Here is a 56,388-nt window from a genome sequence, read left to right as displayed (position 1 = left end):
TGGTCGATGTCGACGTCGGAGGCGGCGGACCAGGTGGCGCCGTCGTACGGGGAGTACCAGCTGCCGCTGGTGGCGGCGCAGGAGGAGTCGGTGACGACGCCCGAGCCGTCGCGCTTGAGGACGGTCTCGCGGGTGTTGCAGGCGCCGGACTGGGTGATCCAGTGCGGGAAGAGGTCGCGGTCGTAGCCGGTGCGGCTCTCGGTGCGCACGTCCAGCGTGGCGAGGTAGCCGCGGGCGGTGGCGGCGCTGACCGGGGTGGGGAGGGCGGCGGAGGCGTTCGGCCCGTTGAACAGGCCGACGGAGGCTATGAGTCCGGTGAACGCCGCGACTATGCTGAGCCGTCGACGCGCGTAGAACTTCGACATGCGAACTCCCTTGTGGGGTGGGGCCGTTGGCGTGCGAACAGGGGAATGCTCGCGACGCCGGGTGGCCGGGAGAAGTGGATCCGGTAAGAAGTTAATGACGCGTGCATGACACGTCTATGGGTCGGGTGTGAAATTTCCGAGGGCGGGGCTCCGCGGTGGCTTCGCGTACCATGGACGGCGCAGAAGGGGAGTAGCTCTTCGCCGGACCGTCGACATACTGCTCAGCTCGTCTGAGCCGGCGCCCGGAGGCGGGCCCCGTGGCACGGGGCCGGCCAGCGAGACCTTCGGCAAGCAGTGCACGCCCGTGCCCTACGGCACGGGTGCCGCGTGTGCTGCCGTGCCGAGGTGTCTTGTGACAACGCACAGCACTCTCGGTGGGGCAGTCCCGACCGATTGAGGAACCGTTGATCAGCCTGACCGTGACGGCCGTCGTCTTCGGCGTCGTCTTCCTCGCCGAACTGCCGGACAAGACGGCGCTCGCCGGCCTCGTCCTCGGCACCCGCTACCGCGCCTCCTACGTCTTCGCCGGTGTCGCCGCCGCCTTCGCGCTGCATGTGGCGCTCGCGGTGGCGGCGGGCAGCGTGCTCACGCTGCTGCCGCAGCAGATCGTGCACGCGATCACCGGTGTGCTCTTCCTGGGCGGCGCGGCGGTGCTGCTGATGAAGAAGGGCGAGGACGAGGAGGAGGTCCGCAAGCCGGAGAACCAGTCCTTCTGGAAGGTCGCCGGGACCGGGTTCATGCTGATCCTGGTCGCCGAGTTCGGCGATCTGACGCAGATCATGACCGCCAACCTCGCCGCCCGCTACGACGACCCGCTCTCCGTCGGCCTGGGCGCGGTGCTCGCGCTGTGGGCGGTGGCCGGGCTCGGCATCGTCGGCGGGAAGGCGCTGATGAAGCGGGTGCCGCTGAAGCTGATCACGCAGATCGCCGCGTTGCTGATGCTGGGGCTCGGGGTGTGGAGTCTGTGGGAGGCGGTCTCCGGGTGACCGGGGGCGGTGGCGGGAGCCCGGGTTGTTTTGTACCGTGGGTGAACAAAGTGGTTCCCGCCCGTTTTCCCTGACCGGCGGGCGGGGCCACTCCTCCTCCGTACCTTGGAGCTGCCGATGACGGCCACCGTCGTACTCACCGCCCGCGCCCTCCTGCTGGACATGGACGGCACCCTCGTCAACTCCGACGCCTCCGTCGAGCGCGTCTGGCGGCGCTGGGCCGACCGGCACGGGCTCGACGGGGACGAGGTGATGAAGGTCGTGCACGGGCGGCAGGGGTACGCGTCGATGGCGGTACTGCTGCCCGGGCGGCCGATGGAGCAGAACCACGCGGACAACGCCCGGATGCTGGCGGAGGAGACGGCCGACACCGAGGGTGTCGTCGAGATCGCGGGGGCGCGGGAGTTCCTCGCGTCCTTGGCGGGGGTGCGGCACGCGCTCGTGACGTCCGCGGATGTCGCGCTGGCCGCCGCGCGGATGGGGGCGGCGGGGCTGTCGCAGCCGGCTGTGCGGGTGACGGCGGAGTCGGTGGGGGCGAGCAAGCCGGATCCCGAGGGGTTCTTGAAGGGGGCGGCGGAACTGGGGGTCGATCCCGGGGACTGCGTGGTCTTCGAGGACTCCGGGGCGGGGATCGCGGCGGGGCGCGCCGCGGGGATGCGGGTCGTGGGGGTCGGGCCCCGGGCCGGCTTCCACCGGCCGGATGTGGTGGTGCGAGACCTCACGCAGGTGCGGGTGGAGGTCGTGGGGGACGGGTCGGTCCGGCTGCATGTGGGGGAGTAGGGGCGGTTTTTCGCCCCCGCCGCCCCTTCCCGTCCCGAACCTGGGGCTCCGCCCCAGACCCCGCTCCTCAAACGCCGGAGGGGCTGATCCAGCCCCTCCGGCGTTTGAAACCGACCCCCCCGCCTACGGCTCCCTCGTCTCCGACTGCAACCGCGCCCGGGTCTCCGGGCCGTAGACGCCCAGTTCGGACTGCAGGCCCCGGGGCCACTGGAAGTTGCGCAACGCCTCCTCCACACGGCGATTGAAGTTGCCGTGGATCTCCTCGTTGTACAGCCACTTCTCCTTCAGCCGGAGCTGCAGCTCGACCACCTCCGCCCCCTGGTCCCCCCGGCGCAGCACCGGCCCCGCACCCTCGTCGACCTCCTCCTCCGAAGGGGGCGCCTCGGCCGGAGCCGATGTCGAAGGCGACGAGGAGGGCGTCACGGCCGACGACGGACTCGATGACGGCGTCGAAGCGGAGACGGACGGCGAAGCCGACGCGCTCGCACTCGCCGACGGAGTCTCCGCCGGCGCGGAGGAGGACTCCGGCGCAGCCGACGACGAGGCCGCAGCGGACGCGGACGGCGTCTCCGTCACGTCCGGAACGCTCTCCCGCACATCCTTCGGCGCCGCCCCGTCCCGCGACGGCGTCTCGTACGAGAACATCCCGCTGGCCCACCCCGCCGCCCCCACCACGGCGACGACGGCCCCGGCGGCCGCGAACAGCACCCCGCGCCGCCGCCGGCGGGACGGCGGAGGCGCGGGGTCGGCGGCCGCGGTGGCCGCGGCCGGCACGGTCCGAAGCGGCCGCGTGCCGTCGAACAGGCTCAGATCGGTGGTGTTCGGCGGGCCCGCCCCGGGTGCCAGCGGTGTCGGGATCACCGCCGTGGCGTCCGCCGCCTCCGGCGGGAGGGCGCGCAGGGTCATGGTCTCGTCGGGCGCCGGTGCCTCGCCCTCCAGTTCGACATACGGCCGTATGCGCAGCGGATCGAAGTCCTCCGCCGCCGCGGCCTCCGCCGTACGCGCGTCGCGCAGGGCGTCGGACGCGCGCAGTGTGCAGGCGCACGACGGCGTGTTGTCCCCGTTCCTGGGCGCACCGCACTCCGGGCACGGGTGCCCGTTCGGCTGTTCCACGTGTTGCGTCCCTCCCCTCGCGAACTCCAGAGATTATGCAGATCTTCTTCACACACGCGGTCACACGCCCCCGGAATATGGGATTCCGCAAGGACCGGACAGGAACTCAACAGGCCATAACAGGTCACACCGATCACGATGGGGGGTGAACCAGGATCCTGTGGAGGTCTGCATGGCCGGGGACGCGCACCGTACGGCGCCGAACGGGAGCAAGGCGGGGCCCGCACCCGGCGCCGGACCACCGGACCGGGAGCATGTCTCCGGGAACGTGATGGTCTCGATCGGCGCTCTGCTGCTCGGCCTGCTGCTCGCCGCCCTCGACCAGACCATCGTCGCCACCGCGCTGCCCACCATCGTCAGCGAACTCGGCGGTCTGGAGCATCTGTCCTGGGTGGTCACCGCGTATCTGCTGGCCTCGACCGCCGCGACCCCGCTGTGGGGCAAGCTCGGCGACCAGTACGGGCGCAAGAGGCTCTTCCAGACCGCCATCGTGATCTTCCTGATCGGCTCCGCGCTGTGCGGCGCCGCGCAGGACATGTCCCAGCTGATCGCGTTCCGCGCGCTCCAGGGTCTCGGCGGCGGCGGGCTGATCGTGCTGTCGATGGCGATCGTCGGCGACCTCGTCCCACCGCGCGACCGCGGCCGCTACCAGGGCCTGTTCGGGGCGGTGTTCGGCGCGACGAGTGTGCTCGGGCCGCTGCTCGGCGGGCTGTTCACCGAACATCTGAGCTGGCGCTGGGTGTTCTACGTCAATCTGCCCGTCGGGATCGTCGCCCTCGCCGTGATCGCGGCGGTGCTGCACATCCCGCGCCGGCGGACCAAGCACGTCATCGACTACCTCGGCACCCTCCTCATCGCGTCCGTCGCCACCTGTCTGGTCCTGGTCGCCTCCCTCGGCGGTACCACCTGGGCGTGGGCCTCACCGCAGATCGTCGGGCTCGCGGTGCTGGGCGCGCTGCTCGCCGTGGCGTTCGTGGCGGTGGAACGGCGGGCCGCCGAACCGGTGCTGCCGCTGAAACTGTTCCGGGTGCGCACGTTCACGCTCTCCGCCGTGATCAGCTTCATCATCGGGTTCGCCATGTTCGGCGCGATGACCTATCTGCCGACCTTCCTCCAGGTCGTCCAGGGCGTCTCGCCGACCATGTCCGGTGTGCACATGCTGCCGATGGTGGCCGGCATGCTGCTGTCCTCCACCGGTTCCGGGCAGATCGTCAGCCGCACCGGCCGCTGGAAGGTGTTCCCGATCGCGGGCACCGCCGTCACCACCATCGGACTGCTGCTGCTCCACCGCCTCGACACGCACAGTTCCACCGCCGTGATGAGCGTCTACTTCTTCGTCTTCGGTTTCGGCCTCGGCCTGGTGATGCAGGTCCTGGTGCTGATCGTGCAGAACGCCGTCCCGTACGAGGATCTCGGCGTCGCCACCTCCGGCGCGACCTTCTTCCGCTCCATCGGCGCCTCGTTCGGCGTCGCCATCTTCGGCACGATCTTCGCCTCCCGCCTCGGCAGCGAACTCGCCGACGCCTTCCGGGGGGCCCGGCTGCCGCCCGGAGTCTCCGCCGACGCGCTGAAGGCCGACCCGCGCGGCATCGGCGCCCTGCCGCCCGACCTGCGCCCGCCGGCGCTCGACGCGTACGCCACCGCCATCACCGACGTCTTCCTGTACGCCGTACCCGTCGCGCTCCTCGGGTTCGCGCTGGCGTGGCTGCTCAAGGAGGACCGGCTGCGGGCCTCCGTCACCGCGCCCGACGTCACCGAGACGCTCGCCAGCAACCCCGTGGAGCGGTCGTCGTACGACGAGGTGTGCCGGGCGCTGTCCGTGCTCGGCACCCGCGAGGGGCGCCGCGAGATCTACCGGAAGATCACCGACCACGCCGGCTACGACCTGCTGCCCGCGACCAGCTGGCTGCTGCTGCGGATCAGGAGGCACGGCTCGGTGGAACCCGCCCTCCTCGCCGAACGCACCCCCATCCCGCTGAACGTCGTCCTGGAGGCCGCCCGGCAGGCCGAGATCCGGCATCTCGCCGTGCGCCGGGGCCCCGACATGGTGCTCACGGACGAGGGGCGCGAGGTGACGGAGCGGCTGGCGCGGGCCCGCGAGGACTCGCTGGCCGAACTGCTCGGCGACTGGTGGGGACCGGACCGGCCGACCGACCTGGTGCAACTGGTGCACGAACTCAACGACGAGCTGTGCGGATCGCGCGGCGAACGCCCGCACGACGAGCGGTCCGTGACCCCGACGGGCTGACCCGCCCTCAGACCAGCTCCTTCGCGAACCAGTGCTCGGCGTACGGGCCGGCGTTGTGCGGCGCGGTCTCCGTGTAGCCGAGCCGGGCGTACAGCGCCCGCGCCTCGACGAGGTCCCCGCGCGTGTCCAGGATCATCCGCCCGGCGCCCGCGGCCCGCGCCGCGTCCTCGGCGGCCCGCACCAGCTGCCCCGCCCCGCCCCTGCCCCGCATCCCCGGGTACAGGAACACCCGGGTCAGCTCGGCCGTCCCGTCGCCCGGCAGCCGGAAGCCCGCGCTGCCGGCCGGCTCACCCGCGTGACGGGCCACCAGCAGCCCGCCCGTCGGCGGGGCGAGGTCGGTGCCCGGCGCGGCGGCGATCTCCCGCTCCAGCTCCGCCGGATCGGTGCGCCGCCCCTCGTGCAGGAGATACCAGCGGTCGCTGACCTCCGTGTAGTACGCGCGCCACAGCGCGGCGGCGACGGGCGAGTCGTACGGTTCCGGGGCGATGGTCCAGGCAGACATGCCCGCATTCTCGGCGGACCCCGCGGCCGCGGCGCAAGCGGATAAGCCCGCCGGACGCCGACGGCCCGGAACTGTTTGTGCGTGAACCTTCGGGCAACACGATAGGCGAACCGGCTCGCGAGGAGTGCCGGTTGGGCCGAGACCCGGAAGGCATTCATGTCCACTGGCCTGATCATTGCGTTGATCGTGATTGTCGCGGTCGCGGTAGTCGCCCTGCTGGTTCTGCGCGCCCGTGGGCCGCGGCACGGCGGCGGGCTCAAGCGCCGCTTCGGACCCGAGTACGAACGTGCCGTCGCCCGGCACGACGGAGACACCAAGGCCGCCGAGCGGGAGCTCGCCGAGCGTGTGGAGCGCCACGGCGGCCTGCGCGTACGGTCGTTGGAGCCCGCCGAGCGGGAGGGCTACGAGGCGCGCTGGACGGCCGCCCAGGAGCGGTTCGTCGACGCGCCGCGCGAGGCGGTCGCCGAGGCGGACCGGCTGATCGCCGGACTCGCCGCCGCGCGCGGCTTCCCCGCCGACGGACAGTACGAGGACCAGCTCGCCGCCCTGTCCGTGCACCACGCCCACCACGTCGACGGCTACCGGCGTGTGCACACGGCGGCGCGGGCCGGCGCGGACGGCGGCACGGACACCGAGAAGCTGCGCGAGGCCTTCGTCGAGGCCCGCGCGCTGTTCGAGGACCTGGTGGGGCCGTCCCGGCACGAGGCCGGACAGCACCGCGCCGGTACGGCCGCCGGAAGCGGCCACCGCACACCGTCGTTGTTCCACCGGCGCCAGACGAAGGAGAGCTGAGCGATGACCGACGTGACCCGACGCCCCGGCGACGTCCCGCCGCCGCGCGAGGGGTACGACATCCCGGCGCCCGCCCCGGAGACGGACATCGGGCCCGGGGGCCGCACCGCGGCCGACGGCACCGGCACGAACACCGGAACCGGCACCGGCACGAACACCGGAGTCGGCACGAACACCGGAACCGGCACCGGCGCGGACACCGGAGTCGGCACGAACACCGGAAACGGCACCGGCGCGGACACCGGTGCCGAGGTCGGCACGCGGCACACCGGCGACCGGACCCCCGACGTCCCTCTCCTCCCGCACGACGACACCGACACGTTCGAGGCGCGGCTGCGGCACGCCGTCGCCGGGTTCGTCGACGCGCCGAACGACTCCGTGCAGGAGGCCGATCACGTACTGGAGGAGCTCGCCGCCCGTTTCACCGACGCGGTGACCGAGCGGCGCCGCACCCTGCGGGGGTCCTGGCGGACCGACGGCGCCGAGGCGGCCGACACCGAGCGGCTGAGGCTCGCCCTGCGGGACTACCGCGAACTGGCGGAGCGGCTGCTGCACGTCTGAGCCGCCCGCCGCCGCCCGGCGCTCCCGCCACCGCCTACGACGTCCACGACGCCGCACGGCCTCTTTCCCGGCGGGGGGCCGGGCGCCGGTGTGAACATCATGTCGCTGATCCTCGCGTCGACCTCCGTGAGGATCCTCCGCACGATCCGCTCCGACGGCGCCGCCTGCGCCGCATCCACCGCGTGCCTGATCTGCCTGTCGGCCCTTCCCCACTCTCCACTTCGTTCGAGCGGGGGAACCCGCCCCGAAGTCGACGCCGGGTGGCTTTCGCTCGGTGATGAGGCCATTGTGCCGGACGCCGCCGAGCCGGGCGTTTTATCATTCGGCGGCAGTCGGGCCGGGCCACGCCGGTCCACCAGGACGTTTCAGGAGGAGCCCACGTGCTCGAACTCACCATGGCCGCGGTGTCCGCGGAGGAAGCGGGCGCCACGGCCGGCATGCTCATGGCCGACGCGCCCAGCGAGCCGGGCGCCGTGCTGCGGGTGGGCCGCGACAAGTCGATGTGCCGGCTCTCCACGCCGGACGACTGGCTGTTCGTCTCGCGGGTCCACCTGGAGTTCGGCTGCGCGCCGGACGGCACCTGGCAGCTGACCTGGCTGCGCGGCTCCCTGCCCGAACCGTCCTCCGACGTACGGCTGACCGTCGGCGGGTACGAGCACCCGGTCACCTACGGCGGCACCGTCGCCCTGCCCCGGGGCGGCAGCGGCGAGGTCGTCATCCAGGACCGCTCCGCCCCGCGCAGCGTCAACGTGGGCTTCTACCACGAGGTGTGAGACAGGGGGTCAGGCCAGCACCCGGGCCAGCGCGAAGCCGTCGTAGGACTTGGCGCCGACCGTCTGGAGCGCCGTACCGCTGAGCCTCGGGTGGCCGCCGATCAGGTCGAGGGCGGCGCGGGTGCCCAGTACGTCCGGGTCGGTGTTGTCCGGATCGGCCACCCTGCCCCCGCGCACCACGTTGTCGAGGACGATCAGGCTGCCCGTACTGGTCAGCCTGAGCGCCCACTCCATGTAGTGCGGGTTGTTCACCTTGTCGGCGTCGATGAAGACCACGTCGAACGGCGGCGGGTTCTCGTCGGCCAGCCGGGGCAGCGACTCCAGCGCCGGGCCCACCCGCACCTCGACCTGCTTGTCGAGGCCCGCGCGGGCGATGTTGCGGACGGCGACCTCGGCGTGCCGGGGGTCGTACTCCAGGGAGACCAGCCGACCGTCGGCCGGCAGGGCGCGGCCCAGCCAGATGGTGCTGTAGCCGCCGAGCGTGCCGATCTCCAGGATGTTCCTCGCGCCCTGCAGCTGGGCGAGGAGCTGGAGCAGTTTGCCCTGCAGCGGCGAGACGGCGATCTTCGGGAGCCCGGCGGCGTCGCTGTCGCGCAGGGCGGCCGCCAGGGCGTCGTCGGGGGCGTCGGGCAGGAGGCGGTCGGTGAAGTAGTCGTCCACCTCGTGCCAGAGCCGCTGCTCGCTCATGGGCCTGTACCTTCCGTCGGACTGGTTAGCCTGTCTAACTAGTTCGCTGACGAAGATACGTCGTGGCCCCGCCCTCCGTCAGGCGTTCTCCCGGTGTGTCCCGGCCTCCCCGGCCTCCAGCGACGGCGCGGACCCCGGCAGCGGGCGGCCCGCCGACTCGGCCATGCGCCACACCGCGAAACCGCCGATCACGGCCGCCGCCATCATGTAGTAGGCGGGCATCATCATGTCCCCGGTGGCGCCGATCAGCGCCGTGACCACCAGCGGGGTGGTGCCGCCGAACAGGGACACCGAGACGTTGAAGCCGATCGACAGCGAGCCGTAGCGCACCCGGGTCGGGAACAGCGCGGGCAGCGCCGACGGCATCGCGGCGGTGAAGCAGACGAGCAGCAGGCCGAGCGCGCCCAGGCCGGCGGCGACCGCGAGCAGGCTCCCGTCGCGGATCAGCAGCAGCGCCGGCACGGACAGCAGCAGGAACCCGGCGCAGCCGGCCGCGATCACCGGACGGCGGCCGACCCGGTCGGTCAGCGCGCCCGCGAACGGCTGGACGACCATCATCAGCACCATCACGCCCAGCACCACGACGAGGCCGTGCGTGGCGTCGTAGCCCAGCTCGCTGGTGAGGTAGCTCGGCATGTACGACAGCAGCATGTAGTCGGTGACGTTGAAGACCAGCACCAGGCCCACGCAGAGCAGCAGCGCGCGCCACTGGCCGGCCACCATGTCCCGCAGCGGCACCTTCGGGCGTTCGCTCTCCGCCTTGGCGACCTCGGCCGCGAACGCCGGGGTCTCCTCCAGGCGCATCCGCAGATAGAGGCCGATGATGCCCATCGGGCCGGCGATCAGGAACGGGATCCGCCAGCCCCAGGAGAGCAGGTCGTCCGTCGAGAGCAGCGCCGTCATCAGGGTGACCAGGCCCGCGCCGCCGATGTACCCGGCGAGCGTGCCGAACTCCAGCCAGCTGCCGAGGAAGCCGCGCCGCTTGTCGGGGGCGTACTCGGCGATGAACGTGGACGCACCGGCGTACTCGCCGCCGGTGGAGAAGCCCTGCACCAGCCGGGCCGCCAGCAGCAGGACCGGGGCGCCGACGCCGATCGCGGCGTAGGAGGGGATCAGGCCGATGGCGAAGGTGCCCGCCGCCATCATGATCATGGTGAGGGCGAGGACCTTCTGCCGGCCCACGCGGTCGCCGAGCGGGCCGAAGACCATGCCGCCGAGCGGGCGGACCAGGAAGGCCGCCGCGAAGGCGCCGAAGGTGGACAGCAGCTGGGCGGTGGGGTTGCCGGAGGGGAAGAAGACCTTGCCCAGAGTGACCGCGATGTAGCTGTAGACACCGAAGTCGAACCACTCCATCGCGTTGCCCAGGGCCGCCGCCTTCACGGCGCGCCGGACGAGCGCGGGGTCGGTGACGGTCGGGGCGGCGGGGGTGTGCGCGGCGTGGGCCCGCTGTGCGGACGGGGGAGCGGCGACTGTGGCAGTCGTCAAGACTTCGCTCGCCTACCTTTCGACGGGAACAGGGGCGGGTCCGCGCGGCGGCGCTGTCGGGCGGGCCGAAGCAAGCGACGATAGGCGCTTTTGCCCCGGTAACGGATGGTGCGGAGATAGCTGCAGAGTGCATCCAAATGGGGGGTGTACAGGCGCGCAGCCCCGTCCCGGAGCCCTCGTGCGCGTGACCGACTGTGATCCTTCTCGCGCCCCTCGCGCGCAACCGCAAGCCGGGCGGTTCATCGTCATCCGGGCAAAAGCGAGAGGGGTATCAGGTGAATCGGGGGTTTCCTGCGTCTTGTCCAGGAGGGCCGCTGGCCTCATAGGCTGCGCGGAGGGAACCCTCACGGTGACACACCGTGATGATCGGGGCGGGAGGCCGATGAGGCGTGGCGAACGCGGATCACAGCGGACAACCGGCGGAGGCATTCGGGGCGACGGCAGCGGACGGCCCCCCGGCACGGCTGCGCATGGCGTGCTTCGGCCTGTGGCTGCTGGCCGCCGTCATCGCCGTACGACAGGTAGCGGCCGTTCTCACCACCCCGCGCGGGGAGCGGCTGACCGATCTGGAGACCTGGGTGGGCCCCGAGGGCGTGCTCCACGTCAGAGGCTCCCTGTACGACTCCGGCGAGTACAGCGGCACCCCGTTCAGTGGACTCGCCCTCACACCCTTCACTCGTTCGGCTGAACAAGCGCTGGGCTGGGGCTGGACCTTCGGCACGCTCCTCCTGGTCGTCGTCCTCGGCCTGATCGCCGCCCGCGCGCTGCCCCGGCCGGTCGGCCGCCGCACCGCCCTGCTGGCCGCCCCGGTCGCCGTCAGCCTGCTCATGCTGTCCATGCCGGTGCGCGACACCCTGTGGCTCGGCCAGACCAGCGTCATCCCCGTCCTGCTCGTCCTGCTGGGCTGCTTCGTCACCCCCGGGCAGCGCCTCGGCGGCCTACTGATCGGGGTCGCCGCCGCCCTCCAGCCCACCCTTCTCCTCTTCGCCCCGCTGCTGTGGTGCACCGGCCGCCGCCGGGCCGCCACCCTCACCGCCGGCACCTTCGCCGCGGCCACCGCGCTCGCCTGGGCCGCGATGCCGCGCGACTCCCACACCTACTGGGTCCACCATCTGGCCGGCACCGGCCTCGGCGGGCCCGCCGACGACCTCGCCAACCAGTCCCTGCACGGCGCCCTGCTGCGCCTCGGCGTCGAGGGCCCCCTGGAGATCGTCCTCTTCCCGCTGCTCGGCGCCGCCGTCGCGGCCGTCGCCCTGCGCCGCGCGGTCCGCTACGCCCACGACGGCCAGCTGCTGCTCGCGGTCGCCGTCACCGGATGCGCCGCCATAGCGGTCAGTCCGACCGCCTGGCAGCACCAGCTGCTGTGGGTGCTGCTCACCGTCGTCGGCCGGACCGGACCACGCGCCCGCGACCGGCTGGTGTGGCCCGTCGCCGCCGTCCTGGTGATGACGCTGCCGGCCACGATGACGCTGCCGAACATGGCGTTCCTCCACCCGGTGCGCGACAACGTCGTCCTCCTCGCCGCCCTGGCCGCCGCCACCGCCGTCCCGTTCCTCTCCCGCACCTCCCCCCGCTTCCGTACGCCGGTGCCGACCCCGTACGCCCCACCGGTCCCGGCCCGCCTCGCGTTCGTCCCCCTGCTGCCGTTCCTGCCCCGGGTCCTCGTCCGCCCGAACCTCCTGCTCGAACTGCTGCTGCTCCGCGTCACCTACGCCGCGTACGCCGAGGTCCGCCTCGCCGTGACCGGCGGCAGCAACTCGGCGGGCCGTGCTCGGGCCGAGGAGCACGGCCACCAGATCCACGCCCTCGAACGCCTGCTCCGCCTGGACATCGAGCACGCCGTCAACCACGCCGTGGCGAGGATCGGATGGCTGCGGGAGTTCTTCGACTTCTACTACACGTCGTTCCACTTCGTCGTCCCGCTGACGGTGCTCGGGCTCCTCTACTGGCGCCGCCCCGTGGACTACCGCTGGGCCCGCTCGGCGCTCGGCTTCGCCACCCTGCTCGCCCTCGTCGGCTTCTGGCTCTACCCGCTCGCCCCGCCCCGGCTCATGCCGGAACTCGGCATCGTCGACACGGTCCACGGCGTCCAGGACTTCACCCGGCCCGACTACGGCACCCTCACCCACCTCACCAACCAGTACGCGGCGATGCCGTCGCTGCACTTCGGCTGGTCCCTGTGGTGCGGACTGGTGATCGCCGTCATCGCGCCGAGGGCGTGGATGAAGGCCCTCGGGCTTCTCCATCCCCTGTTCACGTGCGCCGCGATCGTCGCGACCGGCAACCACTGGATCCTGGACGCGGCGGGCGGGGCGCTCGTCGTCGGCGCCGGCTTCGGGCTGGCGTACCTGCTGCAAGGGCCGCGGGCCCGTACGGCGGTGGCGGTCGCGGAGACCGGCAGCGGGCCGCCGGCGCTGGAGAAGGACCGCGCCTTGGGCTGACCCGGTGCTGTCAGTGCGCTCGCGTAGTGTTCCGGCCACTGCACACCGACCGTGAGGAACAAGAGAGTTGTCCGACCTGTCCGCCTTTCCGCTGCCCTTCCACGCCGCCCGGTCCATAGGGTTCGCACCGCCCCGGACGCTGCGGGAACTCGAGATCATCCGGTGCGGCGCACATCTCCGGGAGAAGCCGGGGTGGTTCGACAAGATGCACGATGCCGGCATCGCCGCCCGGTGGGCGCGGGAAGCGGCCGAGCAGGGGCTCACCGAGGCGCAGGTCCGCTACGTACTGGACGAACTCCGGTACTACGCCGGGCTGCGGGACGAGCGGACCGGTGCCGAGGTGTCCGCCGTCGACGGGGTGTGGCAGTCGGACACCCTGGTCGACGACGGGCTCAGGGCCCGGCTGCGGGAGGCGGTACGGGTGCTGGAGGACGTTCCCGAGGCCGAGCGGGACTGGCACCCCGGCTCCGACGGCCAGGTGCTCGACCTCGTCCATCCCTCGCTGTTCTGCCTGGTGAGAGAGGCGAGCGGGGTGCCCGAGGAGGCCTGGCGCAATCCGACGAACAGCTACTCGAAGCACGAGTTCTCGGAGAGGTTCCAGTGGCTGCCCACCGACGTCGACGTCAGTGACGACGGCGCCGTCGCCTTCCGCTCGTACGTCAACAACGTCCACCCCGAGCGGCACCGCGAACTGGCCGCCGTACTCCCGGAGTTGTTCGCGCGCTTCCGCCCGCTGTGGGAGAACGTGCTCACCGGTCTGCGCTGTCCGAGGCCGCTGCGGATCGAGGCCGATCCCTATGGCTGGTACGACTCGGAGCCGGAGTACCCGGACAAGTCTTCCTACAGCGACGAGGCGGCCTACGCGGAAGCCCTCGAAGCGTGGGGGACGGCCCAGGACGACTGGTGGGAGAACCGCCGCCCGGCGATTCCCGACGCTCCGGTCTTCACCCCGCCCGAGTCGCCCGGCGAGGACGTCCGGGTCGACCTGCGCGGCCGCCGCCTCCAGGTCATCGTCAAGCTCGCCACCATCCGGCTCACCCCGGACAAGCCCGAGTACGCGGGCGGCTCCTGGCATGTCGAGGGGATGCTGAACGAGCGCATCGTCTCGACCGGCATCTACTACTGGGACAGCGAGAACATCACCGAGAGCCGGCTCGGCTTCCGGGCGGCACTCGACGACCCGGACTACCAGCAGAACGACGACAACGGTCTGCGTGAGGTCTACGGCCTGGAGGACGAGGACGCGCTGAACCAGGTGCTGGGATCGGCGGCGACCCCGGCGGGCCGCTGCCTGGCGTTCCCGAACATCCTGCAGCACCGCGTCAGCCCGTTCCGGCTGGAGGACCCGGCCCGCCCGGGACACCGCAAGATCCTCGCGTTCTTCCTGGTCGACCCGTCGGAGACGATCGTCTCGACCTCCGACGTACCGCCGCAGCAGCCCTGGGCCGACACCTCGACCATGACGCTGGAGCAGGCTAAGGAGTACCGCGAACAGCTCATGCACGAGCGCAAGTTCTTCGTCGCCGAGCACAACGAACAGCTCTACGAGCGGGAGTTCTCCCTCTGCGAGCACTGAGGCCCCGGGAGAGCATGACGAAGGCGGCGGCCCCGGGGATCGTGGGGTCGCCGCCTTCGGTACAGAGGAACTGGTGCCGGTCAGTACCAGTTGTTGGCCTGCCAGAAGGACCAGGCGTCACAGGCGCCGCCGTAGCGGTCCTTCATGTAGTCCAGGCCCCACTTGATCTGGGTGGCGGGGTTGGTCTTCCAGTCGGAGCCGGCCGAGGCCATCTTGGAGCCGGGCAGGGCCTGGACCAGGCCGTAGGCGCCGCTGGAGGCGTTGGTGGCGCTGGGGTTCCAGCCGCTCTCGTGCTGCACGATCTTCGAGAAGCACTGGTACTCGGCCGAGTTGCCGATCATCTTCTGCGCGGTCGCCTGGGCCGAGGAGGCGCCGGTCGTGGTCGCGGCCTGGGCGGGCGCGGCGGCGATCATGGTGCCGCAGGCGGCGGCGGCCAGGGCGGCACCGGCGAGGGCCTTCTTCGGGGCGGAGACGGTGCGGAGGAAGGAAACGGCGGACACGAGCGGCCTTTCGGTCGACAGCAGGGCGGTCGCGCTACGCCGTGCCGGATGCCGCGGTGTGCGGCGGGGGCATGCGTCGGCGCCTCGACCCCGTGAGGGGCGTCGGCGCCTGGCGACTGCTCCACAGAAACAAATCCGGGTTCGTCCCGCAAAGGTCCCCTTTACTACCGAAGGTCGGAGGCGAGCCGATGCGGCGGCCGGGGGAGCCCCGCGCGCCCCGCGCGTCGCTACGGTGCCGGGTCGTATGTGACGCGGGCCATGTGGGCCGGCTCACCGGAGCGGTCGCGAGGGGTGCGTACGGGACTACTCAGGGGTGTACTCGAACGTGACCGGCGCCTCGAACGCGGCCCGGCGGGTGGCGCGGCGGAGGGCCTTGAGGAGGGCGGTGCCCAGGGTGAGGGTGAGGGCGGCCGTGACCAGGGCCCGGCCCAGGTCCCAGCCCAGGGACGTCGCCAGACAGTAGGCGACGAAGCGGGCCAGGTTGGCCGGGAGCGACGCCTCGGCGGAGAAGGAGATGTTCGAGGCCAGCGCGGACATGAAGGGCCAGCCCGCCATGTTCATCACCGTGCCGTACGCGAAGGCCGCCAGGAAGCCGTACAGGGCGAGCATCCAGATCTCCGGGCGGCCCCGCAGACGGTCGGCGCCCGGCAGGAAGCCCGCGCCCATGGTGAACCAGCCCATCGCCAGCATCTGGAACGGCAGCCACGGCCCGACACCGCCCGTGAGCAGGGCGGACGCGAACATCGTCACCGAGCCGAGGACGAAGCCGAACCCCGGTCCGAGCACCCGGCCGCTGAGCACCATGAGGAAGAACATGGGCTCCAGACCGGCCGTCCCCGCGCCGATGGGGCGCAGGGCGGCGCCCGTGGCGGCGAGGACACCGAGCATCGCCACCGCCTTCGGGCCCAGACCCGACTCCGAGATCGTCGCCGCGACGACCGCCACCAGGAGGACCAGCAGGCCCGCGAAGAGCCAGGGGGCGTCCTGGGCGTGCGCGTTCAGGGTGGAGTCGGGCGGGGCGAGGAAGGGCCAGCCGAAACCGGCCACGCCCACCGCGCTGACCAGCGCCAGGGCCAGCCAGGAGCGGGGGCCCAGACGGATGGCGCGGACCCGGCGGCCGGTGCGGGTGGCGAGCGTCGTCATCGCAGTGCCTCCCGGACCTGGGAGACCGTGAGCCAGTGCTGCGGGGCGAGGATCTTCGCCACCTGCGGGGCGAAGGACGGGGACGCCACGACGACCTCGGCCGCCGGGCCGTCCGCGATCACCTCGCCCTCCGCGATCAGGACCACCCGGTGGGCGAGCTCCGCCGCCAGTTCCACGTCGTGCGTGGCCATGACGATCGCGTGGCCCTCGGCGGCCAGGCCGCGCAGGATCGTCACCAGACGGGCCTTCGCCGCGTAGTCCAGGCCACGGGTCGGCTCGTCGAGGAGGAGCAGGGGCGGGCGCGCGGTGAGGACGACCGCCAGGGCCAGGGTCAGGCGCTGGCCCTCGGAAAGATCCCGCGGGTGGATGTCGTCGGCCACCGAGGGGAGCAGCTCCGTCAGCAGCGCACGGCACGTGCCCGGCTCGGCGCCCGCGTCCTCGTCGGCGGCCGCGCACTCCGCCGCGACCGTGTCGGCGTACAGGAGGTCGCGCGGTTCCTGCGGGACCAGGCCGACACGGCGCACCAGGTCGCGGGGGCGGGTGCGGTGCGGGACCGCGTCGCCGGTACGGACCGAGCCGGAGGTGGGGGAGACCAGGCCGACGAGGGTGCTGAGCAGGGTCGACTTCCCGGCGCCGTTGCGGCCCATGAGGGCGATCGTCTCGCCGGGGCCGACGGTCAGGTCGATATGGCGCAGGGCCTGGACGCGGTCCCGGCGGACCGCGAGGTCGCGGACCTCGGCGACATGGGTGGCGGCGTCGGGCCTGCTGCGCGGGAACAGGCGGCGGGGGGCGGGGGCCGGTGGCGCGGGTTCCCGGGCGGGTGGCCGCCGGTCGGCGAGGCGGTCGCGCAGCGGGCCCGCCCTGCGGCGGGCGTCGCGGACCGTCAGGGGAAGGGGGGACCAGTCGGCGAGGCGGCCCAGGCCCACCACCGGGGGGTGGACGGAGGAGACCGCCATCACCTCCGCCGGGGTGCCGAGGAGCGGCGGCTCGCCGGGGCCGGGGAGGAGGGCGACCTGGTCGGCGTACTGGATGACGCGTTCCAGACGGTGCTCCGCCATGAGGACGGTGGTGCCCAGGTCGTGGACCAGGCGCTGCAGGACCGCCAGGACCTCCTCGGCGGCCGCCGGGTCGAGTGCGGAGGTCGGTTCGTCCAGGACCAGGACCCGCGGGTGCGGGGTGAGGACCGAACCGATCGCGACGCGCTGTTGCTGACCGCCGGAGAGGGTGGCGATGGGGCGGTCGCGGAGATCGGAGAGACCGAGAAGGTCGAGGGTCTCCTCGACCCTGCGGCGCATCACGGCCGGGGGGACGCCCAACGACTCCATGCCGTAAGCGAGTTCGTCCTCCACCGTGTCCGTCACGAAGTGCGAGAGCGGATCCTGGCCCACCGTTCCCACGACATCGGCGAGTTCGCGCGGCTTGTGGGTGCGGGTGTCACGGCCGGCGACGGTGACCCTGCCGCGCAGGGTGCCGCCGGTGAAGTGCGGGACCAGTCCGCTCACCGCGCCCAGCACCGTCGACTTGCCCACGCCGGACGGGCCGACTAGCAGCACCAGTTCGCCCTCGGGGACCTCGAAGTCGACGCCCCGCACGGCGGGTTCGGGTGCGCCGTCGTAGGTCACCGACACGTTCTCGAAGCGGATCACGTCGTCGGCTCCTTGCGGGTGTCCGTGCGCCGGGGCTCGGGCGCGGGGGTGATGAAGGCGGGGAGCAGGCCGATGAGGACGGCCGCCGCCGGCCACAGGGGGAGGGCGGGGGCGACCAGCGGGACCACACCGGGGTGCAGGGCGGCGGGATCGCGGGAGGCGGCGAGCGTGAGGAGGACGGCGACGGCCGCTCCGGAGGCGGTGACCAGCCAGGCTCTCAGGTCCCAGGGGTCCGGTCGGTAGCGGGTGCGCAGCGTGCGGCGGCCGCCCAGCCGGAGGCCGGCGAGGGCGGCGGCCACTCCGGCGAGGAGGACCGGGAGGCCGTAGGTGCCGCCCTCGGCGGTGAGCAGTCCGTAGGTGCCGGCGCACACGCCCAGCAGCCCGCCGAGGGTGAGGGCGGCGGTCGTACGGCGGACGGCGGGCGGTACCTGGGCGGTACGGCCGTATCCTCGCGCGTCCATCGCGGCGGCGAGGGACACCGAGCGTTCCAACGCGCCCTCCAGAACGGGGAGTCCGACCTGGAGCAGGCCACGTACGCCCTTGTCCGGGCGGCCTCTCAGACGGCGGGCGGCGCGCAGGCGGCGGACGTCGGCGATCAGGTGGGGGGCGAAGGTGAGGGCGACCACCACGGCCACGCCCAGTTCGTACAGGGCGCCGGGCAGGGATTTGAGGAGGCGGGAGGGGTTGGCGAGGGCGTTGGCCGCGCCTACGCAGATCAGGAGGGTGGCCAGGCGGAGGGCGTCGTAGAGGGCGAAGGTGAGGGCCTCCGCGGTGACCCTTCCGCCCAGGCGGATGCCTTGCGCCCAGTGGGGGAGGGGGAGTTCGGGGAGGAGCAGCAGGGTGTGCGTGCCGGGGATGGGGGAGCCGAGGATGATCGCGAAGGTGAGGCGGATGAGGATGACCGCCAGGGCGAGTTTGAGGAACGCACCGTAGGAGCGGGACCAGGGCGTCTGGGGACGGCGGGTCGCCACCACGTACGCGGAGACCGTGATGAGGAGGGTGAGGAGGAGGGGGTTGGTGGTGCGGGTGGCCGCGGTGCCGAGGGCGAGGGACCAGAGCCACCAGGCGCCGGGGTGCAGTTGGGGGGTGCGGCGCGGTCGGGGCTGGGCGGGGGGTGTCGCGCGGCCCGGCGTTCGCGGGGTGCCGCCGCGCCCACCCGTGCCGCCCCAGCGGCACGACTGCCCGCAGTTGGGCGGGCATGGTTGCCCGTTCTTACGAGGCACGGCGGCGGGCCTGCCATATGGCTGCCGTTGCGAGGAGGGCGACGACGGCGATTCCGGCGATCAGGCCCAAGGACGGGCCGTCCGAGTCGGCTTCTTTCTCCGCGGGAGCCGGGGACTTCTCCGTGGCGACCTGGTCTCCGCAGCCCCTCTCCGGGTAGCCCGCTATCGCGCAGAGCAGGGCGTTGGTGTCGTAGCGGAGGGGTTTGGCCACCGCGGCCAGGGCGTCGGCCGTGGTGGCGTCCTTTGGGACCTGGGCGCAGGCCGTGCGGGAGGGCGGTGGGGTTTCGCCCGAGGGGGCGTCCTGCGGGGTACCGAAGTCGATGACCAGGGCCACGCGTTTGCTGCCGTCGGCCGGCGGGGTCTTCGCGCAGATCGTGGCGAAGTCGGCGGCGCCGCGTGGCTTCGCCGCGTCGGACGAGTCCTCGCTCACGGAGAAGCGGAAGCCGTGGACATCGCCGTCGGCCGGGCGGGCGAGGGACGGGCCCTGGGTGGCGTACGTCCAGGCCGAACCGTCCTGTTCCCAGAACGACCAGTACCGGTAGCCGGTGGCGCCCGCCTGGCCGGCGCCTGCCAGCAGGGGCAGGAGCGCGGCCAGGAACAGGACGGTGGCCCGGCGGATCACGGCTGCTGCTTCTTGCGGCCGCTGATCAGGAAGCCGATGCCGATACCGGCGACCAGGCAGACACCGACGAACCACCAGACGCCGAGACCGGAGTCGGACTCCTCGTCCTTCTTCTCGTCCGCCTTCGCCTCCGTGGCCTTCTCGGCGGCAGGTCCCGTCGCGCCGAGCCGCTCCACCAGGTCCGTGCCGCCGAAGTCGCGCGGGTCGGCGCCGGTGGCGTGGGCGGCGAAGATCAGCTGGGCGTAGGCGGCGGGGCCGCTCTGCGCCGCCCAGTCGGCGGCGTTCTTCTCCAGCCAGGACAGCGACTTCGCCGCCTGCTCCCCGGAGCCCTGCGCGGCGAGCGCCACCACCGCGTCGGCGGTGTTGCCGAAGTCGGGCTGGTCCTCCGCGCCGGCCAGGGCGGAGGTGAGGTGGCCGTTCTTGGCGAGGGCGTCCGTGAGATAGGCGGCACCGTTGGCGGCGGCCTGTTCCGGGGTGCCGGGCTTCTCGCAGGACGAGGCCTCGCCCTTGCCGGGCCCGGCGGCCAGGCCCGCGCCCAGCGCGCCGAGCACGCCCGCCGCGGTCGCGTCCGCGTTGGCGACGAGGCCGCCCTTCTTGTCCGGCTGGAAGGCGAAGGCGCCCGCGCCGTCGCCCTCGCAGGGCAGCGCCAGTGTCAGCAGGGCGTCGTAGGGGGACTTGCCGTCCTTCTTCACCTCGGCGGGCCGGTCACCGGCCGCCGCGAGCGCGCCGACGACGACGGAGGTGGAGTTGGTGTCGCTGGCCCCGCCCGCCGTGTAGCCCCAGCCGCCGTCCTTGTTCTGTACGGACTTCAGCCAGCCGACCGCCTTCTTCGTGACGTCGTCGTGCCCGCCGAGCGCGGCGAGGGCCTGGACGGCGGCGGCGGTCTGGTTGGTGTCGACCATCGTCTTCGCGCCGCACTCCTCGGCGGTGTCGGCGCGGTACGGGGCGAAGGAGCCGTCGGCGCACTGCTGGCCGGTGAGCCAGTCGACGGCGGCCTTCGACGGCTCGACGTCCACCGTGTGCTGGGCGAGCAGGGCCAGCGACTGGCGCCAGACGCCGTCGTACTGGGGGTCGGTGTCGCCGTACAGGGCGGACGGAAGCGCCGGTGACGGGGACGGGGACGTGTCGGCGGCGGCCGGAGTGGCGGCGCCGATCGCGACGACGGCGGCCAGGACCGCTGCGCTGCGGCGAACATTCATGATCGGCGGGTGCCTCTCCCTGAAAGAGGCCGGGCAGCGCGGGACACCCCGGCGGCTCGGCCCCGTATACCTCGACGGTGCCCGTGCGCCGGCGGGCCGCCGGGCACGTGAGCCGGTCACGAACCGTGCGGGGCAGTCCGGCTCACCGCCCGGTGGGCGGCTTACGGTTGCGGGTCAGCGCCGGAATTGCACCGGCTTCCCCCCGTACGGGTGATGACGACGCCGACACTCTACCCGCCCGTAGGGAAGGGGTCGGGGGGTGCCCGTGCAAGACGGGCCCGCACCCCTGGGCGGGGGGTGCGGGCCCGGGTGGGGGGTGGTGGGTCAGGAGGCCGTGCAGGCGCCGACCTGTGGTGCGGGTGTGGTGCCTCCGTTCACGGTGAAGCCGAAGCTGGTGGACGCTCCGGGCGCCAGGGATCCGTTCCAGGTGGAGCGGACGGTCATGACGTTGCCGTTCGTGGAGGGTGAGCCGTTCCACACGGAGACGACCTGCTGGGAGGAGGCGATGGTGAGGTTCACGCTCCAGCTGCTGATCGCCGTACTGCCGGCCGTGATCGTCACCTTGCCGTTGTAGCCGCCGCCCCACTGCTCCGCCGTGGTGTAGGCGGCGGTGCAGGCGCCCGGTTCACCGGGCTCGCCGGGCTCCTCCGGGTCCTCGCCGGGGGTGCCGCCGAGGGCGCTCAGGGCCGCATCGTACGCGGGCTTCTTGTTGTAGTTGTCGTCGAACAGCAGCGGGGTGCCGCTGGAGCGCCAGGAGTACTTGTCCGGGATGCCCCACACCGTGATGCCGGTGCAGCGGGACACCGCGAGACAGGCCCGTACGACATTGCCGTAGTTGGTGGCCTGGGCCTGGCCCGAGCCCTCGATGTCCAGCTCGGTGATCTGCACGTCGACGCCGAGGTCGGCGAAGCGCTGCAGATTGGCCCGGTAGTCGGACGGTACGGGGGAGTTGGGGTTGAAGTGGGACTGGAAGCCGACGCAGTCGATGGGCACACCGCGGGACTTGAAGTCCTTGACCATGTTGTAGACGGCATTGCTCTTCGCGTTGACGCCGTCGGTGTTGTAGTCGTTGTAACAGAGCTTGGCCGCCGGGTCGGTGGCGCGGGCCGTGCGGAAGGCCTCCTCGATGAAGCCGTCGCCGAGCCTGTCCTGGAAGGGCGAGCTGCGCCGGGCGCCGCTGCCGCCGTCCTGGAACGCCTCGTTGACCACGTCCCAGGAGTGGATGTCACCCTTGTAGTGGGTCATCACCTGGGTGATGTGGTCGTTCATCGCCGACCGGAGGTCGCTCGCGCCCAACCCGGATACCCAGCCAGGAAGTTGGGAGTGCCAGACCAGGGTGTGGCCGCGGACCTTCATGCCCTTGCCCTGGGCGTGGTCCACGATCTGGTCGGCGCGGCTGAAGCTGAACGAGCCGCGGCTCGGCTCGAGGGCGTCCCACTTCATCTCGTTCTCGGGCGTCACCGAGTTGAACTCGCGGTCCAGGGTGGCGGCGTACTGCGCCTCGCCGAGGTGGTTCGCGGCGACGGCGGCGCCGAAGTAGCGGCCCTGCTCGGCCGCCGCCGCGCCCAGGGTGCCGGCGGCGTGGGCGGTGGTCTGGGGGAGCGCCGCGAGCGCGGTGACGGTGAGCAGGGCGGTGGTGGTGGCGCCGAGGGCGGCGCGCAGCCGGCCGCGTGCGGGGGTGCCGCCTCCGCCTCTCGTTCTCGTTCGCTTTCTGATCATGCGCATGACATCCCTTCTCCGGTGGGGTCCCGTGCTGCCACGGGTGGACGGGAGTGCTGCCGTACGGTCGAACGAAAGTTTCGGACTCGGCTCCGAATTTCTGCGGAGACGATACGGGGCAGGGGAAAGGCGGTCAATCGTTCGCGCAGGACGTGACGCGGCGGGAGTCGAAGGGTGCCGGTGGGGGAGAGTTGCCGCCTGCGTTAACGGAAAGCTTTCGAAAGTTTCGCTAGTGGTGATGCGGGGCTGTGAGGTCCATCAGCCGGCACACCGTCTCTATGTCGCTCTTCACCTGGGCGATGGAGGCGCGGCCCGAGAGCCACGTGATCAGGGCCGAGTGCCAGGTGTGCTCGATGACCCGGACGGCCGCGAGCTGCTCGGGCGTGGGGTCGGTGAGCTCCATGGCGTCCAGGATGATCAGCGTGGTCTGCCGGGAGACCTGGTCGACCTCCGGGCTCACGCTGCGGTCCGCGAAGGTCAGGGCCCGCACCATCGCGTCGGCCAGATGCGGCTCGCGCTGGAGTGCGCGGAAGGCCCGCATCAGGGTCTCCGCGACCCGCTCGGCCGGGGTGTCACCGGCCGGGGGCCTCTTGCGGAGCGTGCCGTGCAGGGTCTCCAGCTGGTCCTGCATGGTGGCGACCAGCAGATGGATCTTGGAGGGGAAGTACCGGTACAGCGTGCCGAGCGCCACCTGCGAGGACTCCGCGACCTCGCGCATCTGCACCGCGTCGAAGCCGCCCCGGCCGGCCAGTCGCGCGGACGCCCGCAGGATGCGGCGCCGGCGCGCCTCCTGACGCTCGGTGAGCGGTGAGGCCGGGCCGGTGGTGCGCGTGGTGCCGGCTTCCGTGGGCATCGGTCCCGTCCGTGACAGTCGGTGAGGGTGGATGATCAGACAGCATGGCATGCCGTCCGTCGTGGCGTGAATCACCTGATCCACTGATGCCAGTACCCCTACCTGCCGGTAGATTCGGATCCTCCGAACGATCAACTCTGAAACTTGTTCTAGATTAGCTCCCGGCGTAATGTCGCGGGACCGTGCAGGGAGAAGGGGGCCCAGAGTGACCGCTGAGGCCAGTCAGGCCGGGCCCTCGCAGGGGCCCGCATCCGACGGCTTGCGACCGCTCCGTATCGCACTCCTCACCTATAAGGGAAACCCGTTCTGCGGCGGCCAGGGCGTGTACGTCCGCCACCTCTCCCGCGAACTCGCCCGCCTCGGACACCGTGTCGAGGTCATCGGCGCACAGCCGTACCCGGTCCTGGACGTCGTCGAGGGCGAGGGCGAGGACCGTGAGGGCCCCGCCCTCACCGAACTGCCGAGCCTCGATCTCTACCGCCAGCCCGACCCCTTCCGCACGCCCGGCCGCGGCGAGTACCGGGACTGGATCGACGCGCTGGAGGTCGGCACGATGTGGACCGGCGGCTTCCCCGAGCCGCTGACGTTCTCCCTGCGCGCCCGCCGCCATCTGCGCGCCCGCCGCGGGGACTTCGACGTCGTCCACGACAACCAGACCCTCGGCTACGGCCTCCTCGGCGACCTCGGCGCCCCGCTGGTGACGACGGTCCACCACCCCATCACCGTCGACCGGCGGCTGGAGCTGGACGCCGCCGAGAGCTGGCAGCGGCGGTACTCGGTGCGGCGCTGGTACGCGTTCACGCGCATGCAGAAGCGGGTGGCCCGCCGGCTGCCGTCCGTGCTCACCGTCTCCGGCAGCTCCCGGCAGGAGATCGTCGCCGATCTCGGTGTACGGCGGGACCGGGTCCACGTCGTCCATATCGGCGCCGACACCGGCCTGTTCTCCCCCGATCCGTCGGTGCCGGTCGTACCGGGCCGGATCGTGACCACGTCCAGCGCCGACGTACCGCTGAAGGGGCTGGTCTTCCTCGTCGAGGCGCTGGCGAAGGTGCGGGCGGAGCAGCCCGACGCGCACCTCGTCGTGGTCGGCAAGCGGCCCGCGGAGGGGCCGGTCGCGCAGGCGATGGAGCGGTACGGCCTCGAGGGCGCCGTCGAGTTCGTCAAGGGCATCTCGGACGCCGAACTGGTCGACCTGGTGCGGTCGGCGCAGGTCGCGTGCGTGCCGTCGCTGTACGAGGGGTTCTCGCTGCCGGCCGCCGAGGCGATGGCGACGGGCACCCCGCTGGTCGCCACGACCGGCGGCGCGATCCCCGAGGTCGCGGGCCCCGACGGCGAGACATGCCTCGCCGTGCCCCCCGGCGACCCGGCCGCCCTGGCCTCGGCCCTGACCCGCCTCCTCACCGACCCGGACCTCCGCGCCCGCCTGGGCGCGGCCGGCCGCGACCGCGTCCTGCGCCACTTCACGTGGGCGCGCGCGGCGGAGGGCACGGTGGCGCATTACCGGGAGGCGATGGCGCGAGCCGGCTCCGCACCGGGCCACGACACCGGGACCACCCGGCCCGCGGCCACGCCTTCGCACGGCCCCGAGCCGCGGGGCGCGGACGCCGCACCGACCGGGACGGACGACCGCGCGGCGGCTCGGGCCGCCGGGCGTGCGGCGCGGGCCGGTGGTCGTGCCGACGCCGTCGACCGTTCCGCGGTCACGTCCTCCGACCGCCCCGCGGCCGTCCTCCCGACCGCCGGGGACGGCGGTTCCGCCGTGTCCGTGCGTGCGGCCGATTCCTCCGACCGTTCCGATCGTGAAAGCAGGGCCACGTGCTGACCGTCGACTTCTCCCGGTTCCCGCTCGCGCCGGGTGACCGTGTTCTGGACCTCGGGTGCGGGGCCGGGCGGCACGCGTTCGAGTGTTACCGGCGCGGTGCGCAGGTCGTGGCGCTGGACCAGAACGGCGAGGAGATCCGCGAGGTCGCCAAGTGGTTCGCGGCGATGAAGGAGGCCGGGGAGGCGCCCGCCGGGGCCACCGCCACCGCCATGGAGGGCGACGCCCTCGCCCTGCCCTTCCCCGACGAGTCCTTCGACGTCGTCATCATCTCCGAGGTGATGGAGCACATCCCCGACGACAAGGGCGTCCTCGCCGAGATGGTGCGCGTGCTCAAGCCCGGCGGCCGGATCGCCATCACCGTCCCGCGCTACGGCCCGGAGAAGGTGTGCTGGACCCTGTCCGACGCCTACCACGAGGTCGAGGGCGGCCACATCCGCATCTACAAGGCGGACGAACTCCTCGCCAAGATCCGCGGGGCGGGCCTGCGCCCGTACGGCAGCCATCACGCGCACGCGCTGCACTCGCCGTACTGGTGGCTGAAGTGCGCGTTCGGCGTGGACAACGACAAGGCCCTGCCGGTCAGGGCGTACCACAAGCTGCTGGTCTGGGACATCATGAAGAAGCCGCTGGCCACCCGGGTGGCCGAGCAGGCGCTGAACCCGCTGATCGGCAAGAGCTTCGTGGCGTACGCGACCAAGCCGCACCTCCCGCGCGCCGAGGCGGATGCCACGTGACCACACCCCGGACCGAACACCTCGTCCTGCCCGGGGTGTTCACGGCCGGTGAGGCCGCCACGACCGTCGCCGGCATTCTCGCCGTGCAGCGGAGGGACGGGGCGATCCCGTGGTTCCGCGGGCACCACCTCGACCCGTGGGACCACGTCGAGGCCGCGATGGCACTGGACACGGCGGGCGAGCACGAGGCGGCCGAGCGGGCCTATCTGTGGCTGGCCCGGCACCAGTTGGCGGACGGCTCCTGGTACGCCGCCTACGCCGACGGCGACCCGCTCGACGTCACCGACCGGGGCCGGGAGACCAACTTCGTCGCCTACATCGCCGTGGGCGTCTGGCACCACTACCTCTCCACCGGCGACGACACGTTCCTGGACCGCATGTGGCCGGTCGTCTACGCGGCGGTGGAGTTCGTCCTGCGGCTCCAGCAGGCCGGCGGGCAGATCGGCTGGCGGCGCGACGACGACGGCACCCCCACCGGGGACGCGCTGCTCACCGGCTCCTCCTCCGTCCACCACGCGCTGCGCTGCGCGCTCGCCATCGCCGACCAGCGTGAGGAGCCGCAGCCGGACTGGGAGTTGGCGGTGGGCGCGCTGCGGCACGCGATTGGGCACCACCCGGAGCGGTTCCTCGACAAGGACCGCTACTCGATGGACTGGTACTACCCGGTGCTCGGCGGCGCGCTCACCGGCGCGGAGGCCAAGGCCCGTATCGAGGAGGGCTGGGACCGGTTCGTGGTCCCCGGACTCGGGGTCCGCTGTGTGGTGCCCAACCCCTGGGTGACCGGCGGGGAGTCGGCCGAACTCGCCCTGGCGCTCTGGGCGATGGGCGAGTCCGACCGTGCGCTGGAGGTGCTCCAGTCGATCCAGCATCTGCGCGATCCGGAGACCGGCCTGTACTGGACGGGCTACGTCTTCGACGACGACGCCGTCTGGCCGCGCGAGCTGACCAGTTGGACGGCCGGCTCACTGCTGCTGGCGGTCGCCGCGCTCGGCGGCCACGAGGCGACCTGCGCGGTCTTCGGCGGCGAGCACCTGCCCAGGGGGCTGGACCCGGACTGCTGCGCTCTCGCCTGAGCCGGTGGGTGCGGGTAGTCGGGGGCTGGTCGCGCAGTTCCCCGCGCCCCTTTGGGCAGGTCCACTGGACCAACGCGAAAGGGGCGCGGGGAACTGCGCGAGCAACCACGAACCACCCGCACCCGCCGGGACTCAGTGGCGGCGCAGCCGCCCTGCCACGGCGTGGCCGATGACCAGATAGACGACCGCGGCGAGCCCGTAGCCGAAGACCACCCGCGCCCACGCCTCGTCGAAGGTGAACAGGTCACGCGACCAGCCTGCCAGCCAGTTGGCCGCATTGTGGACGAACTGCACCAGGTCGTTGGCCCGGTTGGCGTCCAGCAGATACATCAGAATCCACAGTCCGAGAATGACGGCCATGATGTCCGCGATCACCGCGACGACCGTCCCCGCGGAGTTGGAATGCGTGCGATATCGAGGGGACATGCTTTCCGTCTGGCCCCGGAAATCCGGTTGAAACCCCGAATCTCCGGGACCGGCGGGGAAGTTCAGCGGCGCGTGAACAGCAGCCGCCACGCCTCGGGACCGCGCTCGCGGTAGTCCACCGCGAATACACCGGGGTGCCGGCCCTCGATCTGCCGCAGCAGCGGCAGCGGGTCGTGCGGTGCCACGAGCACCATGGCCCGCCCGGCGGGTACGGCCTCCAGCGCGCCGAAGACGGTGGCGTGCCGCAGCGAGTGCGGGACGTCCCGGACGTCGAGTTCGGGCACGTCGGTGTCGTCCGACCCGCCGCAGCCGCAGGTGCCGCCGCAGCCGCCGCCCTCACCGGACGCGGCCTCCTCGTCCTCGCCGCCGCCGAGCAGTTCGTGCATGCCGCCCAGCAGCCCGGCCAGTGAGACGTCCGGGGCGCCGGCGAGCAGCGGCAGGATCAGGCCGTTCTCCTTCTCCACGTGCTCCTCGAACAGCACCTGCAGCGCCCGCGCGTCGGCGGCCGTCCGCGCCGCGGGACCGGCCGCGCGCAACGCGTCCACGAGCGCGCCGATCCTGCGGTGCTCCGCGAGCATGCCGTCGATGAGGAGGCGGGCGCCGGGCAGTTCGCGGGCGACGGGGTAGAGGGCGCTCTCCTCGGCGGTGGCGTGCGGCAGCAGGTCCCGGTCGCAGAAGGCGACCAGTCCGGAGCGGATCCCGTCGGCCGTGGCCGGGTCCTTCTCCGCCGCCGTCACCAGCATGGTGACCCGCCCGGCCAGTTCACCGGCCAGCTGTGTGTGATGCGCCTGAACGGCTTCGGCGGCGGTCGCGTCCTCGGGGTCCGTGGCGATGGTCAGAGTGCTCATGAGGGGACGTCCTCCCAGCGGTCGACAGCCCGTCCCCGATCGGTTCAGGGCCTTGGCTGCAATATAGTACGGACATGACCGTGGAAAATAACGGCCCGCTCCCCGGCAGCGGATCGAACCGGGTGCCGCTGTCCCGGCAGCGGCGCGGTGTCCTGCAGTACCTGCGCGGCCAGGCCGCCCCCGTGACCGCCGGCGCGCTCGCCCAGGTGTGCGCGCTGCACGTCAACACCGTCCGTGAGCATCTGGACGCCCTGGTGGACGACGGCCTGGCGGTACGGGAGCGGTCCGCGCCCGCCGGACGCGGCCGCCCGGCGTGGCGCTACCGGGCCCGCTCACCGCAGGAGTCGCCCGCCCGGGAGTACGCGGGACTGGCCGCCGTGCTCGCCGCGCGCATCGCCCGTACCAGCGCGGACCCGCGCGGGGACGCGCTCGCGGCGGGCGAGGAGTGGGGGCGCGTCCTGACCTCCGGCCAGGAGGCCGCCCCGGACCCCCGGGAGGCCCGCGAACGCCTCCTGGACCTTCTCGGGGAGATCGGCTTCGCCCCCGAGGCGGACCCGGAGGCACGCCGGGTCCGCCTGCCACGCTGCCCGTTCGTGGAGACGGCCCGCGAACACCCCGGCGTCATCTGCGGCGTCCACGAGGGCCTGGCCCGAGCGGCCCTGAACTCCCTGGGCGAAACCCCCCAGAACGTCGAACTCCTCCCCTTCGCCACCCCGGACGCCTGCCTGCTCCATCTCGGCACCGCCGAGATGGAGGACGCGGGGGCGGATGTTCTCGGCTGGGACGCGCCCGGGGCGGGTGGCGCCAGGCATGGTGCTGCTGGGGTGGAGGCTCCCGGGTCGGAGGCTCCTGGGCTGGACGTTCCCGGGCCGGACGCTCCCGGGCCGGACGCTCCCGGGCCGGATGCCCCTGGGCCGGACGCTCCCGGGCCGGACGTCCCGGGGTCGCACGCCCCCGAGCGGGAAGGCACCGAGCCGGGGGAGATCCGGTGACCGCCGACGCCGCCCGCCGTGCGGGCGCCCGCCGCGCGCCCCTGCTGCTGGCCGCCGGCGTCTGTCTGCTCGCCGGGCTCGACGCCGCCCTGCTGCTGCTCGGGCTGCCCGCCCCCGTCACCGGTGACCGCCTCCCGCAGGTGCACGGCGTCCTCCTGGTCCTCGGGTTCGTCGGGACGCTCGTGGCACTGGAGCGGGCCGTCGCCCTCGGCGGGCGCTGGCCCTATCTGGCCCCCGGAGCGCTCGGCGCCGGGGGCCTGCTGCTGCTCAGCCCCCTCGATCCCGCCGTTCCCCGGCTGCTGCTGGTCGCCGGGACCGCCGTACTCGTCGCCCTGTACCTGGCCTTCTGGCGGCGGCAGCCGAGTGCGGCCCTCGTCGCGCAGGCCGCCGGGGCCGTGTCGGGGCTCGGGGCGGCGCTGCTGTGGCTGGGCGGGCTCGACGTGCCGCGGCTGCTGCCCTGGCTGGCCGCGTTCCTCGTGCTGACCATCGCGGGCGAGCGGCTGGAACTCGCCCGGGTGGCCCTCCTCGCACCCCGCGCCGAACCCGCCTTCCTGGCCTGCGTCGGCGCCGTCGCCACCGGTGTCGTCGCCACCCTGATGTGGCCGGCCACGGGCACCCTGCTCCTCGGCGCCGCCCTGCTCGCGCTGGTCGCCTGGCTCGTCGTGCACGACGTCGCCCGCCGGCTGCTGCGCTCCACGGGCCTGCCCCGTTTCTCCGCCGCCTGCCTGCTCGCCGGATACGCGTGGCTCGGCCTCGCCGGAGCCCTGTGGCTGCTGGGCGGCCCGGTGGCCGGGGGGAGCCGGTACGACGCCGTCGTGCACGCCGTCTTCCTCGGCTTCGTGATGTCGATGATCATGGCGCACGCCCCCGTCATCCTGCCCGCAGTCCTGCGCCGCCCGCTGCCCTACCACCCCGGCCTCGCCCTGGCCGCCTGGCTGCTGCACGGCTCCCTCGCCCTGCGCGTCATCGTCGGCGACCTGCGGGGGATCCGGGGCGCGTGGCAGCTCGGCGGGGTGCTCAACATCACCGCCGTACTGCTCTTCCTCCTGACGGCGGCGACGGCCTCCGTGGCGGCCACGCGACGCCCTGCCCCCGATCCCGTCCCCGCCGACCCGAGGAACATCCGGTGACCACGCAGCTGTCCTCCCCCACCGCGAGCGGCCCCGCCCCGAAGCCGCCCGGGCGTTCCCCGCGCGCGCTGTGGCATCTGGGCGTGAACGCGGTCGTGGTGGCCTGGCTCGCGCTGTTCGCCGTGGTCGGGAGCGCCCACCACTTCCTGCCGCACGCCTTCTGGCTGCTCGTCCACACCCTGCTGCTCGGCGCGGTCACCAACGCCGTCGTCATCTGGTCGGGTCACTTCGCCGCGTCCGTACTGCGGCTCCCGGAGGCGAACCGGGGCGCCCCCGCCGCACTGCGGCTGGTCTGTCTGAACGCCGGTGCCGTCGCCGTCATCGGCGGCATGTACACCGACCGGTGGCCCGTCGTCCTCGCCGGCGCGGGCCTCGTCGCGGCCGCCGTCACCGCCCACGCCGTATGGCTCGTACGGCTGTTGAAGCGGGCCCTGCCCGGCCGGTTCACCATGACCGTGCGCTACTACACAGCCGCCGCTACCCTGTTGCCCGCCGGAGCCGCGCTGGGCGTCGTCATGGCCCGCGGCACCCTCGGCGGTGACCTGCCCGAACGGCTGCTGCTCGCCCACGAGATGATCAACCTGCTCGGCTGGGTCGGCCTCACCGTCGCCGGCACGCTGATCACGCTGTGGCCGACGATGCTGCGCACCCGCGTCGCGGACGGCGCGGAACGGGCCGGACGCCGCGCCCTCCCGGTCCTGCTCGCCGGCCTCGGCGCGGCCGTCGCCGCCACCCTCCTCGGCCCCCCGCCGCTGGCCGCCCCCGGCGTCGTCACCTACGCCGCCGGGCTCGTGGTCGCCGGCGTCCCCTGGGCACGCGAGGCCCGCGCGAAGACCCCGCGGTCCTTCGCCGCCTGGTCGGTGGCCGCGGGCAGCCTCTGGCTCGCCGGGTCCCTGCTGCTCCTGGCCGGCATCCTCCTCACCACGACGTCCTGGATCACGGTGGGGGAGCGCACCTCGCTGCTCACCGCACCGCTCGCCGCCGGCTGGATCGCCCAAGTACTCCTCGGCGCGCTCAGCTTCCTCGTCCCCGTGGTCCTCGGGGGCGGCCCCACCGCCGTACGCGCCGCCACCGCCGGACTCGAACGGGCCTGGCCCGCCCGGCTGACCGTGACCAACGCCGCGCTGCTGCTCTGCGTCCTGCCGGTGCCGTCCGTGGTCCGGGTGATCTGCTCCGTCCTGCTGCTGGTGACGCTGCTGCACTTCCTCGTCCTGCTGCTGCTCACGGTCGTCCGGGGCCTGCGCGGCCGCCGCGGGGGGACGGCCGGGCCGGAACCCGCCGAGGCGCGGCCGCACCGCGTCCTCGGGGGCGTGGCCCTCGGGCTCGCCGTGGTGATGCTGGCCGTCGCGGGCGGCGGCGCGGCGGACGTACGGTCGCTGCCGATCCTCGAACGGTCCGCCGCCACGAACGCGGACGGCGGCGAGGTCACGCCCACCGGCCGTACGACCACGGTCGAGGTGACGGTACGGAACATGCGCTTCTCCCCGGCCTCCGTCGACGTGCCCGCCGGTGACCGGCTGGTGGTCGAACTGGACAACACCGGCACCGACACCCACGACCTGGTCCTGGAGACCGGCGCCCGCACCGACCGCGTCGCCCCCGGCGAGCGGGCCACGCTGGACGCGGGCGTCGTCGGCCGGGACCTGGAGGGCTGGTGCTCGGTGGTCGGCCACCGGCAGATGGGCATGGTCTTCGGCGTACGGGTCACCGGCGCCGGCGCTGCGGCCGCCCCGCAGGACGACTCGACCGCGCACGACCACCACACCGCCGAGTCCGAGAACACGGGCGACTCCGCCGCCGACGCCTTCGACCCGATGGCGGCGCCCACCGACGGCTTCACCGCCCGCGACGCCCAACTGCCGCCCGCCGAGGGCCGGGTGCACAAGCGCACCCTCACCGTGAAGGAGGCCGGGGCCGAAGTCGCCCCCGGCGTACGGCAGACGCTGTGGACCTTCGACGGAACGGCCCCCGGCCCCGTACTGCGCGGCCGGGTCGGCGACACCTTCGAGATCACCCTCGTCAACGACGGCACCATCGGCCACTCCGTCGACTTCCACGCCGGATCGCTCGCGCCGGACGAGCCGATGCGCACCATCCCGCCCGGCGAGTCACTGACGTACCGCTTCACCGCAACCCGCAGCGGGGTGTGGATGTACCACTGCTCGACCATGCCGATGTCCCTGCACATTGCCAACGGCATGTTCGGCGCCGTCGTCGTCGACCCGCCCGGTCTGCCGGGCGTGGACCGCGAATACCTGCTGGTGCAGTCGGAGTTCTACCTCGGCGAGCAGAACGGCACCGCCGACCCCGCGAAGGTGAACGCCAAGGAACCCGACATGGTCGCCTTCAACGGCTACGCCAACCAGTACGACCACGACCCGCTGACGGCGAGGACCGGTGAACGCGTACGGATCTGGGTGCTGACGGCCGGACCGAACCTGCCCGGCGCCTTCCACGTCGTGGGCGGCCAGTTCGACACGGTGTTCCGCGAAGGCGCCTACGATCTGCGGCCGGGCGGTACGGAACACGGCGGCGCCCAGATCCTCGATCTCGCCCCCGCGTCGGGCGGGTTCGTCGAGCTGACCCTGCCCGAGGCCGGCGACTACCCGTTCGTCACGCACATCATGAGCGACGCGGAACGCGGCGCGCACGGCATCCTGCGCGTGCGCTGACCGGGCCCGAACGGCCCCGACCGGCTGCCCGACCCGCGTGCCCGGGTCCAGACAACGGCCCCCCGCCCGCAGGGGCGAGGGGCCGTGACGAAGGGCCGGGGCTGTGCGCGGTCAGCCGCGCTGGATGCCCGAGGTGTCCTGAAGGACGCCGCGACGACCGTCCTGGGTCTGCGCGACGAGCGACGGACCGCGCTGCTCGACCGCCAGGTACCAGGTACCCGGGGCCAGTTCGGCGATCGGCGTGGACGAGCCGTCCTCCGGGAACAGCGGCCGGGGCACCGGCACGGCGAACCAGAACGGCGAGAAGTCCCCGGCCGGGGGTGCGGCCGGCTGACCGGGCGCGGCCGGCTGGCCGCCCGGGAACGGCTGCTGCCCCGGCGCCGGCTGACCGCCGAACGCGGCGGGCTGCTGCGCACCCGGGTAGCCGTAACCGGCGGGCGGCTGGGCGCCGTACGGCTGCGGCGCGGCGGGACCGGCGGGCGGGAGGAGGGCGGCCTTGAGGGCGGGGACCAGGGGGGTCGCCACCGCGGCGGCGGCCATGATCAGCGTGGCGACGAGGGCCAGGATCAGACCCGTACCGGCGTCGGGGCCGTCACCGCTGCCCTCGAAGTTGTCGGCACCGCCGGCCACGTCGAAGATGTTGCCCAGCGCGCTCCAGGCGGCGAACACCGTGAACGCGATGCCGAACTGGCCCAGGTCGAGCCCCGCGACCTTCGGCACCTGGGGCAGACCACGGGTGATGACGATGAGCGCGGCGCCGATGATGCCCGCCAGCACCACTCCGAGCAGAACCGGCCCGCTGGCCCACAGGCTGGGGAAGTCGAGGCTGTCGGGTGCGCCGTCGGCGGAGTAGAGGTCGAGGAACGACGCGATGAAGAGCAACACCGCTGCTCCGATCACCACGCCGTCGCCTCGAGTGAGGGAGCGGATATTCACTTCAGGTCCTTCGCAGGTCGGTAGGTCGTCTCGTCGTCGGAAGAGGCGTCGCTGTCACCATGTCGCCCGAAGGCCCCGGTGTGAAGCGCGGGGGTGGCCCCTCATCGTCCGGAAAACACTACCGTCCGCGAGATGGGGCTGTCCGCCCGGATCAACGCGCTGATCCCTACCCGCGCAGGAAACTCACGATTCCGTCGGAAATCCCTTGCGCCGCTTTCTGCCGCCAGGCACCGCTGGTCAGCAGTGCCGCGTCCTTGCTATCGCGCATGTTGCCGCACTCGATGAACACCTTGGGAACCGTTGACAGATTGAGACCGCCCAGGTCCTTACGCGTGACGAGACCGGTACCGCCGCCGATGTAGTTGGAGGGCGCGCTGCCCGTCACCCGGACGAAGTCGCCCGCGATACGGGCGCCGAGATCGGCGGACGGTCCGACGATGGCGCGGGTGTCCGCGCCCCCGGCGTCGACGGCGCCGGGAAGGATGACGTGGAAACCGCGGTTGCCGGTGCCCGAGCCGTCCGCGTGGATCGAGACGACGGCGTCGGCCCCCGCCTTGTTGCCGATCCGCGCCCGCTCGTCCACGCACGGCCCGAACGGCCGGTCCTCGTCCTGCGTCAACTTCACCGTGGCGCCCTGCTTCTCGAGGAGGGTGCGCATCCGGTGCGCGACGTCCAGGGTGAACTCGGCCTCGGCGTCACCGTCGTTGGTGGACGTGCCGGTGGTGTCGCACTCCTTGCGGTTCGTGCCGATGTCGACCTGGCGGTTGATCTCGGCGGTGTGCTCGAAGTTGGTCGGATTGTGCCCCGGATCGATGACGACGACCTTGCCCTCGAGCGTCCCGGCCGCGGCGGAGGGCTCGGCCGTGGAGGAGCCGGTCGGCTTCCCGTCCCCGGCGCTCCCGGAGGGCGCCGCCGACGACGTACGGGGTGAGGCGGACGCGGAAGCGGTGGGGGTCCCGGCCGCCTCGTCGTCCCCGGACCCGCCCACGGCGGCGTACACCGCCCAGCCGAGCAGCGCCCCGGGCACCAGCGCGGCCAGCGCCACGGTCAGGGGCCCGCGCCGGGACCGTCGGGGCTGGGGCGGTTCGAATCCGGGACCTGTGTACGACACGCAGCCACCCTAACGTCGCGGGCTCAGAGCCCAGGACCCGTCCGCCGCAGCACCCGCAGCGAACCCGTCGCCGAGACCTCCGTGAAGGCACCGGAGGCGCGGGCGCGGAGGTAGACGCGGTACGGGGCCTGGCCGGTGAACTCGTCCACCGGGTCCGGGAAGACGTCGTGGATGACGAGGAGGCCGCCCTCGGCGAGATGCGGGGCCCAGCCCTCGTAGTCGGCGGTGGCGTGCTCGTCGGTGTGGCCGCCGTCGACGAAGACGAACGCGAGCGGCGTGCCCCACAGGGCGGCGACGCGCGGGGAACGGCCGACCAGGGCGACCACGTGGTCCTCCAGGCCCGCCCGGTGCAGTGTGCGGCGGAAGGCGGGGAGCGTGTCCATCACCCCCAGTTCGGGGTCGACCGTCTGCGGGTCGTGGTAGTCCCAGCCCGGCTGCTGCTCCTCGCTGCCCCGGTGGTGGTCCACGGTGAGCGCGGTGACACCGGCCGCGCGGGCCGCGTCGGCGAGCAGGATCGTGGAACGGCCGCAGTAGCTGCCGATCTCCAGCAGCGGCAGCCCCAGCCGGCCGGCCTCGCTCGCCGCCGCGTACAGGGCCAGGCCCTCGTCCACGGGCATGAAGCCCTTCGCCGCCTCGAAGGCGGCCAGGATCGCGGGCGCGGGAGTCGCCTCGTGCGAGGCCGTACGTGTCTGCACGGACCCCATGCTGCCGTACCCCCGCCGGACCGGCCGACAGGGGGTACCGCCGGGTAACGAGGTCAGGCGGTGACCGTCTCGCCCGGCAGGGACAGGTCCAGGCCGATAGGCCGTTCCCCGCCGTCGTGCAGGGCCGGGGAGGCGAGCGGGCCGTGGCCGGTGGCGCGGGCGGCCAGGACGTACGGCCCCCGTGCCGGGACGGCGAGGGCGTATGTGCCGTCGCCGGCGGAGACGGTGGCACCCGCCTGGCGGCCGTGCCGGTCGATCAGGGTGACCTTGGCGCGGGCCACCGGCGCACCGGCCGCGTCCAGCACCCGGCCCCGGAAACCGCGCCCGTTCAGTACCGCTTCCGCGCGCTCCAGGTTGGCGTCCTCCTCGCTGCTGGCCCGCAGCCGCGGGTGCTCCGACGGGCGCCGGCCGGGCAGGAACAGGGCCAGGACGAGGCCGACGGCCACCGCGGCCGTCGCGATCAGGAACGAGATCCGGAAGCCGTGCAGGGTGGGGATCTCCGCCGTGCCGACGGTGTCCGCCGTGTTCGCCAGCACCATGCCGATGACGGCGCTCGACACCGACGTACCGATGGAACGCATCAGCGTGTTGAGGCCGTTCGCCGCGCCCGTCTCCGAGGCCGGCACCGCTCCGATGATCAGCGCGGGGAGGGAGGAGTAGGCGAGGCCGATGCCCGCGCCGAGGATCACCGAGGTGACGACGGTCTGCCAGACGGCGTCCATCAGGCCGAGGCCGCCGCCGTAACCGGCCGCGATGATCAGCATGCCGAGGATGAGAGTGGTCTTCGGGCCGTACCGGGCGGAGAGACGGGCGTAGACGGGGGCGGTGAACATCATCGTCAGGCCCAGCGGGGCCACGCACAGGCCCGCGACGACCATCGACTGGCCGAGCCCGTGCCCCGGCGGCAGCTGGAGCAATTGGGGGAGGACCAGGGAGACGACGAAGAAGGAGACACCGATCATGATCGACGCGAGGTTGGTGAGCAGGACCTCGCGGCGGGCGGTGGTGCGCAGGTCCACCAGGGGCGCGGCCACGCGCAGCTCCATCAGGCCCCACAGGAGCAGGACGACGACCGCCGCGCCGAGCAGGCCGAGCGTGGTGCCGGAGGTCCAGCCCCAGTCGCTGCCCTTGGAGACGGGGAGCAGGAACAGCACCAGCCCGGCGGACAGGCCGATCGCGCCCGGCAGGTCGAAGGTGCCCTTGGCGCGTACGGGGGACTCCGGTACGACGGCCAGGGTGAGCGCGATGGCCGTGACGCCGAGGCCGGCGGCACCGTAGTAGAGGGAGTGCCAGTCGGAGTGCTGGGCGACCAGCGCGGCGGCGGGCAGGGCGAGGCCGCCGCCGACGCCTATGGAGGAGCTCATCAGGGCCATCGCCGAGCCGAGGCGCTCGCGGGGCAGCATGTCGCGCATCAGGCCGATGCCGAGGGGGATGGCACCCATCGCCACGCCCTGGAGGGTACGGCCGGTGATCATCAGGAGCAGGTCGTTGGTGAACGCGCTGACCAGCGCGCCGACGACCATGATCGCGAGGCTGAGGACCAGCATGCGGCGCTTGCCGTGGAGGTCGCCGAGGCGGCCCATGATGGGGGTGGCGACGGCGCCGGACAGGAGGGTGGAGGTGAGGACCCACGTGGCGTCGGAGGGGGCGGTGTCCAGCAGCCGCGGCAGATCCTTGATGACCGGCACCAGCAGGGTCTGCATCACCGCGACGACGATGCCCGCGAAGGCGAGCACGGGGACCACGGCGGTCCCGCCCGGTCTGCCGTGGGGGCGGTCGGGTGTCGTCTGCGTCATGAAGGCTGCCTCCGGGGGACTGTTTCGGGGATACGTGCATCCCGAACCCCGTGCACCAAGGCAACTATTCCAATGCTTCACCCCCCTAACAATTCCTTGACCATCCCTTGGCCGTCCCCACACCCGCGGCCGGCCACACCCCCGCAGCCCGCGTAGCCGCGGCCGGCTCTTCCGCGCAGCCGCGGCCGGCCACACCCCCGCAGCCCGCGCAGCTGCGGGCAGTCGTGCCGCTGGGGCGGCACGGGTGGGCGCAGCGGCACCCCTCCAGCGGGGCGAGCGCACACTCACCCCCGCCCAGCAGTCACCCGGGGTGACGGCTGAGCGGGGGGACATCGCGCGGCCCGGCGCTTACGGGGTGCCGTCGCGCCCACCCGTGCCGCCCTGCGGCACGACTGCCCGCGGATCGGCGGATCGGCGGGATCGGTGGCGGCAGGCGCGGCACGCGGATCGGCGGCAGACGGGCGAGAGCGCGCCCGGCAGACTGCCGGTGAGGCACCCGCCCCGACGACAGGAGCCCCATGCCCATCGACCCCCGTACAGTCCTCACCGCAGCCCCGCTGGTCGGTGACATCGCCTGGACGGACGAAGACGTCCGGGTCTATCACCGCGGCATCGGCGCCCGCCCCGACCACCCCCACCCCGTCCCCGCCTTCGCCACCACCGCCGGCCCCCACGCCCCCGGCGTCACCCGCGCCCTCACCCTCCCCGGCATCGACGTCGACCTCGCCCACGTCCTGCACGGCGCCCAGTCCCTCACCCTCCACCGCCGCCCGCTCCCACCCGCCGGCACCGCCACCACCACCGCCCGCATCACCGCCGTACACGACAAGACGAAAGCCGCCGTCCTCGTCATGCGCACCGAGGCCGCCGACGCCCACGGCCCCCTGTGGACGGACGAGGCACACGTCTACGTACGCGGCGAAGGCGGCTGGGGCGGAGACCGGGGCCCGTCCGCACGGCAAGAGCCCCCCACCGCACCCCCCGACCACACCCTCGACCGCCCCACCCGCGAGGACCAGGCCCTCCTCCACCGCCTCTCCGGCGACGACAACCCCCTCCACACCGACCACGACTTCGCGGCCCGCGCCGGTTTCGAACGCCCCGTCCTGCACGGCCTGTGCACCTACGGCATGACCCTCGAAGCGGTCGTGGACACCCTCCTCGACGGCGACGTCACCCGGGTCCGCTCCTACACCGCCCGGTTCGCCGGAATCGTCTACCCGGGCGAGACGCTCCGCATCAGGATGTGGCGCCACGACCCCCGCACCGTCCATGTGACGGTGGGCGCCGCGGACCGCGACGACGCCCCCGTCCTCACCGCCACCACGGTCGAACACGACTGAGCCGGACCCCGGTCGTCGCAGAGGACGACCGGAGCCCGGCCCATGAAGAGGAACCGCGCCCGACGTGGCGTCAGGCAGCCGACTCCGTGTACTCGCCCGCCTGTTCCGGCCTGCGGTGCCGCCCGCGCGGAGACGCTTCCGCGTCCCGCGTGGAGACCGACCCCCGGTGCTTGCCGTGTCCGGCGGTGGCCTGTCCGCTCTCGGCGGACTGCGGCTCGTTCGTGATGACGTCGTTCATCGGAAGGAATTCACCCCGTAAACATGATCTTTCCTACAGCCGGGCGAGTCTAACCGGCCCACCACCACCCGCATCCAGGCGACCACGCCGACCGCCACTACTTCGTTACATGCCGCCCCAGAGGTGCCTGCTGCAAGGGCACGGGACGGGGAAATCCACCGTGCCCGAAGTGCAGGGAGAGCGGCCCCTTCGCCGAGGGCAGCGCACCGCACTCACCGCCCCCCTCCGGCCCGCCCGCCTCCGCAGCGGCCCGCACCTCCAGCCCCGCCCGCCGCCGCTCCTGCCCCGGCACCCGCAGCCCGGCGACCCCGCACGGCACGGCTCCCGTGGCGTACGGCAGCCGCAGCACCCCGTCCGCCGTCCACAGCCCCGTACCGGCCAGCCACCCCGCCGGTGCCGGGTAGTGGTGCACCTTCCGCTCCGCGGGCCGCCACACCCCGACCCAGCTCCCGGCCGGGCCGTCGACCCGCAGCGCCACCGCGCACTGCTCCGGTGTCAGCATCTGCCCCGGCTGGATCGCGAACGGCGTGACCACGCGGTCCGCGGGCCGCAGGCACTCCGGGAACCGCACCGGCAGCGTGCTGCCCAGCACCCCCCAGCCCAGCCGCTCCCGCCCGGGCGAGGGCGCGTCCGAGCCGACCAGCAGCAGCCCGCTGTCGGGGTCGGCGAGCAGCACCCGGTCGTCGCTGTCGGGGGCGATCTGCAGCAGCGGGGACATCTCGCCGCCGCGCTCCAGGTCCACCACGACCGCCTTGGTGCGCCCGCCCGCCGCCCGGTCCACGGCGAGCATCCGCCCGTCCCGGTCCAGCCATGCCCCGCCCGAGCAGTGCCCCGGCACCTCCGCGACCTGCCGCGGTCCGGGCGGGCCGCCGGCGACCAGCCACACCGCGGTCGACCGCCGGCCCACCGCGAGCGCGTACGCCCGCCGGCCGCCCGGTGAGGGCGGCAGCAGCCGCAGCCGGGTGTCCTCGTCCGGGCACTCGACCGTGCCCAGCGGCAGCTCACCGGTGCCGGGGCCGGTCGGGTACAGCAGGGAGAACGCGTGCCGCGCGGCCATCGGCCGGTGGATGAGGACCCGCCCGTCGCTCAGGGGCTGCACCTCGGTGCCGGGTTCCTCGGGCTGGTTGCCGGGCAGCGGCACCGCGTAGGGCTCGGGGCCGTCGAGCGTCCAGCGCTCCGGGAAGAGGGAGTCGCCGGCGCGGGTGAGGCGTGCGGCGTAGGCGCCGTCGGCGGTGATGGCGCAGGCCGCCCCGCCGCCCGCCCGTCCGGCTCCGTCCTCGTGTCCCGTCGCAGGTTCGATGGCACAGACCGTCATCGTCGGTCACCTCCGGTGATGAACGTAGGTCGCGCATGCACGGGCGGCGGAGCGGTGGGCCCGCACTTCACACGTACGGGTACTCCAGGAACGATTCTGCTGAGGGAGGGGAGGCGAGTGTGCTCCCCGGCGCCGGTACTGCCGTACGAAACAGCCAGGTAGCCTTGCAGGCGTGCCCCGTCTGTCTGAAGTCATCGCCGCGCTGGAAAATCTGTGGCCCGCCGAGCGGGCCGAGTCCTGGGACGCGGTCGGCACCGTCGTGGGCGATCCCGGCCAGGAGGTCACGCGGGTCCTGTTCGCCGTGGACCCGGTGCGGGAGACCGTCGACGAGGCGGTGACCCTGGGCGCGGACCTGCTGGTCACCCACCATCCGCTCTATCTGCGCGGTACGACCACGGTCGCGGCGTCCACCTTCAAGGGCCGCGTGGTGCACACGCTCATCAAGAACGACATCGCGCTGCACGTCGCCCACACCAACGCCGACACCGCCGACCCGGGAGTCTCCGACGCCCTCGCCGGTGCGCTGGACCTCCGCGTCGTACGGCCCCTCGTGCCGGACCCCACCGACCCGGACGGACGTCGGGGGCTCGGCCGCGTGTGCGAGCTGGACCATCCGCTGACCGTCCGCGACCTCGCCGCCCGCGCCGCCGAGCGCCTCCCCGCGACCGTGCAGGGCATCCGCGTCGCCGGCGACCCCGACGCGCTCGTACGGACGGTCGCCGTCAGCGGTGGTTCCGGCGACAGCCTCTTCGACCACGTACGGGCGGCCTCGGTCGACGCCTTCCTCACCGCGGACCTGCGCCACCACCCGGCCTCGGAGTTCGTCGCGGACCGCGCCCACAGTCCCCTCGCGCTGCTCGACGCGGCGCACTGGGCCACCGAGTGGCCCTGGTGCGAGCTGGCCGCAGCCCAGCTCGACGAGATCTCCGACCGTCACGGCTGGGACCTGCGGGTCCACGTCTCGAAGACGGTCACCGACCCCTGGACCGCCCACGCGGCGTCTCCCGCCACCACCGACACATCTGGAGCCCCCAACTGAACGCCGCGCCCGCCGACCAGATCCGCCTCCTCGACGTCCAGGACCTCGACGTCCGCCTGCAGCAGCTCGCCCACAAGCGGAGGTCGCTGCCCGAGCACGCCGAGATCGAGTCGCTGACCCGGGACCTCACCCAGCTGCGGGACCTGCTGGTCGCCGCGCAGACCGAGGAGAGCGACTGCGCCCGCGAGCAGACGAAGGCCGAGCAGGACGTGGACCAGGTGCGCCAGCGTGCCGCCCGCGACCAGAAGCGCCTCGACTCCGGCGCGGTCTCCTCGCCGAAGGACCTGGAGAACCTCCAGCGCGAGATCGCCTCCCTCGCCAAGCGGCAGGGCGACCTGGAGGACGTCGTCCTCGAGGTCATGGAGCGCCGCGAGTCCGCGCAGGAGCGGGTCGCCGAACTGACCGAGCGGGTCGGCTCCGTCCAGGGGAAGATCGACGACGCGACCGCGCGCCGGGACGCCGCGCTCGAGGAGATCGACGGCGAGACGGCCTCGGTGACGAAGGAGCGCGGGGTCGTCTCCGGTTCCGTGCCGGCGCCGCTGCTGAGCCTGTACGAGAAGCTGCGCGAGCAGCAGGGCGGCATCGGCGCGGCGAAGCTGTACGCCCGTACCTGCCAGGGCTGCCGCCAGGAGCTCGCCATCACCGAGCTGAACGAGATCCGCTCCGCCGCCCCCGACACGGTGGTGCGCTGCGAGAACTGCCGCCGCATCCTGGTGCGTACGTCCGAGTCCGGGCTGTAGGGAGTCCGGGCGGTGCGGGAGTTCATCGTCGAGGCGGACGGCGGGTCGCGGGGCAACCCGGGGCCCGCGGGCTACGGCGCCGTGGTGAGCGACGGGGCGACGGGGGAGACCCTGGCGGAGGCGGCCGAGTACCTCGGCGTCGCCACGAACAACGTCGCGGAGTACCGGGGCCTGCTGGCCGGCCTGCGTGCCGCGCACGCACTGGACCCGGGGGCCAGGGTCCACGTCCGGATGGACTCCAAGCTGGTCATCGAGCAGATGTCGGGCCGCTGGAAGATCAAGCACCCGGCGATGAAGCCGCTGGCGGCGGAGGCGTCGGGCGTCTTCCCCAGGGGCCGGGTCACGTACGAGTGGATCCCCCGAGCGGAGAACAAGCACGCCGACCGCCTGGCCAACGAGGCGATGGACGCGGGCAAGCGCGGCGAACAGTGGACGCCGTCGGCGTCCCGCGCCTCCCTGGACACCCCGGCGGCCCGCCCGCCGGCACCCGAGCCGTCGGGCCCGCCCGGCGACGCGAAGGCGGGCGCGGCCAGGGCCCGCGCCGCCCTGGCGCAGACCACCGGCCCGCACCCGGCACCCGCCGGTGAGGAACCCCGCCCGGCGCCGCACCCCTCACGGCGTGCGGCGGATGAAGCGGCTACCACACCGGACGCCGCGGTGAACCACACGGCCGATGACGTCACGGTGACCTCGGGCGCGGGTGCCGGTGCCGAGTCCGGGGCGGTGACCGACCCCTCGCGGCGTGCCGCCGACGCCGCTCCGGGTGCCGCTGGCGAGGTGTGGGCGGCCGGCTCCGGTGTCGAGTCCGGGGCGGCGGCGGACTCCTCGCCGCGTGCCGCCGCGGGACGCTCGGCCGATGACGTCACGGTGACCTCGGATGCGGGTGCCGGTGTCGAGTCCGGGGCGGTGACCGACCCCTCGCGGCGTGCCGCCGACGCCGCGTCGGAGGCCGACGGCGAGGCGCGGGCGGCGGACGCCGGTGCCGCCGACGCACGGCCGACCGTCGCCGAAGGCGCCGGCACAGTACGCCCGTCCGGCCGCACCCGCCAAGCCGATGCCGTTCTCCGGGCCGCGCAGGCCGTGGCCACCCCCGGTGCCGGGTGGGCGGCTCCAGACATGGGGCCGCCCGCGACCTTCGTGCTGCTGCGGCACGGGGAGACGCCCCTGACCCCGCAGAAGCGGTTCTCCGGGAGCGGTGGCAGTGATCCCTCCCTCTCCGGGATCGGACGGGAACAGGCCCAGCGGGCCGGGGAGTTCCTTGCCCGGCGGGGGACCGTGGAAGCGGTCGTGGCCTCGCCGCTCGCCCGTACGCGCGAGACCGCCCGTATCGTCGCCGCCCGGCTCGGGCTCGACGTGGCCGTGGACGACGGGCTGCGCGAGACGGACTTCGGCGCGTGGGAGGGCCTCACCTTCGGCGAGGTCCGTGAGCGGCACCCCGACGACCTCAGCGCCTGGCTGTCCTCCCCGGACGCCGAGCCCACCGGCGGCGGCGAGAGTTTCGCGGCCACCGCCACCCGGATCGCCGCGACCAGGGACCGGCTGACCGCCGCGTACGCGGGACGCACGGTCCTGCTCGTCACGCACGTGACACCGATCAAGACCCTGATACGCCTCGCCCTCGGCGCCCCGCCCGAGTCCCTGTTCCGGATGGAACTCTCCGCGGCCTCGCTCTCCGCCGTGGCGTACTACGCCGACGGCAACGCCAGCGTCCGCCTGTTCAACGAGACCTCGCACCTGCGCTGAGCCCCGCCGCCGTACGCGCCAGCCCCTCGATCCGCCCCCAGTCCCGCGCGGCCAACGCGTCCGCCGGAAGCATCCAGCTCCCGCCGACGCACGCCACGTTGGGCAGCGCCAGATACTCCGGCGCGGAGTCGATCCCGATGCCCCCGGTCGGGCAGAAGCGGGCCTGCGGAAGCGGCCCGGCGAGCGACTTCAGATACGCCGTCCCGCCCGCCGCCTGTGCCGGGAAGAACTTCATCTCCCGCACCCCCCGCTCAAGGAGCGCCACCACCTCCGAGGTGGTCGACACCCCCGGCAGGAACGGCACCCCGGACGCCCGCAGCGCCTCCAGCAGTACGTCCGTCCACCCGGGGCTGACCAGGAACCGCGCCCCGGCCGCCACCGCCTCGCCCGCCTGCTCCGGCGTGATCACCGTCCCCGCCCCGACCACCGCGTCCGGCACCTCGGCGGCGATCGCCGAGATCGCGTCGAGCGCGGCGGGCGTCCGCAGCGTCACCTCGATCGCGGGCAGCCCCCCGGCCACCAGCGCACGCGCCAGCGGTACGGCGTCGGCGGCGTCCTCGACGACGACGACCGGCACGACGGGGGCGAGATCCAACACGGAGGAGGGCAGCGGAGAACTCATGCCGTCATCCTGCCCGCACCGCTGCGCACCGCGCAAAGCCCATTGCGCAGGATGCAATCAGGGAATGTGATCAGTGGACCTCGTCCACCAGCACGTCCAGTGCCCAGGCGGCACCCGCCCGGCCCGGTGCCGTGGCCTCCACCTCGTATCCGAGGTCCCGCAGCGCCTCCACCAGCCCGGCGGGGTCCTTCGGTACGGCACCGGCCGTCAGCAGGCTCCGCACGATCCGCCCCTTGGTCGCCTTGTTGAAGTGGCTGACCACCTTCCGCGTCGGCGCGTGCAGCACCCGTACCGTCGCCGTCCGCCCCGCGACCTCGCCCTTCGGCTTCCAGGCCGCCGCGTACGCCGCCGACCGCAGGTCGAGGACCAGCCCGCCGCCCGCCGCCTCGGGCAGCACCTCCGCCATCGGCGCACGCCAGTGCCCGCTCAGCGCGCCGAGCCCCGGCAGCCTCACGCCCATCGACAGCCGGTAGGACGGAATCCGGTCGGTGACCCGTACGGCGCCCCACAGCCCGGAGAACACCAGCAGCGACTTCGCCGCCCGCCGCTTCGCCGCCGCGTCGAGGGAGGCCAGGTCCAGGGCGTCGTACAGCACCCCGGTGTAGATCTCCCCGGCGGGCCGCGCCCCGGCGCTCCCCAGCTCCGCGTTCTTCGCGATCTCGCCCCGCAGTCCCTCGCTCAGCCCGAGCACCTCGCGCGCCTTGTCCTCGTCGCCGGTGCACAGGTCCACCAGCTCGGCGAGCGCCGCCTCGCGCGCCGCGGCCAGCCCCGGCAGCGACAGCGACTCGGGCTTCAGCGGGGCGCCGCGGCCGGAAGCGGCCTTGCCCTCGGACGGCGGCAGCAGGACAAGCACACGTACTCCTTCGGTCGAGCTCGAAGTCAGGGTACGGCGTGGACCGGCACGTCAGACGTGGCCACCGGCGGAAGGCGCCCCGGCCAGCGCGCGGACGAGCCCGTCGGCGTCGTCCGCGTGAAGACGGACCACGCGGATCTCGCGGGGACGCCCGAGGAAGGTGACGTGGGTGACCGGCCGGTCCAGCTCGACCGTGACGGTCGTCTGCGACCCGACCGCGAGATCGAGCTCCCCCTCCGCCGCCTCGTGCGTCATCCGCAGCTCCCGCCGGACGGAGGCGATCCGCTCCACCGGTATCCGCAGATCGACGTGCACGGCCCGGCGCACCCGCAGCACACCGTCCCCGACCACATGGGGCCGTACGACGGACGCGGCGTGCAGCGCGACGACGAACACGACGGTGTACACGTCCAGGACGAGCACCGCCGCGTGCACGGCCGGCCAGTCGGCCAGCAGCACGGACAGCGCCACCGTCTCGACCACGCACACGAACGCGAGCCCGTACATCATGGCCGCCTCGCCGCGCGCGTACCCGAACGCCGTGCCGCCACCGACACCGTGCCGCCGCCGGGCCACCCACAGCCACAGGCTCATCATCAGCCGCAGCTCGTGCCCCGCCACCGCGCCCGCCATCCGTACGCCCCTCATGACCCCTCCTCGCTGATGATCCGCACCATGCGGCGGATCACCTCGGCCTGGGCCGGCGGGAAGTCGGCGTAGAGGGCCCGCAGGAAACCGGCGGCCTCCCCCTCCGCGACCCCCTGCGGAACCATTCCCTCGGGAACGGAGGCGGCGAGCGCCCGCGCCGTCTCCTCCACCCGCGGATCGTCCGGCTCGGCGTCGGCGAGCGCGTCGAGCCGCTCGTACAGCTCCCGCACCCGCTCCACCCCGCCGGGCACGTCCACGACCCCGCCGAGCAGCCCCATCAGCCGCTCCCGCTCCTCGGGCGGCGTGGCGGTCTCGATCAGCGCGAGCATCTCGCGGTCCCTGGCGGCCGTGGGGGAGCCGGACAGATGGGCGGTGTCCCGGAACAACGCGGCCAGCTCCGGCGACACCGGCCCCTCGGCGGTCAGCCCGCCCTCCGTCTCCAGCAGGGCCCGCAGCCGCGCCCGCCGCTCCCGGATCGCGGCCTCCTGCCGCGCCAGATCCTCGTCCAGCTCGGTCAGCACCTCGACGAGGTCCTTCCCCGCCTCGTCCGCGAGCACGTCCCGCACCTCGGCGAGCCCCAGCCCCAGCTCGGTCAGCCGCCTGATCCGCGCCAGCACGACGGCATGCCGCAACCCGTAGTCCCGATACCCGTTCCCCAGCCGCACCGGCTCCGGCAGCAACCCCGACTGGTGGTAATGCCGCACGGCCCGAGTGGTGACCCCGACAGCACGGGCAAGCTCTCCGATCCGCATACCCCCAGTAGAAACGTTGCCGCTACGACAGGGTCAAGCGAACACGGTCGAGCGAACAGCACCGGCTTGCGCACCGGGCGAGCCCTCCGTACGAAAGTCTGGCGAGCGACCGAAAGCGAGGAGCCGCACCGTGATCACCTACGATCCGATCACCGAGAACCTGCTGCTGGACTGGTTCGCCGTCCTCGACGCCCCCGAAGGGTTCCGGGCGGAACTCATCGAGGGAGAGCTCTTCCTCACGCCGCCGCCCGACGGATCGCATGAGCACTGTCTCGGCTTGATCTCGCGCCAGATGTACACCCGTTCCCGAACGGCCATGGCCTTCTCCGGCCACAAGGGCCTGCGGCTGAAGGGCGCGCCCTCCTGCCCACCGGACCACGTGATCCCGGACGGCACGCTTGTGCCCTGGGACTCAAGGCTCTTCCGGGGAGCCGATCCGTGGATGCCGTGTGCCGGTGTCGCCATGGTGGTGGAGGTGACCGGCGCCGGCCCCACGGCCGACCGCGAGACCAAACGCCGCTGCTACGCCCGAGGAGGCATCCCCCTCCACCTCCTCGTCGACCGCGAAGCCTCCTCCATCACACTCTTCAGCGACCCGGAGCAGGACGAGTACCGGGAAAGCTGCACCCGCCCCCTCGGCAAGCCGCTGCCCCTCCCCGCCCCCTTCGCCTTCGACCTGGACACCGCCGACTTCCTCTGATCCCCTACTCGTCGGGGGTGCGAGGTGGCGGACGTACCGGAGCAGGCCCGGTGGACCAGGGCGCGGCTGGGGCGGTGCGGGCCCGCGCTCGATCTGCTCACCGCCCGGTTCAACCGGCACGAGTACGCGCCGCACGCGCACGACGAGTTCACGGTCGGGGTCACCGTCGGCGGGCTGGAGACCATCGCCTACCGGGGCGGCCGCATCGTCTCCGGGCCGGGTTCGATCGTCGTCCTCGAACCCGGCGAGATGCACACCGGCGGCCCCGCCGCCCCCGAGGGCTACTCCTACCGCGCCCTCTACGCGGCCCCCGCCCTCCTCGCCGACGGCACCCTCGGCGCCGCCCTCCCGCACTTCCGCGACCCCGTCATAGACGACCCCGAACTCGCCGTCGCCCTGCGCCGCGCCCACACGGACGTCAGCTCCTGCCCGGACCCCCTGGAGGCGGAGTCCCGTATCCCCTGGCTGCTCACCACCCTGGCCCGCCGCCACTCCACCGCCCGCGCGGACGACCAGGCGGTCCCGGGCACCGTCGCCCTCGCCGTACGCGACCGCCTCGCCGACCAACTCCTCGAACCGCCCTCCCTGGCCGCCCTCGCCGCCGACCTCGGCCTCTCCCGCTACCAGCTGCTGCGCGCCTTCCGTACGACGATGGGGGTGCCCCCGTACGCCTGGCTCGCCCAGTACCGGGTCACCAGGGCCCGCGCCCTCCTGGAAGCCGGCCTGCGCCCCGCCGAGGCGGCCGCGCTCGTCGGCTTCGCCGACCAGGCCCATCTGACCCGCTGGTTCCGCCGCGTCCTCGGGGTGACCCCGGCGGCGTACCGCAACAGCGTTCAAGACCCCCGCCGCTGAACGGCCGCACACTCACCGCATGACTGCACGCGGCTGGCTCCTCTTCTCCCTGATGGGAGTGGTCTGGGGCATCCCCTATCTGATGATCAAGGTGGCGGTGGACGAGGTGTCCCCGTCGGCGGTGGTGTTCGCGCGCTGCGCGATCGGCGCCGCCCTCCTGCTCCCCTTCGCCCTGCGCCAGTCCGGCTTCGCCCGGAACCTGCGCACGCACTGGAAGCCGATGCTGGCGTTCGCGGTGATCGAGATCATCGGCCCCTGGTACACCCTCACCGACGCCGAACGCCATCTGTCCAGCTCCACGGCGGGCCTGCTGATCGCGGGCGTCCCGATCGTCGGCGTCCTGCTCTCCCGCTTCTTCGGCACCGCCGAGTCGCTGAGCACCCGCAGGATCACCGGCCTCGCCCTCGGCCTCGGCGGCGTCGGCGTCCTCACGGTCCCGCACCTGACCGGCGGCGACGCGTTCTCCCTTGCGGAGGTCCTGGTCACGGTCGTCGGCTACGCCACGGCCCCCCTGATAGCCGACCGCTACCTGAAGCAGGTCCCGACGCTGCACCTCATCACCCCCTGCCTCGCCCTCGCCGCCCTGGTCTACGCCCCCGCGGCGATCGTGACCCGCCCCGCCGTCCTGCCCTCCACCGAGGCCCTCGCCGCCCTGGCCGCGCTGGGCGTCGTCTGTACGGCGGTGGCGTTCGTGGCGTTCCTGGAGCTGATCAGGGAGGCGGGCCCGATCCGCGCCTCCGTCATCACGTACGTCAACCCGGCGATCGCCGTGGCGGCGGGTGCCCTCTTCCTGGACGAACCCCTGACCGCCCCGGTCCTGGCCGCCTTCGCCCTGATCCTCACCGGCTCGGTCCTGGCGACGGCCGCCGCACCGAAGCCCCGCTCACGCCCGGTACCATGGTCGGCACGGCAGACGAGCCGGGCGGGCGGCCGCGTGGAGTCCCTCACGGGACTTCCCGAGGAACGTCCGGGCTCCACAGGGCAGGGTGATGGCTAACGGCCACCCGGGGTGACCCGCGGGACAGTGCCACAGAAAACAGACCGCCCGGCGCTTCGGCGCCGGGTAAGGGTGAAACGGTGGTGTAAGAGACCACCAGTGCCCAGGGCGACCTGGGCAGCTAGGTAAACCCCACCCGGAGCAAGGTCAAGAGGAGACACCTCTTCGCAAGAGAAGGCGTCTCTGCGCGGATGTTCGAGGGCTGCCCGCCCGAGTCCGTGGGTAGACCGCACGAGGCCGGCGGCAACGTCGGCCCTAGATGGATGGCCGTCGCCCGGGGACTCCGCGAGGAACCCCGGGAACAGAACCCGGCGTACAGCCCGACTCGTCTGCCGCTCTTCATTTACGCAGGTCGGATGCAACAAGAAGATCGTCCGACCGAGCGGATCAGCTCGCGCTGTCCGCGGCGTGGGCGGACGGGCTGTCCTGGCGAAAACCATTGGTGCCCGGCTCGCTCCCCTGATGGACTGACGTCCCACCATGAGTCCGCTGTGTGACGGAGGTAGTGGTTGTGACGGAATATGACGTGCTCGCCGAGGTGTACGAATGGCTCATCTCGGATGCGAAGTTGCCTCCCGCCGAGTTCGCCGCGTCGTTCGATGACGTCCTCGGTCTCCTGCCGTCGAACGCTCACGTCCTCGACTGTTCGTGCGGAACCGGACAGTTGGCGGTCGGCCTCGCCGGTCGTGGCCTGCAGGTCGTCGCAACTGACGCCAGCGAAACGATGGTTCGCCGGACTGCGGAGCTGTCTGAGGAGTTCGGGGCCTCCGTCCGGACTGTGCGGGCGAACTGGGAGGAGTTGCCGGACCATTTCGAGGACGGCACGTTCGACATGGTGTTCTGCGTCGGCAACTCGCTTCACCACGCCGCGGGCGCGACAGGCAGGGGTGCTGCTCTGGAGTCGATGTCACGGCTTCTGCGCCCCGGTGGACGCTTGGTGCTCACATCCCGCACGTGGGAACTCGTGAGGGCCAGAGGTTCCCGGCTGGACATCGGCGACCGACTCGTCCGACGAAACGGTCGCGATGCCGTCGTGGTCTACCGCTGGGAGATCGCGCCGCACTGGGAGGAAGAGCACCACATCGAGATCGCGATCGCCCAGGTCGATGCGACGGGGCTGGTTCTCGTCCGCTCGGAACTGCTGTCCTGCTGGCCCTACCGGTACGAGGAACTCGAAGTCGAGCTGCAGCGGGTCGGGCTCCGGACGGAAGTGAGCACGTTCGATCTCGAGGCCGAGAACTACATGGTGGTCGCGAGCAAGGCGTAGACACCGGACTCTCAGTCCTTAACAGGACCGCGCGGTTGCTCGCAGCCCGCTTTTGAGGTTTCCGTTTCGGGGAGACGTTGTGGCGGTGCCCGGATGAGGCCGGTCTCGGCGATGAAGCGCGTCGAAGAGGTCGGGCCGGTTCCTCGCGGTGGCCTGGACTCGTCGTGGTCCAGGACGACGAGGGCGATCCTGCCCTTCAGATCAGTCCATTTGACGGGCCGAAATCCAGGATGGTCCCGGGCGGGACCGGTCCCTCGCCCGCGTAGTTGTCGCCCGGCGATGCCGCTGGTACGTCGTCCTCGGCGAGCGTCAGGCTGGGCCAGGGCCCGGCGAGCGCTGCGTCGTCCAGGGTGATGCCGAGGTGCTCGAGTACGAGGGCCACCACTGGAGCCATCCCGGCGCCCTCGCCTTCGTGTGCGGCGAGCGCCTCCTCCACCCGATCCCACCAGGGGCCGAACGGTTCAGACCGGCTGTGCTGCATCCCGGGCTCGAAGTACTCGACGCACTCTCCGTCGCGCCAGTACTGGAAGACGTCGACTCCTTCGGTAGCCGCCACGCTGTACGTCTCAGTTCCCCGAGACAACTCCGCGAGCGATTCCTCCCCAACCCCGATGCAGCCGTCCTCCTCAACGCAGAAGGCCCATTCACCGATCCGGCCGGCCCGCAGCAGCGAGACCGTCCCGTCACCTGATTCGCCCGAGACCAGGTCCGAGGCCGTGTCCCAGTCGAGCAGACGTGCCTGGTTCGGGTCGGCCCCGTACCGGGCGAACACCTCCTCAGGGCCGAGAGCGCGGGTGAAGGTAGCGCACAGCCAGGCCCTCGCCCAGTCCAGCGAATCCCCGTCCGCTCGCATGATCTGCCTCCGTCCTTCACCTGGCATGGGCTGCCGGAGTCGAACTCTCCGTGATTCCCGCAGTGCGCCAAGCACGCCCGGTAGTCCGGATCATGATGCCTGGTTCATGCAGTGGGATCGGGACCGGGCAGGACACCCCAGCAGATTCCTTCGGGTGAAGTCGATGCGGAAGGGGCGGCGAGCGGTTGCACCAGCACACCTGTCACACCCGACCAGGGCACCTCAACAAGGCCCTGTGACGTACTCGTAGCGCGGCTCGATCTCCCGCATGGCCACGGCAGCCGCGGTCACCTCCGCGGGAGTCAGGGACACTCCGCTGTTGTCGATTCCGGGAAGCTCGATGCGGGACACGATGCTGGCGGGCAACGGATTTCTTTGCAGCCCAAAGCAGCTTGCGGTCGACTGCCGTTCGGTTGCTCCTGGCTCCGGCAAGGCTGCGGCGGCCGTCCGCGGACTGCGGCCCGGCGGACGTCCGCCGTGAGGATTGGTGTTCGGCAGTGTGATCGCTAGGCGGTGGCGTAGTAGCCGTCCGGGAGTTCGATGCGTCTGATCTCGCGAACGGGCACGTGACCTCGCGGCGGTCGATTGTCCCGGTCGCACCCACGGCCTACCACCGCTGATGACACCGTGGCACGCGCTGCCGAACGAAGCCGAGATTCTAGGCACCGAGGCCGGCAATCCGAACTCCATCAGGAGATGACCCGCACGACGCGATGGCGATCGGTCGGGGGGGCGCTCGTACCCCACCCCGGGTTTCCGGCGGGCGGGTGCGAGCTACTCCAACTCGTCGAATCGGAGCAGGTCCAGGCCCGCCAGCCCGTTGAGGACCGGCACCACGCCCAGGCCCGGGTCGCTGGCGTAGAGAAGTGTTCCATGGTCGGAAAAGTCCTCCTCCACCGGACATCCGTCCTCGTCGGTGTAGTTGGTCTCGATGGTCAAGAGGCCCTTGGCGCCTTGGAAGCGGAAGTACTCGCCGCCCCGATAGTCGCTGTCACGGCGCTCGAACCGCACCTCAAGCGCCGCTTCCAGGGACTCCCGCAGTGTCCTGCTGTCCAGCAAGGTGGACCCGTAGAGGTAGTACGCGTGCTTCAATGCTCTGTCCTCACGTGTTCTGCCTTCCACTCTCATCGTCGGGCGATCAGGCTCGCACCCCGGGCGGTGGCGTCCTCCACCGTCGCGTAGGGCATGAAGGCCAGTCCACCCAGACGTGGCTTCCTGATGACTCGGAGCCAGACAGATCTCAAGCTGGGCTACGAACGCAGCGGCAGCACCACCTACTCCGGTTACATCAACATGTCCTCCGCACCTCGGCACTACGTGGACAGCTGGAGCTTCAGCGCAAGCTGCTCTGCCATCTACGGCTAGCTGTTGACCAGCGGCGGAACCCTTGACAGCACTCCTGCCGCCGACCCTTGCTGACCCGGCACGTCTTTACAGACCCACGCCCCGGCGCGAGCTGCGCCGGGGACCGGTGTCAGGCCGATCGGGGGAGGTGTGCCGAGCCGGCGCAGCATCGCCTCGGAGGGGTCGACGCAGAGGATGGACCGGTGCGGCAGCAGCCGCCCCGCCACCTCCTTGGCGAACAGGCCGGTCCCGGCGCCGATATCGGCGATCCGGTCCGTGGCGGCCAGTTGCAGCGCCTCGGCGATACGGCCGGACATCCAGGGGATGTAGTCCGGACCGTAGACCCAGTGATCGTCGTACTCGGCCGCCAGCTCCTCGTGTGGCCCCGCACGTCGCCCCGCTCCACGCTTCCCCTCGCCCCTGTGGGTACCGCCGACTTGCCGTGTTTTGCGCCGACCGGCCACAGATTATCGCGGGTACTCGCGCGGCGACAGCCGGTAATGAGCCGAGGGGTGGGGGCGGGCATCGTCCCTTGCGGTGGAGTTGAACGTGTTCAAAAATTGGGTAGGGTGAGCCCTGTACGGAGGGGAGGGGTCGATGAAGATCGTGATTCCCGGGGGGACCGGGCAGGTGGGGGCCGTGCTGAAGCGGGCGTTCGGTGCGGCCGGGCATGAGGTCGTGGTGCTGACCAGGCGGCCGGGCGCGCCGGGGGAGGTTACCTGGGACGGCAGGACCGCGGGGGCGTGGGCCGAGGAGGTCGACGGCAGTGATGTCGTCGTCAACCTCGCGGGCCGCAGCGTGAGTTGCCGCTACACGCCCGCCAATCTCCGCGCCATGATGGACTCGCGGGTGCTGTCCACCCGCGTCGTCGGTGAGGTGATCGGTGCCGCGGCCCGCCCGCCGCGTGTCTGGCTCCAGATGAGCACGGCCACCGTCTACGCCCACCGCTTCGACGCGCCCAACGACGAGGCCACCGGCGTGATCGGCGGCACGGAACCGGACGTTCCGGGCTACTGGTCCTACAGCGTCGACATCGCCAGGGCGTGGGAGCGGGAGCAGGCGGAGGCGGACACCCCGGGCACCCGCAAGGTCGCCCTGCGCTCCGCGATGGTGATGAGCCCCGACCGGGGCGGCGTCTTCGACGTCCTGTCGTGGCTGACCCGTCTCGGTCTCGGCGGTCCCGTCGCGGGCGGTGCGCAGTACGTGTCGTGGATCCACGACCACGATTTCGTCCGCGCGGTCGCGTTCCTGATCGACCGGGACGACATCACCGGGGCGGTGAACCTCGCGGCTCCCGGACCGCTCCCGCAGCGGGACTTCATGCGCGGCCTGCGCGGGGCGTGGCGGATGCCGGTGGGGCTGCCCGCGACGCGGTGGATGGCCGGGGTGGGCGCGTTCGCGCTCCGCTCGGACACCGAACTGCTGCTCAAGAGCCGGCGGGTGATTCCGGGCCGCCTGACCGAAGCGGGCTTCGACTTCACGCACCCGGCGTGGCCGCAGGCGGCCCGCGACCTCGTACGACGCCGACGGAACCCCACGGGCCGATGAGCTGCTCCCTCGCTCAGGTCTCCCATGCCGCCCTCCACTCCCGGTAGTGCTCCGGCAGATCAGTGCGGGGAAAGTCCGGCAGGCCGGAGCCGAACCGCTGGAGCCGGTGATAGGCCTGCCTGAGGGCGTCCTGTGTGTCGAAGCATCCCGCGTGGACGGCGAGCGCCAGTACGTCCTCGATGGTGAGGTGCTGGAGGGACCACTCGTCGGCGAGCCGCCGTCCCTCCGCGTCGTCCATCAGCAGCGTGACCTCACGCCCCTGCTCCGACAGGTGCACGCCGTGAGCCACGACCACACACTCCCCGAGGTCGCGTGAGCGCCTCAGCGCCTGGTCGAACTCGAGGTCGCGGATTTCCTCCAGGACCTCCACGATCCGGGCGGGCGCGGAGCCGATCTCCAGGGCGGGTAACACCCTGACGCGGTCGCTGCGCTCCAGCGCGAGCCAGCGCTTGCGGAGGCCCGGGTACTTGGCGTCCTTGCGCGCGATCTCGTCGCAGACCTCGGCGGGGACGAGTATGACCCACTTCATGGACTCGAGGGCGGTCACGAGCACGCGATTGAGGTTGGCGCCCGCGAAGTGGACGCACACGACGGCGTCCAGGATGCAGGCGTCCTCCTGTTCCCCCGGCGGGTTCTCCTCGGCCGCGGGCTCCTGCGGACAGCTCACTCCTACCGTCGCTCCTGTTCGTCCTCGGGCGGTTTCGCGGCCCGCTGTGCCGGCCTGCCACGGCGGCCGAGGAGGGCTCGTACGTCGACGCGTCCCGACAGAGCGACCTCGGGTGGCCGGATGCCGGCCTCTTCCAGTTCCCGTTCGGTCGTGCGTGGTTCGGCGCCGCTCAGTGCCGCGATGGCCCGCACCCCGATGCGTCCCGCGCGGTAGGCCGCGACGGCCCGTTCCATGATCCGGCGGGGCGGACGCACGCGCGCCGCGGCCTCGCACTCCATGACGTACTGGGGCCCCCAGCCGTAGGTCCACGCGAGTGCGCGACCCGTGGGGCCCTGCGTCTTCCTGGCCTGTGTGTCGGTCAGCAGCCCCAACTCCCTGCACTGGATGAGCAGTACGGGAAGGCTCACGCCGTAGTGCCGGGCCGCCATGGCGCACTCCCGACGTCCCGGTTCGGCGGCCGAGAGGCACTCCATCCAGCGGCGGACGCCCTCCGCCGGGGCCAGCAGATGCCGGGCGAAGGCGTCGCAGCGCCGCTCGTCCGGTGTCCGCCGGCCGTCCAGTCGGTGCGCGGCCACACCGTCCGACAGCAGCACGTGCCCCAACTCGTGTGCCAGCGAGAAGCGTTGCCGTTCAGGCACGTCCGACGCGTTGACGACCGAGATCGTCACCTCGCGCTCCGGGTCGCGCGCGGTGAACCCGGATACGCCCTGGGGGAGTGTGAGCGCGGCCGTGTCCAGACCGATCGCCGACTCCACGAGCCCGGCGAGGTCCGGAACGGGACCGAGCCCCAGCCGCAGGCGCTCCCGGACCTCCTCCGCGAGGGCCCGGCCCTCACGCTCGGCATCGACGACCTGCGCGGGGGCCCGCTTCAGCCGGGCCGCCCGCTGCCGATCGGTTCTGTGACCGTCCGGTACGAACCGGTCGAGACGATCGTCGAGGGCCAGGATTTCGCCGACCAGGCCCTCGGCCCGTCTCAGCTCCTCCTCGGCGCCTTCCGAGGCCCGCGCAGCCACCTGCATGCGCTGCCGCACCGGATTCCCCTTGGTCAACAGCGTGAGCGGAACACTCAACGCGGCTGCGACACGGTCGAGTTCGGCAAAGGTCAGCGCCGGCCGTTCCCCCGTCTCGATGCGCGCCAGTGTCGGCTGGCTCAGCTCCGTACGCACGGCCAGCTCCCGCTGACTCAGGCCCGCCCGCGCCCGCTCCCGCGCGACCCTTCCGCCGATCTTCTTCAGATCCATGCCCCCGCACCTCCCCGTCCTGAATCAACGATAACTCTCTGATTCAGTCACTGTCCCAGAGACTTCTCGCCCGTACGGGGCGCCGGTCCCGTGTGCGAGGTGAGAAGCACCCGTCAGGCGGAGCCCAGGCCCGCCCCGCCGCCCCGGGGCCGGTCGGCCTGGAGGTCG

Annotated in this window: 54 protein-coding genes, 1 other RNA gene, 1 pseudogene and 1 riboswitch (2 of these 57 running past the window's edge); of the genes and pseudogenes, 24 read left to right on the top strand and 32 right to left on the bottom strand. The window is 72.7% G+C overall.

Features of this window, described 5'->3' with window-relative positions:
* A protein-coding gene (locus IF28_RS0121125) for an HNH endonuclease family protein (protein WP_030222695.1) crosses the window boundary here: on the bottom strand, window positions 1-365 show its 5' portion. It extends 280 nt beyond the left edge of the window; 365 of the gene's 645 nt are visible here — the first part of the coding sequence; it begins with the start codon at window positions 363-365; the stop codon falls past the left edge of the window.
* 404 nt (window positions 366-769) lie between these two features.
* On the opposite strand from IF28_RS0121125, the gene IF28_RS0121120 reads away from it, so the two are divergent.
* Both IF28_RS0121120 and IF28_RS0121115 read left to right on the top strand, forming a co-directional pair.
* Complete coding sequence (locus IF28_RS0121120; RefSeq protein ID WP_030222692.1) at window positions 770-1,351, top strand: TMEM165/GDT1 family protein; 582 nt, start codon at window positions 770-772, stop codon at window positions 1,349-1,351.
* A gap of 117 nt (window positions 1,352-1,468) precedes the next feature.
* Window positions 1,469-2,131 (top strand): HAD-IA family hydrolase, encoded by a 663-nt coding sequence (locus tag IF28_RS0121115; RefSeq protein WP_030222689.1) that lies wholly within the window; start codon window positions 1,469-1,471, stop codon window positions 2,129-2,131.
* 123 nt (window positions 2,132-2,254) lie between these two features.
* On the opposite strand, the gene IF28_RS0121110 is transcribed toward IF28_RS0121115, so the two are convergent.
* Window positions 2,255-3,244 (bottom strand): peptidoglycan-binding domain-containing protein, encoded by a 990-nt coding sequence (locus tag IF28_RS0121110; RefSeq protein ID WP_030222687.1) that lies wholly within the window; start codon window positions 3,242-3,244, stop codon window positions 2,255-2,257.
* A 172-nt stretch (window positions 3,245-3,416) separates the two neighbouring features.
* Between IF28_RS0121110 and IF28_RS0121105 the strand changes: the two genes are divergently transcribed.
* Window positions 3,417-5,492: an MDR family MFS transporter gene (locus IF28_RS0121105; RefSeq protein ID WP_030222684.1), complete on the top strand. Its 2,076-nt coding sequence runs from the start codon at window positions 3,417-3,419 to the stop codon at window positions 5,490-5,492.
* Between the two features lie 7 nt (window positions 5,493-5,499).
* Here IF28_RS0121105 and IF28_RS0121100 read toward each other — a convergent pair whose 3' ends face one another.
* Window positions 5,500-5,994: a GNAT family N-acetyltransferase gene (locus IF28_RS0121100; protein ID WP_030222682.1), complete on the bottom strand. Its 495-nt coding sequence runs from the start codon at window positions 5,992-5,994 to the stop codon at window positions 5,500-5,502.
* Window positions 5,995-6,150: 156 nt separating this feature from the next.
* Between IF28_RS0121100 and IF28_RS0121095 the strand changes: the two genes are divergently transcribed.
* From IF28_RS0121095 to IF28_RS0121085, 3 genes are all read left to right on the top strand, one after another.
* Window positions 6,151-6,786: a hypothetical protein gene (locus IF28_RS0121095; RefSeq protein WP_030222678.1), complete on the top strand. Its 636-nt coding sequence runs from the start codon at window positions 6,151-6,153 to the stop codon at window positions 6,784-6,786.
* 3 nt (window positions 6,787-6,789) lie between these two features.
* Window positions 6,790-7,347: a hypothetical protein gene (locus IF28_RS0121090; protein ID WP_030222675.1), complete on the top strand. Its 558-nt coding sequence runs from the start codon at window positions 6,790-6,792 to the stop codon at window positions 7,345-7,347.
* 380 nt (window positions 7,348-7,727) lie between these two features.
* Window positions 7,728-8,120 carry a hypothetical protein gene (locus IF28_RS0121085; RefSeq protein WP_030222672.1) on the top strand — a complete coding sequence of 131 codons (393 nt, stop codon included), beginning with the start codon at window positions 7,728-7,730 and terminating at the stop codon, window positions 8,118-8,120.
* A gap of 9 nt (window positions 8,121-8,129) precedes the next feature.
* Here IF28_RS0121085 and IF28_RS0121080 read toward each other — a convergent pair whose 3' ends face one another.
* Both IF28_RS0121080 and proP read right to left on the bottom strand, forming a co-directional pair.
* Complete coding sequence (locus IF28_RS0121080; RefSeq protein ID WP_030222668.1) at window positions 8,130-8,807, bottom strand: O-methyltransferase; 678 nt, start codon at window positions 8,805-8,807, stop codon at window positions 8,130-8,132.
* A gap of 78 nt (window positions 8,808-8,885) precedes the next feature.
* Window positions 8,886-10,292, bottom strand: coding sequence for a glycine betaine/L-proline transporter ProP (proP, locus tag IF28_RS0121075; protein WP_030222665.1), 1,407 nt, complete (start codon window positions 10,290-10,292; stop codon window positions 8,886-8,888).
* Window positions 10,293-10,681: 389 nt separating this feature from the next.
* On the opposite strand from proP, the gene IF28_RS0121070 reads away from it, so the two are divergent.
* Both IF28_RS0121070 and IF28_RS0121065 read left to right on the top strand, forming a co-directional pair.
* On the top strand, window positions 10,682-12,733 hold the full coding sequence (locus IF28_RS0121070) for a bifunctional glycosyltransferase 87/phosphatase PAP2 family protein (RefSeq protein WP_030222660.1): 2,052 nt from the start codon (window positions 10,682-10,684) through the stop codon (window positions 12,731-12,733).
* Window positions 12,734-12,800: 67 nt separating this feature from the next.
* Window positions 12,801-14,309: a DUF4246 domain-containing protein gene (locus IF28_RS0121065; protein WP_030222657.1), complete on the top strand. Its 1,509-nt coding sequence runs from the start codon at window positions 12,801-12,803 to the stop codon at window positions 14,307-14,309.
* Between the two features lie 80 nt (window positions 14,310-14,389).
* Here IF28_RS0121065 and IF28_RS0121060 read toward each other — a convergent pair whose 3' ends face one another.
* The 8 genes from IF28_RS0121060 to IF28_RS0121025 form a co-directional block, all read right to left on the bottom strand.
* On the bottom strand, window positions 14,390-14,809 hold the full coding sequence (locus IF28_RS0121060) for a lytic transglycosylase domain-containing protein (RefSeq protein WP_030222653.1): 420 nt from the start codon (window positions 14,807-14,809) through the stop codon (window positions 14,390-14,392).
* A gap of 303 nt (window positions 14,810-15,112) precedes the next feature.
* Window positions 15,113-15,952 carry an ECF transporter S component gene (locus IF28_RS0121055; protein ID WP_030222651.1) on the bottom strand — a complete coding sequence of 280 codons (840 nt, stop codon included), beginning with the start codon at window positions 15,950-15,952 and terminating at the stop codon, window positions 15,113-15,115.
* Window positions 15,949-17,598, bottom strand: a complete 1,650-nt coding sequence (locus tag IF28_RS0121050) for an ABC transporter ATP-binding protein (protein WP_030222648.1) — start codon at window positions 17,596-17,598, stop codon at window positions 15,949-15,951. Before IF28_RS0121050 ends, IF28_RS0121055 begins: the two co-directional genes overlap by 4 nt.
* Entirely contained in the window at window positions 17,595-18,677 is a 1,083-nt protein-coding gene (locus IF28_RS0121045) for a CbiQ family ECF transporter T component (RefSeq protein WP_051713820.1), read from the bottom strand. The genes IF28_RS0121050 and IF28_RS0121045 overlap by 4 nt, the downstream gene beginning before the upstream one ends.
* 133 nt (window positions 18,678-18,810) lie before the next feature.
* Window positions 18,811-19,443 (bottom strand): SCO2322 family protein, encoded by a 633-nt coding sequence (locus IF28_RS0121040; protein WP_030222641.1) that lies wholly within the window; start codon window positions 19,441-19,443, stop codon window positions 18,811-18,813.
* The gene (locus IF28_RS0121035; protein ID WP_030222639.1) at window positions 19,440-20,642 is read right to left on the bottom strand and encodes a prenyltransferase/squalene oxidase repeat-containing protein; all 1,203 of its coding nucleotides are present in this window, start codon (window positions 20,640-20,642) and stop codon (window positions 19,440-19,442) included. Before IF28_RS0121035 ends, IF28_RS0121040 begins: the two co-directional genes overlap by 4 nt.
* Window positions 20,643-20,751: 109 nt before the next feature.
* Window positions 20,752-20,889, bottom strand: a riboswitch (cobalamin riboswitch).
* 77 nt (window positions 20,890-20,966) lie between these two features.
* The gene (locus IF28_RS0121030) at window positions 20,967-22,361 is read right to left on the bottom strand and encodes an endo-1,4-beta-xylanase (RefSeq protein ID WP_106982107.1); all 1,395 of its coding nucleotides are present in this window, start codon (window positions 22,359-22,361) and stop codon (window positions 20,967-20,969) included.
* Window positions 22,362-22,590: 229 nt separating this feature from the next.
* The gene (locus IF28_RS0121025; protein WP_030222634.1) at window positions 22,591-23,214 is read right to left on the bottom strand and encodes a TetR family transcriptional regulator; all 624 of its coding nucleotides are present in this window, start codon (window positions 23,212-23,214) and stop codon (window positions 22,591-22,593) included.
* Between the two features lie 205 nt (window positions 23,215-23,419).
* Between IF28_RS0121025 and IF28_RS0121020 the strand changes: the two genes are divergently transcribed.
* Genes IF28_RS0121020 through IF28_RS0121010 form a run of 3 tightly spaced genes read left to right on the top strand, consistent with a single transcriptional unit; the run spans window position 23,420 to window position 26,843 of the window.
* Entirely contained in the window at window positions 23,420-25,036 is a 1,617-nt protein-coding gene (locus IF28_RS0121020) for a glycosyltransferase family 4 protein (protein WP_030222633.1), read from the top strand.
* Window positions 25,030-25,770, top strand: coding sequence for a class I SAM-dependent methyltransferase (locus IF28_RS0121015; RefSeq protein ID WP_030222631.1), 741 nt, complete (start codon window positions 25,030-25,032; stop codon window positions 25,768-25,770). Before IF28_RS0121020 ends, IF28_RS0121015 begins: the two co-directional genes overlap by 7 nt.
* Window positions 25,767-26,843, top strand: coding sequence for a prenyltransferase (locus IF28_RS0121010; RefSeq protein ID WP_030222628.1), 1,077 nt, complete (start codon window positions 25,767-25,769; stop codon window positions 26,841-26,843). The genes IF28_RS0121015 and IF28_RS0121010 overlap by 4 nt, the downstream gene beginning before the upstream one ends.
* Before the next feature lie 132 nt (window positions 26,844-26,975).
* Here the strand turns inward: IF28_RS0121010 and IF28_RS0121005 are convergent, their stop codons facing one another.
* A complete protein-coding gene (locus IF28_RS0121005; RefSeq protein ID WP_051713816.1) occupies window positions 26,976-27,269 on the bottom strand; it encodes a hypothetical protein in 294 nt (97 codons plus the stop codon).
* A 62-nt stretch (window positions 27,270-27,331) separates the two neighbouring features.
* The gene (locus IF28_RS0121000; protein WP_030222622.1) at window positions 27,332-28,117 is read right to left on the bottom strand and encodes a DUF2249 domain-containing protein; all 786 of its coding nucleotides are present in this window, start codon (window positions 28,115-28,117) and stop codon (window positions 27,332-27,334) included.
* 74 nt (window positions 28,118-28,191) lie between these two features.
* Here IF28_RS0121000 and IF28_RS0120995 point away from each other — a divergent pair, with 74 nt between their 5' ends.
* The 3 genes from IF28_RS0120995 to IF28_RS0120985 are packed head-to-tail and all read left to right on the top strand — an operon-like array spanning window position 28,192 to window position 32,911.
* The gene (locus IF28_RS0120995) at window positions 28,192-29,109 is read left to right on the top strand and encodes a helix-turn-helix transcriptional regulator (protein ID WP_078621290.1); all 918 of its coding nucleotides are present in this window, start codon (window positions 28,192-28,194) and stop codon (window positions 29,107-29,109) included.
* Entirely contained in the window at window positions 29,106-30,239 is a 1,134-nt protein-coding gene (locus IF28_RS0120990; RefSeq protein ID WP_051713815.1) for a hypothetical protein, read from the top strand. The genes IF28_RS0120995 and IF28_RS0120990 overlap by 4 nt, the downstream gene beginning before the upstream one ends.
* Window positions 30,236-32,911 (top strand): multicopper oxidase domain-containing protein, encoded by a 2,676-nt coding sequence (locus IF28_RS0120985; protein ID WP_199809019.1) that lies wholly within the window; start codon window positions 30,236-30,238, stop codon window positions 32,909-32,911. Before IF28_RS0120990 ends, IF28_RS0120985 begins: the two co-directional genes overlap by 4 nt.
* A 111-nt stretch (window positions 32,912-33,022) precedes the next feature.
* Here IF28_RS0120985 and IF28_RS0120980 read toward each other — a convergent pair whose 3' ends face one another.
* From IF28_RS0120980 to IF28_RS0120965, 4 genes are all read right to left on the bottom strand, one after another.
* Window positions 33,023-33,847 carry a DUF5336 domain-containing protein gene (locus IF28_RS0120980; protein WP_030222612.1) on the bottom strand — a complete coding sequence of 275 codons (825 nt, stop codon included), beginning with the start codon at window positions 33,845-33,847 and terminating at the stop codon, window positions 33,023-33,025.
* Window positions 33,848-34,013: 166 nt separating this feature from the next.
* Window positions 34,014-34,958, bottom strand: a complete 945-nt coding sequence (locus IF28_RS0120975; protein ID WP_030222609.1) for an N-acetylmuramoyl-L-alanine amidase — start codon at window positions 34,956-34,958, stop codon at window positions 34,014-34,016.
* A gap of 23 nt (window positions 34,959-34,981) precedes the next feature.
* A complete protein-coding gene (locus IF28_RS0120970) occupies window positions 34,982-35,662 on the bottom strand; it encodes a class I SAM-dependent methyltransferase (RefSeq protein ID WP_051713814.1) in 681 nt (226 codons plus the stop codon).
* Between the two features lie 53 nt (window positions 35,663-35,715).
* Window positions 35,716-37,458 carry an MFS transporter gene (locus IF28_RS0120965; RefSeq protein ID WP_030222603.1) on the bottom strand — a complete coding sequence of 581 codons (1,743 nt, stop codon included), beginning with the start codon at window positions 37,456-37,458 and terminating at the stop codon, window positions 35,716-35,718.
* 518 nt (window positions 37,459-37,976) lie between these two features.
* Here IF28_RS0120965 and IF28_RS0120960 point away from each other — a divergent pair.
* Window positions 37,977-38,801: a MaoC/PaaZ C-terminal domain-containing protein gene (locus tag IF28_RS0120960; protein WP_030222601.1), complete on the top strand. Its 825-nt coding sequence runs from the start codon at window positions 37,977-37,979 to the stop codon at window positions 38,799-38,801.
* Between the two features lie 70 nt (window positions 38,802-38,871).
* On the opposite strand, the gene IF28_RS39485 is transcribed toward IF28_RS0120960, so the two are convergent.
* Window positions 38,872-39,039, bottom strand: a complete 168-nt coding sequence (locus tag IF28_RS39485) for a hypothetical protein (RefSeq protein WP_199809018.1) — start codon at window positions 39,037-39,039, stop codon at window positions 38,872-38,874.
* A gap of 97 nt (window positions 39,040-39,136) precedes the next feature.
* Window positions 39,137-40,354: a hypothetical protein gene (locus IF28_RS0120950; RefSeq protein WP_030222599.1), complete on the bottom strand. Its 1,218-nt coding sequence runs from the start codon at window positions 40,352-40,354 to the stop codon at window positions 39,137-39,139.
* Between the two features lie 172 nt (window positions 40,355-40,526).
* On the opposite strand from IF28_RS0120950, the gene IF28_RS0120945 reads away from it, so the two are divergent.
* From IF28_RS0120945 to IF28_RS0120935, 3 genes are read left to right on the top strand one after another with little or no spacing between them, the layout of a single operon-like run.
* Complete coding sequence (locus tag IF28_RS0120945) at window positions 40,527-41,393, top strand: Nif3-like dinuclear metal center hexameric protein (protein ID WP_030222598.1); 867 nt, start codon at window positions 40,527-40,529, stop codon at window positions 41,391-41,393.
* Entirely contained in the window at window positions 41,390-42,133 is a 744-nt protein-coding gene (locus IF28_RS0120940; protein ID WP_078621296.1) for a zinc ribbon domain-containing protein, read from the top strand. The genes IF28_RS0120945 and IF28_RS0120940 overlap by 4 nt, the downstream gene beginning before the upstream one ends.
* A 12-nt stretch (window positions 42,134-42,145) precedes the next feature.
* Window positions 42,146-43,876, top strand: a complete 1,731-nt coding sequence (locus tag IF28_RS0120935) for a bifunctional RNase H/acid phosphatase (protein WP_030222591.1) — start codon at window positions 42,146-42,148, stop codon at window positions 43,874-43,876.
* Here IF28_RS0120935 and eda read toward each other — a convergent pair.
* The 4 genes from eda to IF28_RS0120915 form a co-directional block, all read right to left on the bottom strand.
* A complete protein-coding gene (gene eda, locus IF28_RS0120930; RefSeq protein ID WP_030222588.1) occupies window positions 43,851-44,498 on the bottom strand; it encodes a bifunctional 4-hydroxy-2-oxoglutarate aldolase/2-dehydro-3-deoxy-phosphogluconate aldolase in 648 nt (215 codons plus the stop codon). The two genes, IF28_RS0120935 and eda, sit on opposite strands and share 26 nt — an antisense overlap.
* 70 nt (window positions 44,499-44,568) lie before the next feature.
* Complete coding sequence (gene yaaA / locus IF28_RS0120925) at window positions 44,569-45,351, bottom strand: peroxide stress protein YaaA (RefSeq protein ID WP_030222585.1); 783 nt, start codon at window positions 45,349-45,351, stop codon at window positions 44,569-44,571.
* Window positions 45,352-45,402: 51 nt separating this feature from the next.
* Window positions 45,403-45,999: a hypothetical protein gene (locus IF28_RS0120920; protein WP_030222584.1), complete on the bottom strand. Its 597-nt coding sequence runs from the start codon at window positions 45,997-45,999 to the stop codon at window positions 45,403-45,405.
* Window positions 45,996-46,751, bottom strand: coding sequence for a MerR family transcriptional regulator (locus IF28_RS0120915; RefSeq protein ID WP_030222581.1), 756 nt, complete (start codon window positions 46,749-46,751; stop codon window positions 45,996-45,998). The genes IF28_RS0120920 and IF28_RS0120915 overlap by 4 nt, the downstream gene beginning before the upstream one ends.
* A 133-nt stretch (window positions 46,752-46,884) precedes the next feature.
* Between IF28_RS0120915 and IF28_RS0120910 the strand changes: the two genes are divergently transcribed.
* The 5 genes and pseudogenes from IF28_RS0120910 to IF28_RS0120895 all read left to right on the top strand — a co-directional run bounded on the left by IF28_RS0120910 (window position 46,885) and on the right by IF28_RS0120895 (window position 50,567).
* Complete coding sequence (locus IF28_RS0120910) at window positions 46,885-47,451, top strand: Uma2 family endonuclease (protein ID WP_030222578.1); 567 nt, start codon at window positions 46,885-46,887, stop codon at window positions 47,449-47,451.
* A gap of 24 nt (window positions 47,452-47,475) precedes the next feature.
* Window positions 47,476-48,303, top strand: a complete 828-nt coding sequence (locus tag IF28_RS0120905; protein ID WP_030222577.1) for an AraC family transcriptional regulator — start codon at window positions 47,476-47,478, stop codon at window positions 48,301-48,303.
* Between the two features lie 19 nt (window positions 48,304-48,322).
* Window positions 48,323-49,102 (top strand): annotated as a pseudogene (locus tag IF28_RS40390) (DMT family transporter); the annotation flags it as partial.
* Window positions 49,103-49,217: 115 nt separating this feature from the next.
* Window positions 49,218-49,632: RNase P RNA component class A (gene rnpB / locus IF28_RS37135), an RNA gene on the top strand.
* A 179-nt stretch (window positions 49,633-49,811) separates the two neighbouring features.
* Window positions 49,812-50,567: a class I SAM-dependent methyltransferase gene (locus IF28_RS0120895; protein ID WP_030222571.1), complete on the top strand. Its 756-nt coding sequence runs from the start codon at window positions 49,812-49,814 to the stop codon at window positions 50,565-50,567.
* Window positions 50,568-50,763: 196 nt separating this feature from the next.
* Here IF28_RS0120895 and IF28_RS0120890 read toward each other — a convergent pair whose 3' ends face one another.
* The 4 genes from IF28_RS0120890 to IF28_RS36470 form a co-directional block, all read right to left on the bottom strand.
* Window positions 50,764-51,420, bottom strand: coding sequence for a DUF6461 domain-containing protein (locus IF28_RS0120890; protein ID WP_030222569.1), 657 nt, complete (start codon window positions 51,418-51,420; stop codon window positions 50,764-50,766).
* 222 nt (window positions 51,421-51,642) lie between these two features.
* Complete coding sequence (locus IF28_RS39255) at window positions 51,643-51,786, bottom strand: hypothetical protein (protein WP_158713706.1); 144 nt, start codon at window positions 51,784-51,786, stop codon at window positions 51,643-51,645.
* A gap of 408 nt (window positions 51,787-52,194) precedes the next feature.
* Window positions 52,195-52,512, bottom strand: a complete 318-nt coding sequence (locus IF28_RS37130) for a hypothetical protein (protein WP_051713813.1) — start codon at window positions 52,510-52,512, stop codon at window positions 52,195-52,197.
* A gap of 269 nt (window positions 52,513-52,781) precedes the next feature.
* Complete coding sequence (locus IF28_RS36470) at window positions 52,782-53,081, bottom strand: class I SAM-dependent methyltransferase (RefSeq protein ID WP_030222563.1); 300 nt, start codon at window positions 53,079-53,081, stop codon at window positions 52,782-52,784.
* Window positions 53,082-53,361: 280 nt separating this feature from the next.
* Between IF28_RS36470 and IF28_RS0120865 the strand changes: the two genes are divergently transcribed.
* Window positions 53,362-54,312 (top strand): epimerase, encoded by a 951-nt coding sequence (locus IF28_RS0120865; RefSeq protein WP_030222560.1) that lies wholly within the window; start codon window positions 53,362-53,364, stop codon window positions 54,310-54,312.
* 13 nt (window positions 54,313-54,325) lie between these two features.
* On the opposite strand, the gene IF28_RS0120860 is transcribed toward IF28_RS0120865, so the two are convergent.
* From IF28_RS0120860 to IF28_RS0120850, 3 genes are all read right to left on the bottom strand, one after another.
* A complete protein-coding gene (locus tag IF28_RS0120860) occupies window positions 54,326-54,979 on the bottom strand; it encodes a hypothetical protein (protein ID WP_030222557.1) in 654 nt (217 codons plus the stop codon).
* 2 nt (window positions 54,980-54,981) lie between these two features.
* The gene (locus IF28_RS0120855; protein WP_030222554.1) at window positions 54,982-56,220 is read right to left on the bottom strand and encodes an XRE family transcriptional regulator; all 1,239 of its coding nucleotides are present in this window, start codon (window positions 56,218-56,220) and stop codon (window positions 54,982-54,984) included.
* Window positions 56,221-56,333: 113 nt separating this feature from the next.
* A protein-coding gene (locus IF28_RS0120850; RefSeq protein ID WP_030222551.1) for an ArsR/SmtB family transcription factor crosses the window boundary here: on the bottom strand, window positions 56,334-56,388 show its end. Its footprint extends 308 nt past the window's final position; only the last 55 of its 363 coding nucleotides appear in the window; its start codon lies off the right edge, out of view — the gene reads right to left on this strand; it ends in the stop codon at window positions 56,334-56,336.

It is taken from the genome of Streptomyces sp. NRRL WC-3626 (assembly GCF_000718785.1).
GTDB lineage: Bacteria > Actinomycetota > Actinomycetes > Streptomycetales > Streptomycetaceae > Streptomyces > Streptomyces edwardsiae.
Note: the sequence above shows the minus strand (reverse complement) of the source record. Positions and strands in the feature narration are given on the sequence as shown.

What these genes read in the sequence shown, in the direction of transcription:
- IF28_RS0121100 (WP_030222682.1), bottom strand. Translation starts at nt 5,994, where the DNA reads ATGTCTGCCTGGACCATCGCCCCGGAACCGTACGACTCGCCCGTCGCC.
- IF28_RS0120865 (WP_030222560.1), top strand. Translation starts at nt 53,362, where the DNA reads ATGAAGATCGTGATTCCCGGGGGGACCGGGCAGGTGGGGGCCGTGCTG.
- IF28_RS0121035 (WP_030222639.1), bottom strand. Translation starts at nt 20,642, where the DNA reads ATGAATGTTCGCCGCAGCGCAGCGGTCCTGGCCGCCGTCGTCGCGATC.
- IF28_RS0120890 (WP_030222569.1), bottom strand. Translation starts at nt 51,420, where the DNA reads ATGCGAGCGGACGGGGATTCGCTGGACTGGGCGAGGGCCTGGCTGTGC.
- IF28_RS0121055 (WP_030222651.1), bottom strand. Translation starts at nt 15,952, where the DNA reads ATGACGACGCTCGCCACCCGCACCGGCCGCCGGGTCCGCGCCATCCGT.
- IF28_RS0120920 (WP_030222584.1), bottom strand. Translation starts at nt 45,999, where the DNA reads ATGAGGGGCGTACGGATGGCGGGCGCGGTGGCGGGGCACGAGCTGCGG.
- IF28_RS0121030 (WP_106982107.1), bottom strand. Translation starts at nt 22,361, where the DNA reads ATGATCAGAAAGCGAACGAGAACGAGAGGCGGAGGCGGCACCCCCGCA.
- IF28_RS0120960 (WP_030222601.1), top strand. Translation starts at nt 37,977, where the DNA reads ATGCCCATCGACCCCCGTACAGTCCTCACCGCAGCCCCGCTGGTCGGT.
- IF28_RS0120965 (WP_030222603.1), bottom strand. Translation starts at nt 37,458, where the DNA reads ATGACGCAGACGACACCCGACCGCCCCCACGGCAGACCGGGCGGGACC.
- IF28_RS0121115 (WP_030222689.1), top strand. Translation starts at nt 1,469, where the DNA reads ATGACGGCCACCGTCGTACTCACCGCCCGCGCCCTCCTGCTGGACATG.
- IF28_RS0120995 (WP_078621290.1), top strand. Translation starts at nt 28,192, where the DNA reads ATGACCGTGGAAAATAACGGCCCGCTCCCCGGCAGCGGATCGAACCGG.
- eda (WP_030222588.1), bottom strand. Translation starts at nt 44,498, where the DNA reads ATGAGTTCTCCGCTGCCCTCCTCCGTGTTGGATCTCGCCCCCGTCGTG.
- IF28_RS0121025 (WP_030222634.1), bottom strand. Translation starts at nt 23,214, where the DNA reads ATGCCCACGGAAGCCGGCACCACGCGCACCACCGGCCCGGCCTCACCG.
- IF28_RS0120855 (WP_030222554.1), bottom strand. Translation starts at nt 56,220, where the DNA reads ATGGATCTGAAGAAGATCGGCGGAAGGGTCGCGCGGGAGCGGGCGCGG.
- IF28_RS0121095 (WP_030222678.1), top strand. Translation starts at nt 6,151, where the DNA reads ATGTCCACTGGCCTGATCATTGCGTTGATCGTGATTGTCGCGGTCGCG.
- IF28_RS39485 (WP_199809018.1), bottom strand. Translation starts at nt 39,039, where the DNA reads ATGAACGACGTCATCACGAACGAGCCGCAGTCCGCCGAGAGCGGACAG.
- IF28_RS0120970 (WP_051713814.1), bottom strand. Translation starts at nt 35,662, where the DNA reads ATGGGGTCCGTGCAGACACGTACGGCCTCGCACGAGGCGACTCCCGCG.
- IF28_RS0120950 (WP_030222599.1), bottom strand. Translation starts at nt 40,354, where the DNA reads ATGACGGTCTGTGCCATCGAACCTGCGACGGGACACGAGGACGGAGCC.
- IF28_RS0121105 (WP_030222684.1), top strand. Translation starts at nt 3,417, where the DNA reads ATGGCCGGGGACGCGCACCGTACGGCGCCGAACGGGAGCAAGGCGGGG.
- IF28_RS0120915 (WP_030222581.1), bottom strand. Translation starts at nt 46,751, where the DNA reads ATGCGGATCGGAGAGCTTGCCCGTGCTGTCGGGGTCACCACTCGGGCC.
- IF28_RS0121090 (WP_030222675.1), top strand. Translation starts at nt 6,790, where the DNA reads ATGACCGACGTGACCCGACGCCCCGGCGACGTCCCGCCGCCGCGCGAG.
- IF28_RS36470 (WP_030222563.1), bottom strand. Translation starts at nt 53,081, where the DNA reads ATGTCCGGCCGTATCGCCGAGGCGCTGCAACTGGCCGCCACGGACCGG.
- IF28_RS0121000 (WP_030222622.1), bottom strand. Translation starts at nt 28,117, where the DNA reads ATGAGCACTCTGACCATCGCCACGGACCCCGAGGACGCGACCGCCGCC.
- IF28_RS0121080 (WP_030222668.1), bottom strand. Translation starts at nt 8,807, where the DNA reads ATGAGCGAGCAGCGGCTCTGGCACGAGGTGGACGACTACTTCACCGAC.
- IF28_RS0121005 (WP_051713816.1), bottom strand. Translation starts at nt 27,269, where the DNA reads ATGTCCCCTCGATATCGCACGCATTCCAACTCCGCGGGGACGGTCGTC.